The organism is Bifidobacterium bombi DSM 19703 (genome assembly GCF_000737845.1).
GTDB lineage: Bacteria > Actinomycetota > Actinomycetes > Actinomycetales > Bifidobacteriaceae > Bifidobacterium > Bifidobacterium bombi.
The window spans coordinates 173,015-230,685 of sequence record NZ_ATLK01000002.1 but is presented as its reverse complement, the minus strand read 5'-3'; the positions used below and the strand labels follow the sequence as shown (position 1 = coordinate 230,685).

48 protein-coding genes and 2 tRNA genes (2 of these 50 running past the window's edge) are annotated in these 57,671 nt (G+C 54.5%); 27 read left to right on the top strand and 23 right to left on the bottom strand.

All coding sequences use genetic code 11. From position 1 onward, the window contains the following. From BBOMB_RS07135 to BBOMB_RS07095, 9 genes are all read left to right on the top strand, one after another. Positions 1-263: the final stretch of a DUF58 domain-containing protein gene (locus BBOMB_RS07135; RefSeq protein WP_044087835.1), read on the top strand. 697 nt of this gene lie to the left of the window's left edge; only the last 263 of its 960 coding nucleotides appear in the window; its start codon lies beyond the left edge, outside the window; it ends in the stop codon at positions 261-263. Beyond that, complete coding sequence (locus tag BBOMB_RS07130) at positions 260-814, top strand: hypothetical protein (RefSeq protein WP_052377582.1); 555 nt, start codon at positions 260-262, stop codon at positions 812-814. Before BBOMB_RS07135 ends, BBOMB_RS07130 begins: the two co-directional genes overlap by 4 nt. Position 815: 1 nt before the next feature. Next, complete coding sequence (locus BBOMB_RS07125) at positions 816-1,901, top strand: VWA domain-containing protein (protein WP_044087791.1); 1,086 nt, start codon at positions 816-818, stop codon at positions 1,899-1,901. 53 nt (positions 1,902-1,954) lie between these two features. Then, positions 1,955-3,034, top strand: coding sequence for a vWA domain-containing protein (locus BBOMB_RS07120; RefSeq protein ID WP_414133090.1), 1,080 nt, complete (start codon positions 1,955-1,957; stop codon positions 3,032-3,034). Next, positions 3,031-3,639, top strand: coding sequence for a DUF6466 family protein (locus BBOMB_RS07115; protein ID WP_044087790.1), 609 nt, complete (start codon positions 3,031-3,033; stop codon positions 3,637-3,639). Before BBOMB_RS07120 ends, BBOMB_RS07115 begins: the two co-directional genes overlap by 4 nt. 33 nt (positions 3,640-3,672) lie before the next feature. Then, positions 3,673-5,160 (top strand): adenylosuccinate lyase, encoded by a 1,488-nt coding sequence (gene purB / locus BBOMB_RS07110; RefSeq protein ID WP_044087789.1) that lies wholly within the window; start codon positions 3,673-3,675, stop codon positions 5,158-5,160. After that, positions 5,157-7,703 carry a lysylphosphatidylglycerol synthase transmembrane domain-containing protein gene (locus tag BBOMB_RS07105; protein ID WP_238549941.1) on the top strand — a complete coding sequence of 849 codons (2,547 nt, stop codon included), beginning with the start codon at positions 5,157-5,159 and terminating at the stop codon, positions 7,701-7,703. The genes purB and BBOMB_RS07105 overlap by 4 nt, the downstream gene beginning before the upstream one ends. 145 nt (positions 7,704-7,848) lie before the next feature. Further along, positions 7,849-8,133, top strand: coding sequence for an HU family DNA-binding protein (locus BBOMB_RS07100; RefSeq protein WP_044087788.1), 285 nt, complete (start codon positions 7,849-7,851; stop codon positions 8,131-8,133). Positions 8,134-8,268: 135 nt separating this feature from the next. Then, complete coding sequence (locus BBOMB_RS07095; protein WP_044087787.1) at positions 8,269-9,129, top strand: inositol monophosphatase family protein; 861 nt, start codon at positions 8,269-8,271, stop codon at positions 9,127-9,129. A 383-nt stretch (positions 9,130-9,512) separates the two neighbouring features. Here the strand turns inward: BBOMB_RS07095 and fmt are convergent, their stop codons facing one another. The 6 genes from fmt to rpoZ all read right to left on the bottom strand — a co-directional run bounded on the left by fmt (position 9,513) and on the right by rpoZ (position 19,790). Beyond that, on the bottom strand, positions 9,513-10,586 hold the full coding sequence (fmt, locus tag BBOMB_RS07090) for a methionyl-tRNA formyltransferase (RefSeq protein WP_044087831.1): 1,074 nt from the start codon (positions 10,584-10,586) through the stop codon (positions 9,513-9,515). Between the two features lie 137 nt (positions 10,587-10,723). After that, positions 10,724-11,431 (bottom strand): HAD family hydrolase, encoded by a 708-nt coding sequence (locus tag BBOMB_RS07085; protein ID WP_044087786.1) that lies wholly within the window; start codon positions 11,429-11,431, stop codon positions 10,724-10,726. Positions 11,432-11,648: 217 nt separating this feature from the next. Further along, positions 11,649-14,288, bottom strand: a complete 2,640-nt coding sequence (locus BBOMB_RS07080) for a primosomal protein N' family DNA-binding protein (protein WP_044087830.1) — start codon at positions 14,286-14,288, stop codon at positions 11,649-11,651. 543 nt (positions 14,289-14,831) lie between these two features. Then, the gene (locus BBOMB_RS07075; protein ID WP_044087785.1) at positions 14,832-16,139 is read right to left on the bottom strand and encodes a class I SAM-dependent methyltransferase; all 1,308 of its coding nucleotides are present in this window, start codon (positions 16,137-16,139) and stop codon (positions 14,832-14,834) included. Between the two features lie 826 nt (positions 16,140-16,965). Further along, positions 16,966-18,189 carry a methionine adenosyltransferase gene (metK, locus tag BBOMB_RS07070; RefSeq protein WP_044087784.1) on the bottom strand — a complete coding sequence of 408 codons (1,224 nt, stop codon included), beginning with the start codon at positions 18,187-18,189 and terminating at the stop codon, positions 16,966-16,968. A gap of 1,313 nt (positions 18,190-19,502) precedes the next feature. Next, positions 19,503-19,790: a DNA-directed RNA polymerase subunit omega gene (rpoZ, locus tag BBOMB_RS07060; protein ID WP_044087782.1), complete on the bottom strand. Its 288-nt coding sequence runs from the start codon at positions 19,788-19,790 to the stop codon at positions 19,503-19,505. A gap of 633 nt (positions 19,791-20,423) precedes the next feature. On the opposite strand from rpoZ, the gene ilvD reads away from it, so the two are divergent. Next, positions 20,424-22,283, top strand: a complete 1,860-nt coding sequence (gene ilvD / locus BBOMB_RS07055) for a dihydroxy-acid dehydratase (protein WP_044087781.1) — start codon at positions 20,424-20,426, stop codon at positions 22,281-22,283. Positions 22,284-22,578: 295 nt separating this feature from the next. Here ilvD and gmk read toward each other — a convergent pair whose 3' ends face one another. Beyond that, positions 22,579-23,253: a guanylate kinase gene (gene gmk, locus BBOMB_RS07050; protein WP_081867442.1), complete on the bottom strand. Its 675-nt coding sequence runs from the start codon at positions 23,251-23,253 to the stop codon at positions 22,579-22,581. Between the two features lie 323 nt (positions 23,254-23,576). Here gmk and BBOMB_RS07045 point away from each other — a divergent pair, with 323 nt between their 5' ends. Next, positions 23,577-24,509 carry a hemagglutinin gene (locus BBOMB_RS07045; RefSeq protein WP_414133085.1) on the top strand — a complete coding sequence of 311 codons (933 nt, stop codon included), beginning with the start codon at positions 23,577-23,579 and terminating at the stop codon, positions 24,507-24,509. Positions 24,510-24,998: 489 nt separating this feature from the next. On the opposite strand, the gene BBOMB_RS07040 is transcribed toward BBOMB_RS07045, so the two are convergent. The 6 genes from BBOMB_RS07040 to BBOMB_RS07010 all read right to left on the bottom strand — a co-directional run bounded on the left by BBOMB_RS07040 (position 24,999) and on the right by BBOMB_RS07010 (position 32,653). Then, on the bottom strand, positions 24,999-26,336 hold the full coding sequence (locus BBOMB_RS07040) for a glutamine synthetase family protein (protein ID WP_044087780.1): 1,338 nt from the start codon (positions 26,334-26,336) through the stop codon (positions 24,999-25,001). A 67-nt stretch (positions 26,337-26,403) separates the two neighbouring features. Then, positions 26,404-27,126: a HisA/HisF-related TIM barrel protein gene (locus tag BBOMB_RS07035; RefSeq protein WP_044087779.1), complete on the bottom strand. Its 723-nt coding sequence runs from the start codon at positions 27,124-27,126 to the stop codon at positions 26,404-26,406. A 90-nt stretch (positions 27,127-27,216) separates the two neighbouring features. After that, positions 27,217-28,194: a hypothetical protein gene (locus BBOMB_RS07775; protein WP_052377581.1), complete on the bottom strand. Its 978-nt coding sequence runs from the start codon at positions 28,192-28,194 to the stop codon at positions 27,217-27,219. A gap of 343 nt (positions 28,195-28,537) precedes the next feature. Continuing rightward, entirely contained in the window at positions 28,538-29,557 is a 1,020-nt protein-coding gene (gene galE, locus BBOMB_RS07025; RefSeq protein ID WP_044087778.1) for a UDP-glucose 4-epimerase GalE, read from the bottom strand. Positions 29,558-30,276: 719 nt separating this feature from the next. Continuing rightward, the gene (locus BBOMB_RS07015; RefSeq protein WP_152570159.1) at positions 30,277-31,122 is read right to left on the bottom strand and encodes an ABC transporter permease family protein; all 846 of its coding nucleotides are present in this window, start codon (positions 31,120-31,122) and stop codon (positions 30,277-30,279) included. 850 nt (positions 31,123-31,972) lie between these two features. Then, positions 31,973-32,653 carry a response regulator transcription factor gene (locus BBOMB_RS07010; RefSeq protein WP_044093337.1) on the bottom strand — a complete coding sequence of 227 codons (681 nt, stop codon included), beginning with the start codon at positions 32,651-32,653 and terminating at the stop codon, positions 31,973-31,975. A gap of 115 nt (positions 32,654-32,768) precedes the next feature. On the opposite strand from BBOMB_RS07010, the gene BBOMB_RS08140 reads away from it, so the two are divergent. After that, positions 32,769-33,992, top strand: coding sequence for a sensor histidine kinase (locus tag BBOMB_RS08140; protein WP_152570196.1), 1,224 nt, complete (start codon positions 32,769-32,771; stop codon positions 33,990-33,992). Here BBOMB_RS08140 and BBOMB_RS08135 read toward each other — a convergent pair. Further along, a complete protein-coding gene (locus tag BBOMB_RS08135) occupies positions 33,973-34,152 on the bottom strand; it encodes a hypothetical protein (RefSeq protein WP_152570195.1) in 180 nt (59 codons plus the stop codon). The genes BBOMB_RS08140 and BBOMB_RS08135 overlap by 20 nt on opposite strands. 248 nt (positions 34,153-34,400) lie before the next feature. Here BBOMB_RS08135 and BBOMB_RS06995 point away from each other — a divergent pair, with 248 nt between their 5' ends. The 4 genes from BBOMB_RS06995 to BBOMB_RS06980 all read left to right on the top strand — a co-directional run bounded on the left by BBOMB_RS06995 (position 34,401) and on the right by BBOMB_RS06980 (position 37,897). Next, positions 34,401-35,384, top strand: coding sequence for an ABC transporter ATP-binding protein (locus BBOMB_RS06995; protein ID WP_202961863.1), 984 nt, complete (start codon positions 34,401-34,403; stop codon positions 35,382-35,384). Beyond that, positions 35,384-36,130: a hypothetical protein gene (locus BBOMB_RS06990; RefSeq protein WP_044088106.1), complete on the top strand. Its 747-nt coding sequence runs from the start codon at positions 35,384-35,386 to the stop codon at positions 36,128-36,130. Before BBOMB_RS06995 ends, BBOMB_RS06990 begins: the two co-directional genes overlap by 1 nt. 27 nt (positions 36,131-36,157) lie before the next feature. After that, positions 36,158-36,826 carry an ABC transporter transmembrane domain-containing protein gene (locus tag BBOMB_RS06985; protein ID WP_044093334.1) on the top strand — a complete coding sequence of 223 codons (669 nt, stop codon included), beginning with the start codon at positions 36,158-36,160 and terminating at the stop codon, positions 36,824-36,826. Between the two features lie 243 nt (positions 36,827-37,069). After that, the gene (locus tag BBOMB_RS06980; protein WP_162176043.1) at positions 37,070-37,897 is read left to right on the top strand and encodes an ABC transporter ATP-binding protein; all 828 of its coding nucleotides are present in this window, start codon (positions 37,070-37,072) and stop codon (positions 37,895-37,897) included. A 230-nt stretch (positions 37,898-38,127) separates the two neighbouring features. Here the strand turns inward: BBOMB_RS06980 and BBOMB_RS08560 are convergent, their stop codons facing one another. From BBOMB_RS08560 to BBOMB_RS06970, 3 genes are all read right to left on the bottom strand, one after another. Continuing rightward, a complete protein-coding gene (locus BBOMB_RS08560) occupies positions 38,128-38,424 on the bottom strand; it encodes a helix-turn-helix domain-containing protein (protein WP_081867441.1) in 297 nt (98 codons plus the stop codon). A 199-nt stretch (positions 38,425-38,623) separates the two neighbouring features. Further along, positions 38,624-39,463, bottom strand: a complete 840-nt coding sequence (locus BBOMB_RS08215; RefSeq protein WP_202961862.1) for a hypothetical protein — start codon at positions 39,461-39,463, stop codon at positions 38,624-38,626. Positions 39,464-40,311: 848 nt separating this feature from the next. Next, a tRNA-Ser gene (locus BBOMB_RS06970) sits at positions 40,312-40,396 on the bottom strand. 353 nt (positions 40,397-40,749) lie between these two features. On the opposite strand from BBOMB_RS06970, the gene BBOMB_RS06965 reads away from it, so the two are divergent. From BBOMB_RS06965 to BBOMB_RS06940, 6 genes are all read left to right on the top strand, one after another. Continuing rightward, complete coding sequence (locus BBOMB_RS06965) at positions 40,750-41,175, top strand: hypothetical protein (protein ID WP_044088115.1); 426 nt, start codon at positions 40,750-40,752, stop codon at positions 41,173-41,175. Positions 41,176-41,645: 470 nt separating this feature from the next. Next, positions 41,646-42,542, top strand: coding sequence for an AbaSI family restriction endonuclease (locus tag BBOMB_RS06960; RefSeq protein ID WP_044088114.1), 897 nt, complete (start codon positions 41,646-41,648; stop codon positions 42,540-42,542). Positions 42,543-42,726: 184 nt separating this feature from the next. Further along, a complete protein-coding gene (locus tag BBOMB_RS06955; RefSeq protein ID WP_044088113.1) occupies positions 42,727-43,503 on the top strand; it encodes a hypothetical protein in 777 nt (258 codons plus the stop codon). Further along, positions 43,490-43,768, top strand: a complete 279-nt coding sequence (locus BBOMB_RS06950; protein ID WP_044093332.1) for a hypothetical protein — start codon at positions 43,490-43,492, stop codon at positions 43,766-43,768. Before BBOMB_RS06955 ends, BBOMB_RS06950 begins: the two co-directional genes overlap by 14 nt. 47 nt (positions 43,769-43,815) lie before the next feature. Beyond that, complete coding sequence (locus tag BBOMB_RS06945; protein ID WP_044093331.1) at positions 43,816-44,208, top strand: hypothetical protein; 393 nt, start codon at positions 43,816-43,818, stop codon at positions 44,206-44,208. Continuing rightward, complete coding sequence (locus tag BBOMB_RS06940; protein ID WP_044088111.1) at positions 44,205-44,891, top strand: hypothetical protein; 687 nt, start codon at positions 44,205-44,207, stop codon at positions 44,889-44,891. The genes BBOMB_RS06945 and BBOMB_RS06940 overlap by 4 nt, the downstream gene beginning before the upstream one ends. Positions 44,892-45,825: 934 nt before the next feature. Here the strand turns inward: BBOMB_RS06940 and BBOMB_RS06935 are convergent. Then, positions 45,826-45,910, bottom strand: a tRNA-Ser gene (locus tag BBOMB_RS06935). Positions 45,911-46,318: 408 nt separating this feature from the next. Then, positions 46,319-47,605 carry a serine--tRNA ligase gene (gene serS / locus BBOMB_RS06930; protein WP_044087890.1) on the bottom strand — a complete coding sequence of 429 codons (1,287 nt, stop codon included), beginning with the start codon at positions 47,603-47,605 and terminating at the stop codon, positions 46,319-46,321. A 179-nt stretch (positions 47,606-47,784) separates the two neighbouring features. Here serS and BBOMB_RS06925 point away from each other — a divergent pair, with 179 nt between their 5' ends. Further along, entirely contained in the window at positions 47,785-48,891 is a 1,107-nt protein-coding gene (locus tag BBOMB_RS06925; protein ID WP_044087881.1) for a diacylglycerol/lipid kinase family protein, read from the top strand. A 236-nt stretch (positions 48,892-49,127) separates the two neighbouring features. Here the strand turns inward: BBOMB_RS06925 and BBOMB_RS06920 are convergent, their stop codons facing one another. After that, positions 49,128-49,763: a DUF421 domain-containing protein gene (locus tag BBOMB_RS06920; RefSeq protein WP_044087879.1), complete on the bottom strand. Its 636-nt coding sequence runs from the start codon at positions 49,761-49,763 to the stop codon at positions 49,128-49,130. Between the two features lie 90 nt (positions 49,764-49,853). Further along, entirely contained in the window at positions 49,854-50,291 is a 438-nt protein-coding gene (locus tag BBOMB_RS06915) for a DUF3290 domain-containing protein (RefSeq protein WP_044087878.1), read from the bottom strand. A gap of 257 nt (positions 50,292-50,548) precedes the next feature. Here BBOMB_RS06915 and pgm point away from each other — a divergent pair, with 257 nt between their 5' ends. The 3 genes from pgm (at position 50,549) to rpiA (ending at position 54,474) form a co-directional block, all read left to right on the top strand. After that, a complete protein-coding gene (pgm, locus tag BBOMB_RS06910) occupies positions 50,549-52,225 on the top strand; it encodes a phosphoglucomutase (alpha-D-glucose-1,6-bisphosphate-dependent) (protein ID WP_044087889.1) in 1,677 nt (558 codons plus the stop codon). A 229-nt stretch (positions 52,226-52,454) separates the two neighbouring features. Then, on the top strand, positions 52,455-53,693 hold the full coding sequence (locus BBOMB_RS06905; RefSeq protein ID WP_044087877.1) for a ribonuclease H family protein: 1,239 nt from the start codon (positions 52,455-52,457) through the stop codon (positions 53,691-53,693). An 82-nt stretch (positions 53,694-53,775) separates the two neighbouring features. Next, the gene (rpiA, locus tag BBOMB_RS06900) at positions 53,776-54,474 is read left to right on the top strand and encodes a ribose-5-phosphate isomerase RpiA (RefSeq protein WP_044087876.1); all 699 of its coding nucleotides are present in this window, start codon (positions 53,776-53,778) and stop codon (positions 54,472-54,474) included. 260 nt (positions 54,475-54,734) lie between these two features. Here rpiA and tpx read toward each other — a convergent pair whose 3' ends face one another. After that, the gene (gene tpx, locus BBOMB_RS06895; RefSeq protein WP_044087875.1) at positions 54,735-55,241 is read right to left on the bottom strand and encodes a thiol peroxidase; all 507 of its coding nucleotides are present in this window, start codon (positions 55,239-55,241) and stop codon (positions 54,735-54,737) included. 235 nt (positions 55,242-55,476) lie between these two features. On the opposite strand from tpx, the gene dinB reads away from it, so the two are divergent. Further along, positions 55,477-56,973, top strand: a complete 1,497-nt coding sequence (gene dinB / locus BBOMB_RS06890; protein WP_044087874.1) for a DNA polymerase IV — start codon at positions 55,477-55,479, stop codon at positions 56,971-56,973. 67 nt (positions 56,974-57,040) lie between these two features. Here dinB and dapC read toward each other — a convergent pair whose 3' ends face one another. Further along, a protein-coding gene (gene dapC / locus BBOMB_RS06885; RefSeq protein WP_044087873.1) for a succinyldiaminopimelate transaminase crosses the window boundary here: on the bottom strand, positions 57,041-57,671 show its 3' portion. The gene runs 563 nt beyond the window's last position; only the last 631 of its 1,194 coding nucleotides appear in the window; its start codon lies beyond the right edge, outside the window — the gene reads right to left on this strand; its stop codon occupies positions 57,041-57,043.

Genomic DNA, 57,671 nt, shown 5'->3' with positions numbered 1-57,671 from the left:
CCACGGTGACGGATGCCTATTCGGGACGCAGAATTCCGGCATTCATGAAGGACGCAAAAGCCGCCGACGAAGTGAGGACACACCGCGAATACGTGGCGGCACAATTCGACAAGGAGCTTCGCGGCCTGGGTGCATCCACCCTACGGGCCTCCGGCAGCATCGCCATGTTCGACAATTTCGTATCAATGGTCTCCGCTTCGCTGAAATACAGCCGAGCGAACGGACCGAGCCTTCTTAGTAAGACGGGAGGCACAAGTCGGTGAATCAAATACCAACGCGGACGCTCACGCGTGCATTCGCACTTGCCAACGAACCGGCACCTACGCCCAACGGCCTGATACAGACCCCTTCGTGGCTCATCGCCGCGACGGCGGCCCTATTCCTGGTCTGTGCGGCATTGGTGACGGCGGTCATCGTGCTGTCGCTTCCGAAGCGAACGCCGCAGCGCCGCAGGTCGCGCGGGGCTCACACAGGCGACAATGACAGACGGGCATGGCACCAGCGCATCAGCGCAATCGTCGATGCCAATGCCCAACACGAGACAGATTACGAAGAAGCCATGGACGCATTGGCCAAGGTGGCACGTGATTTCGCCTCCAGCACGACTGGCCGTGACCTGGGTTCAAGGACGTTGCTTGACATCGCGCGTGAACCGCACACACAGGATGCCAGTCACGGCATGGGCTTGCTCAAAGCCACGATAAACGCCCTTTACCCGCCACAATTCGCGGACCATACCCGGGCATATACGGAAGAAACCAGCGTGGAGCAGGCCGGTGAATGGGTGAGTGACCTTGTGGATAGGTGGCGCTGACATGATGAATGCATTCGCTTGGCACTGGCCGTGGCTCCTGGCCATTGGTCTGATCGCGGCGCTGGCCGCCGCGGCGGTTTCGTTCTTTCTGTCCGGACGCGCAAGACGCGGCTCCGCCCAGGCACCGGTGTTCGATTTGGAACAGGATTTCAACACCGAGTACACCTCGGGAATGCTCCGGCAATGGCGATGGTACAACCGCGTCGCCGCTGTCGCGCTGGCGGCGGCGCTCATCCTGTCGGTTTCACTGGCTGCACGACCCTCGCAAGTGGGATCAGACGAGGAACGCGCCGGAAGCCGTGACATCGTCCTATGCCTCGATGTCTCCCCATCCATGCTCGCCTATGACCACGCCGTCCTGGAAACCTACCAACGGCTGGTGGCTCAGTTCAAAGGCGAACGCATCGGACTGAGCATCTTCAACTCGACGTCACGGACGCTTTTCCCGCTGACCGACGACTACGACATGGCCTCGTCTCAAATAAAATACGCCTCCGACGTGCTCGGCAAGGTGTCCGACCAGGACAAAATTGACAAGATGGACGCGAAGACCTCACAGGATTTTTCGGATCTCATCGAAGGAACGCAGAACCGCAAGGACATGACCTCGCTCATTGGCGACGGGCTGGTCAGCTGCGCCGCCATGCTGCCAGGATTCACCTACGGATCTAACGGACGTGGTTCGTCAGAGTCCGGTGGACCCACGGAGCAACGCCCTAAATCCATCGTCTTGGCAACGGACAACGTTTCGGGCAAGTCGACCTACACGCTCAAGGAGGCCCTGGATCTGACTAGCAAAGCCAAGATTGGCGTCGACGGACTATATTCAGGGGCGCAGACATCCAAAAACGACAAGACCACACTCGACATGAAGCGCCAGATCGAATCGCATGGAGGCACGTTCTCAAGCGCCGGCACAGGCCCCCAAGCCATCGACGCAATAGTCGAAAGCATCGAAAAGCATAAGGCCCGGAGCCAAGATCAGGCACGAAAGGCCTCGATGCTCGACACACCCGGCTGGTGGACACTGGCGTTGGCGTTGGCGGTCTGCATCTGGATATCTATGACATGGAAGCTGAAACGATGATGGGTGACTCAATGCAAAGCACGACCCAGATCCCCGCTCGATCCGCCGCCGGCCTGCCGCAAATGGAATTCACCCCGACCCTGGGGTGGCCGGTCGGCGGAGTTCTGGCCGTGTTGATGATACTGGCGGCAGTGGCATGCGTGTTCGTCTATGTGCGAACAAAACAAGCTGAACGTGACGGCCACGGCGCTGCGAGCGACCAGACACTCTGGGGCTGTGTGCGTCGCACGCTGATCTGCCTCATGATTGCGATGATGACCCTCACCCCGAGCGTGCAGCAGCCCACACGAACAAGAGCGGTGAACGCCACCGATGTAGTCGTTGCCACGGACGTGACAGGGTCGATGGCAGTCAAGGACGCCCGGTACGGCACACAGGACAGCGTGCGCAGAATCGATGCCGCACATGCCGCCATCGACGATTTGACCGGGCTCTATCCTGACGCCAGTTTTTCGGCCTTGCGCTTCGGGGCGTCAGCCAGCGTTGACGTTCCTCTCACACCCGACACGCAGGCTGTTCGGGACTGGGCGGCGCACCTAGAGCCTGAGGCCACCGCTCTTTCAGCGGGGTCATCGCTCGATGCGCCCATCGACCAGCTTCTGGTACACCTCAAGTCCATCAGGACCAGAAGGGCCCACGACACCATCGTGTTGTACATCATCACTGACGGCGAGCAGACCTCACCGAAGGCACGCCGGTCCTTCTCATCGCTGCGTCAGTATATCGACGCGGCCTTCGTTGTCGGCGTCGGGTCGAGCCAAGGCGGAAAGATCCCGGAAATCACCTCCCAGCCAAAAGACCCCACGGATTCTCAAGACGGCAGCGGAAAGGGGAACGAATCCGAACACTGGGTCAACGACCCCACGACCGGGCAGCCCGGCATATCGGTGATGGACAAGAAGTCCCTGGAAAGCATCGCAGATGAGCTCAGTGGCAAAACGGTGTTCACGGGCCCTGATTCACGCCTGGACAAAGGCGATGCGGTGCGACGGTCGCGTCAGTGGCACATCAATGACACCTACAAACGCCATGAACGCCTCAACCCCATCGTCTGGCCGATGGCGATCGTGACGGCCGTTTTGCTGTGCTTCGAACTAGGCGCGTGGATTGCAACGTCAAGGAGACTGATATGAAAGTCGATGCGAACAACGCCCACCAGACGCCATCAACCAGCCCCTCCCCTACGGGGAAGGCTCCACGGGCTGCGCTCTGTGTACGAATCGTACTCGCTGTCATCGCCGTGTTGGCCCTCCTGGCCGCTGCATGCGCCTGCGTGAACATTGCAGCCATCGACACCTACAATCAGGCTACACAAAGATTGGAACTCGGTATCGCTGAGGCGAAAAGACCAGACGCGGATCTGAACAACGTTCTCAACGAGGCCCAACAGACACAGGCTCAATACGATGAGGCACGTCGCTTCAGACCCATACTCGCCCGATCGTTATCGACCAGAATCGACGAAAACGTGGACGTCACGCAGCACCTTGCAGCCGCCACGCGCCGTAAGCTCGCTGAGAACAAGCGCCGGCAAACGAACAATGCCAACGGTGGCGGGACGAAGCAACAGGCGCGTAATGGAATGAACGATGAGAGCGCACGCCACCAAGGCCTGACGGAGGAACAGCGGCAGGAGGTGGAGCGTGTTCTCAAAGCGAACCAGGGGGCGACGAGCCAGAACGACAAGCCGAATCAGCCGCGTCCCAAGGCCGGCGATACCGATGCCAAACCTTGGTAAACCACGTTTACGGCTGGCGGTAGTCTAGGGACTATGAGACTGACCGAAATCACCCCTGCAATTCCCTTGACGTCCCTTGATGGACGCTACCGCAAGCAGACGCTTCCTTTGGTGGAATACCTCAGTGAGGCGGCGCTTAACAGGGAGCGCATAGCGGTGGAGGTCGAGTGGATGATTCTGCTTGCCAACGGCTTCCCGGAGAACTCGAACCGACCAGTGGTGCCCGGCGTGAAGCCGCTGAGCCCTCAGGAGCAGGATTATCTGCGCTCCATCGTGGACGGCTTCGCTCAGGATGGCATAGCACGACATGCGGCTTACGAGGCGAAGACCCATCATGACGTGAAAGCGGTGGAATATTACATCGATGATTTCCTGGACGCATCCACCGGCACCCTCGGTGCGCAGACCCAACTGCCCAGACTCAAGACACTGGTGCATTTCGCATGCACCTCCGAAGACATCAACAACTGCGCCACCGCACGTTGCATCAAAAAGGCCGTCGAACAGGTATGGCTCCCCGCCGCACGCCGCATGACCGACTTCCTGGCACGCAAGGCACGGGATTGCCGTGACATGCCTCTACTGGCGCTGACTCACGGACAGCCAGCCACGCCGACGACGCTCGGCAAGGAACTAGCGGTCTTCGTGCACCGCCTTCGCCGGCAGATTCGGCATATCGAACAGCAGGAATACCTAGGAAAGATCAACGGGGCGACCGGCACTTTCGGGGCGCATACCGTGGCCTGCCCCGACGTCGATTGGATCGCCGTATCCCGTGAATTCATCGAGCACAGGATGGGACTGACGTTCAATCCACTGACCACCCAAATCGAGAGCCACGATTGGCAAGCCGAACTCTACGGGTCGATCAGCCATTTCAACCGTGTCTGCCACAACCTGGCCGTTGACGCTTGGATGTACATTTCGCGTGGAGTATTCGTACAGGTACCCGTCAAAGGCGCCACAGGCTCGTCGACGATGCCCCACAAGATCAACCCCATCCGTTTCGAAAACGCGGAAGCCAACTTCGAACTCTCATGCTCGCTCCTCGACACCCTTGCATCGACCCTGGTGGAAAGCCGCTGGCAGCGCGACCTGACGGACTCGACCACACAACGCAATATCGGCGCGGCACTGGGCTACTCGCTGTTGGCGCTCGACAATCTTGACGGCGGCCTGCATTCGATCCATCCGGACCAAACCGTGATGAACTCGGAGCTGGAACGCAACTGGGAAGTGCTCGGCGAACCCATTCAAACGGCCATGAGGGCACAGGAGCTTCAGGGAAGGCCGGGAATGGAACGCCCGTACGAGAAGGTCAAGGAACTCATGCGCGGCAGGCAAATCGGAAAGTCCGACGTCGAGGCTTTCATTGACTCGTTGGATTTCGACGAGGCCACCTCGGAACGCCTCAAATCCCTCACACCTCGGAGCTATACCGGTCTGGCCCGCCGTTTGGTGGACTTCGAGGCACCGCAGGATGAAACCGAACACAACGACCTTGGATTACCGCAGCAATGACCGACAGCTCAGAATCGCCCATCATCCCACCGGACCCGGAACAGGACGGCATGCAGACGGTCCCGATTCCACAGGGACATACCAGCAGAAACACCGTCGCAAGATGGGGAACGTCGTCCGCCGGCACCGATGACACCATGGACATAGACGACGTTCCGCCCAAACGCACGCACAATCCGAATGATCTGCTGCACGCCGTCGCGGCTTTGCTGCTATCCGCAGGCATCATCCTCGCCGCGGTGTATATGCGTGGGCTGACCAATGGGGTGGAACACGACGCCCGAACCGCTGCTCCGGCCTTGGAATGGCTCATGGTGGTACCGTCTTCGGTATTGCAGCAGCTGACATCGTTCATTATCGTCATCGGCGTTCTGATCACCCTGCTGATAAGCCGCGAATGGCTGCAATCGGCAATCAGCGTGGTGGCGCTGTTTGCCGGGTATTGGGCGATCTTCATTTTCTCGCTGCTCCTTACGCGCATGAGCATTCCGGCACTGAGCGCTGCCCTCGCCCCGCCGAATGGCTTGACATCGACGGTGGTCATTCCCGACATCTATGCAGGGCTGGGTGCATTCCTCACCGTTGCCGGCCCACGCAAGATAAGACCTAGCGTTAAGTGGAGCTGGAACACGCTTTACGCGGTCGCCGTCATCTGCATCGTACTTTCCTGGCAATCGGTTCCCGGAGTGATCGTCTCCTTTTCGACGGGCAGAATCATCGGCATGCTACTGCGTTTCGGCATGGGAACGAGCAATACCGGACTATGGGGCAGGCAGATCGTGCTCCTGATGAAGGGCATAGGGCTCGATCTCGTCCGTTTGCACCGGCGGCACGGCTGCAACGAGGAGACCGGAATTCTCCAGGCCACACTCGACGACGACCTCATCGAAAACTCCCGCATCTACGATGCCATGGACTACGACGGAAGAACCTACACAATATCGGTGCTCGACGCACAACCGCACAACGCCGGATATCTGCATCAGCTATGGCAGGGACTGCGTTTCAACGACGTTTCCGTGCGCCTCGACAAGTCCGCCAGCGACGCCAACCACCACCATCTTGCAATGCTGCTGGGGCTGAAGAACTGCGGGCTGAAGACACCTGACTCCTATGGCGTGGCGGACAGCGAGGAATCCTCGGTTCTGGTGTTCGATGCCGACAACCCACCCCGCGCGTATGACTATTCGACAATCACGCCGGATGACGCCGCACAATTCATGGAATATCTGGAACGCGCCAATGCCCATGGCTACACGCATAGACGGATCACGCCGCAGACGCTCTCTCGGCTCGCTGACGGAAGCCTGGTCATCTCAGGATGGCAGAACGGCGACTGCGCCAGCTCTTCGACGAACGTGGCAGTGGACAAGGTGCAGCTCCTCGTACTGATGTACGTTCTTCTTGGACGCGAACAGGCCATCGTCACCGCCCAAAGGGTATGGGGAACCAAGACCTTGGCCGCGCTCGCACCGTTCGTGCAGAAAGTGGTCGTTCCCAGCGAGACGCGCGACCTTCCCGGCTGGAACAAGCAGGTCATCACGACGATGCGCGAACAACTGGCCGGTCTGATACCGCCAGAGGAGCGACAGGGCGAGGAACAGGTCACACTCGCCCGTTTCAATCTCAAATCATTCCTATCCATAACGCTGCTGATCGTAGCCGTCGCGGTCATCTTCACCCAGCTGAAACCGAACGAGGTCATAGCGGCCGTGCGTGCGGCGAATATCTGGTGGGCCTTGGCGAGCCTTGCGTTCTCGATGTTGGCTTGGGCCGGATGCGCCCTCACCCTGGGTTCGCTCACAGATAAAAAGCACAGGCCCGGTCCCTTAGCGCTCTTCTACTCTCAAGCGGCTTCTGGTTTCACTGCAGTCTCGATGCCGGCCGGTGTGGGCCCGGCCTTCGTCAATCTTCAGTTCCTGCGCAAAAACGGATACAAAAACACAGCGGCTACTGCAATCATGAGCGCCACGTGGATTGTCCAAGGGTCTACCACCGTGCTGCTTCTGCTGGTAATAGGTCTTTTCACAGGTCGCAACACGTTCTCGGGGATGGTGCCGGGCAACACTTTGATCGTGGTCATAGGAGCGATAGTGCTGATAGCGAGCGTCGCCATGGCTATTCCTCCGCTGCGCCGCCTGTTAATCGACAAATACCTACCCATCGTCAAGTCCTATATCAATCAGCTTCTCGATGTGTTGAGCCAACCCATAAAGCTGACTTGGGGAGTCGCCGGCGCGCTGATCCTCAACATCGCAACCGGACTGGGCTTTTGGTGTGCGCTCATGGCCTTCGGCTACAGCAGCAACCCAGTGGAGGTCATCTTCGTCTTCATACTCGCCAATACGCTCGGATCCGCGGTGCCCACACCAGGAGGCTTGGGCGCGGTGGAAGCTGCTCTGACATTTGCCTTCACTTCCATTGGAGTGCCCGCGGCCGTGGCGCTTTCCGCCACTTTGGTATACCGCGTGGCTTTTTACTGGCTGCGCATTCCCATCGGAGCCTTCGCCATGAAACGGTTAACCAAGCACGATTTGTTGTAATTTTCCGAAATTCGAGGTTTTTTAGGCAAAAAGTACTGCAAAACCCTTATAAAAGGCGGAGATTTGAGATATGTTGCGCTAAAATGAGTAGTGATCGAGGTGCCTGCAAAATAGCAGGAACCGCTATTAGCAAAGGATCATATCCATGGCATACAACAAGTCTGATCTCGTTTCGAAGATCGCCCAGAAGTCCAACCTCACCAAGGCACAGGCGGAAGCCGCCGTCAACGCCTTCCAGGATGTTTTCGTCGAAGCCATGAAGTCCGGCGAAGGTCTGAAGCTCACCGGTCTTTTCTCCGCCGAACGCGTAAAGCGCGCCGCACGTACCGGCCGCAACCCGCGTACCGGCGAGACCATCAAGATCCCAGCATCCTACGGCGTGCGCATTTCCGCCGGCTCCCTGCTGAAGAAGGCCGTTACTTCCAAGTGATCGTAAATCCTTGGTTTTAAGTCTCTGGTCTCACCGAGAGATCAGGGACTTTTTTTGTGCCACGGCAGGGCGCACTGAGTATAATGTACATTGGTAAGCAGTGTTGCTTCGGACTCCAAATTATGGAAGGTCAGTATGAGTTTAAGAGATATAGCGTTGGAAGTCGGGCGCATCGTACAGGATGCCGGTAAGCACGCGTTCCAAACGCAAACGAATCCTCACGATCTCAATCTCTCATCCATACCCGATACGCGGGTGCGATTGGAGTCGATAATCGATAAAAAACTCGTGGATTTCATCGAGAACCGCCTTACGTATCTTGAGCCGTACCAAGGCATGTGGCGAGACAGACCCGAAGAGGGCCAACCAGGTGACCGCTATTGGTGTGTGGGTAACATTGACGGCGTGATCAATTTCGCTCGCAACATGCCTGAATGGACCATAACCGTTTCGCTTTTCGAATTCGTCACCGCCACCCACGCCCACCCCATCTTAGGAGTGGTGCATGCTCCGGCTTTGGGGATGACCTATTTGGCCGCGGAAGGCGAGGGAGCCATCCGCATACGTCGAACACCGGTGGGTGACAAGCAGGAAAGAATCATGCCATCCGCACTCAGCTCCCTGGAGGGGTCGGTAGTAGGTTTCGGCATGTCCCACGTCCCTGAAGAGTCCGCTCGCGCCTTCGCGCTGCTTGGACTCATCGCTGAGAAGCCGGCCGACATAAAGCGCATAGGACCAGTGTCACTGGATTTGTGCAAAGTCGCGGATGGCACATACGACGCCTACTTCGAACCGCATCTGCATCAATGGGACATTCCGGCGGTCTCGGCGGGGACCGTGGTCGTCCGTCAAGCCCAGGGCAAAGTGACCCAGTGGTTCGACGACACGATACACTGGCGTGGCGAAAACGATATCGTGGCATCCAACGGACTGATCATCAATGAGCTGGAACCGTATTTCCAACGTCTTCCCTTCGTCCCTTCGAATCATTCCTAATCCACTGTTTCTCAGGCGGCCGATGCCGCTAAGCCACCTTCTCCCCAGGTACCTGCCCAAAAAACAAAAAACACCCCTGAAAACCGCCTGGAAGCGCGACCACCATCCTAGGGCAGTCGTTTTCGGGAAGAGACACCAGACCATTGGGGGGGAACAACGGAAGTTTCCGGAGGTAGTTCCCGGACGAATGCCCCTGGGTGACAATTCCTGACGGACATCATAGTCACAGGTTTCCAGTCAGTCTGTCTTGGTGGCGACCACTCTCCATCGGCAGGCACACCTCAACCGTCTGTCTTTGGACGACGATACGCCTTTGTATTCGGTTCCGCCCTATTTCTACGAAGACGATGCGATGACGTCGCAGCGACGACATGGGGATAGCATCATTCCAGGTATGCGCCATCACCCAGGTGGGCGCCTCTTGCCCAATCCGCCGCCGGCATCGCTTTTTTGCCCTGCAGTTTGACTTCATCCAATTCCAACGGCGCGGAAAGAGTACCTACCCAAACATGCTTCTTCGTCACGAACAGCTTTCCTGGTTCGAGCGTCTGCGGCACGGCGCCTGAACCACCGGTGGTATCTGGCTCCTCGACCACATGCGCGCGCAGTACGTGAAGCATCTGGGCGGCATCCACGGAAGCCTGCGAAGAATCCTCCGGAACCTCCGCACCGGCTTTTGCGCCGGCAATGGTGTGGACTCTGCCGTTGCCCTTCGTCGTCCCAATGTCTGACCCAAGATGAAGCATAGTCCAAGCACCGGGATCCGGCGTGCAGGCGCGAATCTGTCGGTCCGCCGCAAACGCGGGAACGTCAAAACGTATTCGAGCGTCCTTTGAAGTGATTTTCCGCGCCACCTCGTACGCGCCTTGAGGCTGTTCCTGAAGTGCTATCTGACCATCCGCCATAGCTTGAAGCGCGGCCTCAAGCAGGCGCGCCCCCTCCTGGGAGAGCCGTCGCAACACATCGCCGGAAGTGTCGTGCTTCCCTATTTCCAACGTGCTTTGCGCCAGAATGGGACCGGTATCCATACCCGCAGTCAGCCGAAACACAGTGGCACCCGTCAGCGAATCGCCGGACCATATGGCCCTCTGCACCGGAGCCGCTCCACGCCACTGGGGAAGCAGCGAAAAATGAAGATTATACCAGCCCATCGGCAGTGCATCAAGCACCGGTTGACGCAGTATCTTCCCGTACGCGACTATCGCTCCCGCCTGAGCACCGGTTGCCTTGAGTTCATCGAGGAAGGAAGGCTCGCTTGGGTCGCATTCCAACACCGGGATGTCCAAGGAACGGGCCGCCTGTTTCACCGGGTTTGCGCTCAGCCTGCGTCCTCTTCCGCGCACCGCATCAGGCCGGGTCAGGACAGCCACCACCTCGAAGTGTTCTGTATCAGCGGCCAACGTCTCCAAAGCAGGAACAGCTGCCTCCGGAGTACCTGCAAACAACACTCTGAGCATCATTACCTCTTTTCAAAGCCCGATACAGACTATCATGCACCACCTTATATGAAAAGCCTCGATGCATGGACTGCAAACCATGCAACCAACCCCCAAACGTCACGCGCACGGCGAGATTCATTGTCGCACAACGTGACTCAGTGTTGCACGGCGGGAATCGGCACACCCATGCCGACCAAAGTCTCACGTAGTTTGACCGCGTCGGAGAAGCGCAACGCCCGAATGCCGGCTTGGTTCGCACCCACCACATTCATGGCTTTATCGTCCACGAACAGGCAGTGGCGGCGATCAACACCGAACCTTTCCACGGCATATTCGAAGATGTCCGTATGCGGCTTGCGGAGTTTCACGTAACCCGACACCACCGAATCATCGAGCGAGCTCAGAATCGGATACTGTTTCTTCGCCGGGCCGAACAACTCGACGGCCCAGTTGGAAAGCCCCCAAACCCCGATGCCGGCGGCCTTGAGGTCATTGACTAGCACACGCGCCCCGGGAATGGGACCAACGAGCGAATCCTCGAAATTGGCGAAGTAATATTCCAGCATGGACACCCAAGGCTCACCATATCTGGCCCGGACATCGGCGATGACTTCAGCTTCGGTCCCGCCCGCATCCATGGCATCGCTCGCATCGTAAAACCCCGAGATGTCGTTATCAAGGAACGCGTCGACGAGTTCCTGCGAATATCGAGGAGTCATGACGGGCTGGGGATCCCACTTCACCAGCACGTTGCCGAAGTCGAACAGGACATCCGTGACCGACTGGCCCTCGGCATCACTCGCCTTGCCCTCCGACATCACCTTGTCGTACTCCATTTCCGGTTCACCCGGCCAACCCTTCATCGCAACCCTCCTCGTCAGTCGACGTCCTCTACCTTCACTTTACAGGAACACCCTAACGGGTACCGGCTGTTCCGTGGACAGACCCGCACGGGAGCAAGAAAGGAACAGACGCTCCGAAAGACACAACGGCAGGCGCAACGACGCAGGCAAAAGGACGCAAGCAACAAGAGACATACGGGCGGATACGTTACCTGATATGCGATAAGACATGCCGGGCTCAATCCAGATCTTTGGGATCGATTTGGAAACGTAGCTCACCGGTCTCGCGGCCTGCCACATGACGCGCAGAAGCGTCGTGCAGACGTCCAGCCAAACCGGCACGCATGCGCTGTGGTACACGCACCACGGCCTTCACGCGATCGATGAGCGTGGAATCCAGCTCCCAAGCCTCCATGGTGTGCGGCTGAGGTATCGACACCGGCCCCAGAACCGCTGGTTGAGGGCCAGTGGAGCATATGACGGTATCGATATCCCCTTGTACGGCACCTATACGCCGTAGGGCCTGTTCGACGGCGTCCCTCCGACCCCAAACGGCGGCGGCCGTAACAGCCGGTGGAAGGCCGGTCTCGCGCCGGCTCATAAGCTCGTCGGAGGCCAAGACCCGAGAATCCCAAAGCAGGAGCGAACGGGCGATGACGGGGTCGGTCTCCCCTAAGATCAGCGCCTGACCCCCCTCGGCTCTCGGAGCGCACAATGCCACCGCACGCATCCAGGACGTCAACACATCGGGCCGCGCATCTAGGCTTTGGGAATAGAGGCTGGTCCAGGCGTCGAGGATCGCCACCGCCTGGTACCCGTTGGTGAATCTGGGCTCCGCACCGGGCGTGGCGATGACGATCAGCGGGCGCCTTCCGCTTTGGTTCGCAGGGGCATCGCCCTTCGACATGCCCACCACGCCATCGATGTCCTCAATAACACCACCTGGTTGATGCGGAGAGGAGATGACCATGTCCACACCATGGAACAACCGTTGCAGCTCTTCGGCGGTGCCGGCCGCACCTACCCGCACGACGCGCAGACGGTCATGTCTGCAGGCCGGACATGTCCAATCCACACATACGGCTCCGCACCAAGCACAACGTGGCGCCTTACCCGCCTCATCCTGCAATAGCGGGCCAGTGCAGCGAGGACATCTCGCCTGACGATGGCAATAGGCGCAGCTCAACGCCGACGTAACGCCATCTCGTGGTATGGAGAACAGCACGGGGCCACGTTCCAGCGCTTCAGACAGGATACGGACGGCGCTATGCGGCACTCTGGCGCCAATCGTCGGGTCAGCCAGACGGGTCAGCTCATCGCGGTTGAACCATCGAGTCCAGGGCGCAGCCTCACGAACGGCAACCTGCAATGGGTGGACTGCCTTGCTTGGACCTGTCACGCCAATCTCCACAACCCCGTTGTCGACAGCCGGATCATCCACATCGTTTTTGGCACCGGAACCAATCGGCGAGCCTTCATCCCCTCGTTCAAGCGACGGCGGCGCGCCCGCACGTCCCTCCTCGGACTCGCGGCTCGAATGCTTGGCATCAACTTTCCCCTGAAACGCACCCACCGCAAGGGCGGCATCCGCGTGCGCCCCAGGAATCTCCGCGCAGGGCGCGCCCGCTTGGCTCTCCCACTGGCTCAACACACTGCGCGCGTTGGACAGAGACACGAACGTCCCGCCATGCGCACGGGCGCGCAGACGCAGCACGCCGCGAGCCCGTGCATAAGGCATCATGCCATCCGCATATTGATATGCGTTGTCTTCCATAAGAGCGAACAGCGCCTCACCTTCCAATGGGGCGTACATGGCCGCACGCGTGCCGATCACGCAACGCACCTGACCGGTCGCGGCGGCAAGATAGGAGCGATAGCGCTCAGCAGGAGCCATGACCGCACACAACGGCGCCACGTCTCCGGAAAACCCGCCATGCGTTGCCTTGGTGCGCGTGAAAGGTTTCAATCCATATCGCCCCAACGCACGCATCATGTCGTTCACCTCACGCATCGTAGGCAGAACAAGCACCGCACCACGGCCGGTCTGCAAAGCCTGCACCGTCATCCACGCCAACTCCCGCGCCCACTGGGCAGGGCCGGGCAATGAATCGAAGACAAACGAGGAGAAACCACTGGACGACAACGCATCCCGCAACGCCGTAGCTTCGTCGTACTGCCCCTGCATGCGGCTGAACTCACGTCCCAGCATCACGCCATCGATATGACGACGCAAAAGTCTCGTCACGCCACCTGCAAGCCCGGTGTCATAAGGAACCTGAGGTATGTCAGCGGCGTCAGAACCATCGCGGCCCGCGACGCCGAGTCCTACATCGCCGTCGTCAATCTGCGTGACATCATCAGGGCCACCGAACCGGCCCGAGGGCTCCCGACCTTCGGAAAGCACGCCCGAACCCAGCACGGCAAGTCGTTGTTCCTGATCCACACGAGCCACACGAGGCGGTAATGCCAGACGAAGGATGTTCGCAGGCGTGCCACCGTATGCATCGGCAATGGCGGTAATGTCACGCCGCATGGAGGCGCTGACGAGGACTTCAGGAGTGACCACGCGCTCGATGAAGCGCAACGCCGATTCCGGCGTATCACTGGTACTACGACGTGCCCAGATGATGCCGTTGACGCGCTGCCTGCCAAAACGCACACGCACCATCACCCCGGGTCGAGCGGCATCGGAATCCTTCTCTTCGATAAGATAATCGAACGGTCGGCCCAAATGCGTGGCCTGGATATCAAGCACGACCTGCACGACGGGATTCCACGCGGCAGGATGGCGCTCCCGCGGTTTGCGCTTGCGCCGTTTGCGCGGGGCGAGACCTTCGAATGCCGGCTGCTCCACCTCCTGACCGGACCCATCCGCCATCGCTACACCACCTTTCACCCTGCTCGAATCCGACTTCAACATGTTCTCAACACTTGAGTCTAGCGCAAGTGCGGAGACCCTTTTGCAAACGACGTTCATTTCGTCGGACGGCATCGGTATCGAGGCATCGCGAACGGGACTAAGGGACTAGGTGGCAGGAGATTTATGGGCCAATGGGCCAATAGGCCAATAGGCCAATAAGTTAATATGTCAATAAGTCAAGGGATTAAGAAATCAAGAAATCAAAGGGTTAGAGGGTTAAGAAATCAAAGGGTTAGAGGGTTAAGAAATCAAAGAATTAGAGGGTTAAGAAATCAACGAATTAAAGAATTAATGAATTAAAGAAAGGGATAGCGATGATTAAAGAGACCTGAAGGAATGAAGAGACATGAGAGACCCGTGATTCGGGTTCCAGACACCCTATGCCACCAATCCGTCCGAGCCCAGCCCAGGTAAACGAAACTCCCACGCTCAGCAGCAACGAATGTCGCAGAACGCGGGAGCAGCAATCATGCACCGGAAAGCCCGGCGATGGATACGTCTTTATTTCTCGGACTTGACCGTTGCATCCTTGACCCACCACGGACGCAGCGGGTAGTGATCGGTCATCTTGGAGTCATCCGGACGAACACACAGGAACTGATGAATCTGAATGTTGTTCAGTTCGAAATTGACGGCGCAAGCGGCCATGTACAGACCCCACAGACGCGCCTTGGGCTCGCCCATCAACTCTACGGCACGATCCCAGCCGGCGACCAAATTCTTGTTCCAACCATGCAGCGTCAGCGCGTAATGCTGGCGGAGGTTCTCCTGATCAACGACCTCGAAGCCCGTGTCTTGAATCACCGTCTCAATCTCACCCGGAGATGCCAACTGGCCGTCAGGGAAGATGTAACGGTCGATGAACTCACCGGGATAGTGGGTCGCCATCGAGTTGACGCGCGTAATCTGATGGTTCAGCAGACGTCCATTGGGCTTGAGCTTGTCGAAGATTTCCTTGAAGTACGGTGGGTAGTTCTTGAAACCAACATGTTCCATCATGCCGAGCGAGCAGATGCCGTCGAAATCACCCTCAGGAACTTCACGGTAATCCATCTGTCGAACTTCAGCAAGGTCTTCCAGACCCTCACGCTTGATCCATTCCTGAGCCCACTTTACCTGTTCGCCGGCGAGCGTGACACCGAGCACCTTGATGCCGCGCTGAGCCGCACGGATCTCCATGGAGCCCCAGCCGCAACCAATGTCAAGCAGGCGATCGCCCGGCTTCAGATTCAGCTTGTCAAGCACGAGGTCGAGCTTGCGCCATTCAGCGTCGTCAAGCGAAGGATCGTCTTCGGTGAAGACACCGCAGGTATAAGTCATCGATGGCCCCAAGAACAGACGGTAAAACTCGTTGGACTGATCGTAATGGTAGCTCACCGTTGCCGAATCACCTTTTTCGGTATGAGGCAAAAGGCCTTCCGCACGGCGCTTCCAGCGGCTGGGCCCTTCAATCGAAGGAGGCTCGGGATGACGGATGCCGTGGGAATACACGGATGCGAGCGCCTTGGCCGCTTCAGCTGGACTTGGCTTCTTCAAATCCGACTTGAGACCCATCAAAGCCTTGAAGACCTCGTAGGGGTCGCCTGGAATAAGCTCAGGTGAGCTGATGTCGCCCTGGAGATAGGCACGTGCAAGACCAAGGTCATTGGGATGGTCGGCCATGTAATACACCGCTCGTGAATTATTAACCATGATGTGAATCGGAGCATCCTGCGGGCCGAAACTCGATCCGTCGAACGCAGTGAAGTTTATCTTGCCGCTGTCTTTGAGAAACAGCCCTATCATTTCCGCCACAGTCATCGTGGACATACTCCGCCTCCTGTCAAAACACAATTTCCAGTAAGCACTACTCTATTGCCTAACTCAGACACGGTTCGCAGCCCGCGAAGTCATCCACCCATCTTCATGAATCAGCTGCGTTCGATTCGCGCGACGATTCCATCGGACAAACCCGACACTGGATCGTACGTATGCATGCGCATGTACATGCATACGGACAATCTCACGGACAACCCAGTGCGGCGCAATCCCACCAATCGGTGCGTTGAAAGCAAACTAACAAGCGATACCGTCGAACCAATGATCGATATCCGCTCAAACCATGTACACAAGCTCAGGGACGACAAAGCCAGAGGGCAATAGGACAGGCATCTTCCGCCCACGAAACGACGAACGTGCCGGCAAGGGCGCGACGAAACATAACGGCAACCAGAAGAGCGAAACCAACTTGGGGCCAAACCAAATCGGGGCGACACGAGGGTACGAGGGGACGAGCCGACGATGCTCGAACCGAGGAATACATGAACAACGAATGACCGTATGGGCGAGCGAACAGAACGAACGAAACGGACGGACTGACAAGCGGACCAATGAACGAACGCAGGAATAAACAAACGAACGGACTGATGGGCTGACATATAAACAAACCAACACAAATCAAGGATCTTCAACTACAGGAGGATTCGAAGAAGATACAAAAGGGACACGGCGAAAACACCGTGTCCCCGTATTGACCGCAAGCTCTGACGCACAACACTTCTATCAGACATGAAGCAGCCAGTCCTCCAATCACCGGGGGAACGTCTGCTACACGAACAAAAACGAACAGCTCACGGAACCAGCGAACGGACGACTTTCACCCCTGCACAATCGCCGATTTCAAATCCTCGACCTTATCGGTGCGTTCCCAGGTGAAGTCAGGATCATTCCTGCCGAAATGGCCGTACGTGGCAGTTTTGAGATATATCGGTCGCAGCAAATCGAGCTCGTCGATAATGGCGGCAGGTCTCAAATCGAACACCTTGCGTACCGCAGCCTGAATCCGCTCATCACTGACCCCCTCCGCGGCGGTACCGAAGGTGTTCACGTTGATGCTTACCGGGTCGGCTACACCTATCGCATAGGCCACCTGTATCTCGACTTTGTGCGCCAAACCCGCGGCGACGATGTTCTTGGCCACCCAACGTGTCGCATAGGTCGCGCTGCGATCCACCTTGCTCGGATCCTTGCCGGAGAAGGCGCCGCCACCATGATGAGCCGCGCCACCATAGGTGTCCACGATTATTTTGCGCCCTGTGAGTCCTGAATCAGCGGCAGGACCTCCAAGAATGAAGGAACCGGTCGGGTTGACAAGCATACGGTAATCGTCATGCTCGATGACTGAACCGCACACCTCGTCCAACACCGGTTCGACAACCTTCTCCCTCAACTCCCGTTCCAGCCAGTCATGCGTTGCATCCGGGTCGTGTTGAGTGGAGATGAGCACCGTATCGACCCGCGTCGGCCTGTCGTCTTCGTCATACTCGATCGTCACTTGCGTCTTGCCGTCCGGACGAAGATTCGGGACGATGCCCTTTTTGCGCACCTGCGCCAATCGGAAGGCCAGCCGATGTGCCAAATAAATGGGAAGCGGCATAAGAGCGTCGGTCTCGTCGCAGGCATAGCCGAACATGATTCCTTGATCGCCGGCACCTTGAGCTTCATAACGTTCCTCACGTGAAGCGGCGGACTCCTGTTGCTCGCTCAGACGCGCGACACCTTGATTGATTTCGCTGCTTTGACCGGTAATGGAAACCAGCACACCACAGGAATCGGCATCAAGTCCTACTTCCGAACTGGTGTAGCCGATATTGCGCACCACGTCACGCACGATGGACTGTACGTCAGAATAGCCTTTGCTGTTTACCTCACCGAAAACGAAAAACTGCCCGACGGCGGCCGAAGTCTCCACCGCCACATGGGAATGAGGGTCTTGACGAATCATATCGTCAAGAATCGCATCAGAAATCTGATCACAGATTTTGTCAGGATGTCCTTCGGTTACAGATTCAGCGGAAATTAAACGGCGTTCAACAGCCATATTCACTTCTTTCTTCCATGCTCGGCGCCACGCAGAACAGGCGCACGAACGTGTATACATACAGGTAGCAATCGTACTCGCAGTCCTCTATCGCAATGCCGACAGGTGGTTCACTGTACTGCCCCCGCACCATAAAGGCCTTACAACAAGTTCATGCAACAACACCATGGTTCACACGAAGGCCCGCAACGGTTCGCAAAGCCCTACAACGATCCGCAAAAGCCCTGCAACGATTCAAATGAATCCACAACGATCCGCGAAACACTACAAAACCCTGTGAAGCCCTATAGGGAAACCATGCCTTCAGCGGATGTTTCAGTTTGTGCCATTATCCTACACAAAGAGCAACACACGGCGACACTGTTTACAAAACATCCCATAGAATGGCAAAAATTGCAACGGACACCACTGACAGCACTGTAAAGCGAACAGATATCGGACGGCAGCCGACCCAAGCACGACACCAAATTCACGAATGAAGCGCCAGTATTCCGCAAGAACGCGATGCAATTCCTGCCACCTCATTCAACCGACACAATCCGAGACAATTAGTCTGTCCTCATAACCCGCCAACCATTCAGACACCTCCCACCGTGATTACGCATTGGACCGGTTTGCAACGCACCAGCGCGCAGTATGGCTTCAACCACAGGCACACGCCTCATGACCCGCTCGAAATCAAGCAGAACTATCCGCGTTCGGGTCATGGCTTTCCAATGCTCGCTCCCTGCCGCGTTCTTCATGGCGAATCGCCTTGGTGCTACGGACTGCCAGTCATGTCTTCATCGACGAATTTCCCCATGCCATCGAATTCAGCGATCACCAAGCGGCCATCGGAAGGCAATGAACTCAAAGTCCGTCCTGAACACCGTTCCCTAAAAGAGGCAGGAAATGTAGCAATAGCACTCCTATGTAACGAAAACTGCCGCAGAACGGCACAAGCTGCAGCAATCGAATCAGGTAATGACCAAATAACTCAGTCCAATGGACAGCGGGTGAAGGAACGACGAACACAGCTCGACGACCAACAAACGGACAAACGAACAATGGACACGTCCCGGCATCAGACGACCGGCAAACGAACAACAGATACGATCTAACGGCCGGATGATTGACAAATAATAGACAAAGAACAACGGATACGTCCTGACGACCAGACGACGAAAAACTACGACCGAAATGAAGGCAAAAACATCAGTTTGGCGCAGCTCAGGCGAACCATATCGTCAATTACGAAACGCAATCACATATGACTTACTAAAAAGCCCCGGCGCATACGCGACAGGGCCTTGCATACCTTTGCATGAGAGCGATCAGTTGCCCTCACTCAAATCATCCTGAGCCAGCGTCTCCTCCAGCAGTCCGCTGTCGATCTCACGGAAGGCGATGGAAAGCGGCTTCTCCTGGTTCTTGTATTCAACGAGCGGGCCGACGTTCTGCAGAAGGCCTTCGTTGAGCTGAGTAAAGTACGAGTTAATCTGCCGCGCACGCTTGGCCGCGAAAATCGAAAGCGAGTACTTATTGGAATCGACGTGCTCCAAAAGCTGATCGATTGTCGGATCCGCAAGTCCAGTTGGCGTAGGATCGGTGCCGAATTCCATGAGTAACCCCCACAATATGTTTGACTTGAATTGATGAACTTTCTAAAGATTTCATTATAGTGGCACGGGACGATATACACGAAGCAGCATCCGGCCGCTCCTACACAGACCAAAAACCAAGGCGGACGGTAACAGGTACGTCAGCTAAGAGAAGGTTCGTGGTCCGGAAAAGCCGAGCATGGCCGACCAAGCCCCACCCATGTCTCAACCGAAGTCAACGAGAGCCGCCCAACATCAAGCTCAGCAAATCAAAGCCGCCCAATACCAAGCGCCGCCAACCAAATCGACGAGAGTCAAATAAACCCCATCAAATTCGACCAAAGCCGATCGAAACCAGCACGGACCAGTCACTTGAACAAACGGAAACCTATGAATATCGTCCAAAACCCGAAACCCCATACGCCAGGCCGCCAAGTCTCAACAGAAGGACCAGGTAGGCAGGTGACCCGCAGAACACGGTTCTTCGTAATTCACCCAGCCGCACTTTTCAACTAATCGAGATGAACGCACAGGATTACGTTCAGCAACCTTTGCAATTCACCCAATCATACTTCTCCACCGGCAGAACCACAGACGTCCACCATGCGGTCATCACGCATCTCCATAGGCGTAACCGGCGCTTAACTGGTAACCATGCAAATGCGCTCACATAACATCATGACCGGCCGCATGTTCGCCGGAGCCCGGGCACTCTATCGCGCCGCCGGCGTCGCCGGGGACGACCTTGGTCGAAAGCCCATCGTCGCCATCGCCAACTCGTTCTCCGAATTCGTGCCTGGACATGTGCACCTCAACAAAGTGGGGCGTGTGGTTTCGAATGCGGTGAAAGAGGCGGGCGGCATCCCCCGTGAGTTCAACACGATCGCCGTGGACGACGGCATCGCCATGGGCCACACCGGCATGCTGTATTCCCTCCCGAGTCGTGACATCATCGCCGATGCCATCGAATACTCGGTCAACGCGCACTGCGCCGACGCTCTGATCTGCATCTCCAACTGCGACAAGATAACGCCCGGCATGCTCATGGCGGCTTTACGGCTCAACATCCCGACCATATTCGTGTCCGGCGGCCCCATGGAGGCCGGCGAGACCACGCTTTCGGACGGCACCACGCAGACGACGGATCTGATTGACGTCATGTACGCCTCCGCCGACGATGACGTCTCCGACGAGGATCTGCTCGCTTATGAAAAGACGGTCTGCCCCACCTGCGGATCATGCGCCGGCATGTTCACGGCGAATTCGATGAACTGCCTGACCGAGGCTCTGGGTCTCGCACTTCCCGGCAATGGCACGACGCTAGCCTCGCACGGATACCGCAGGCAGCTCTTCGAGCGGGCAGGCAGGATGGCAGTGCAACTGGCACACCGCTACTACGACGAAGACGACGAAAGCGTGCTACCACGTTGCATCGCCACCAAGCACGCCTTCGAGAACGCCATGACCATGGACGTGGCGATGGGCGGCTCCACCAACACGGTCTTGCACATTCTTGCGGCGGCGCAGAGCGCTGACGTTGACTTCACGCTCGACGACATCGAGCGCATCAGCCACACTGTGCCGTGCATCTGCAAGGCCAGCCCATCGGGGGATTGGGAGATTCCCGACGTGCACCGCGCCGGCGGCATCTGCGGCATTCTGGGCGAGCTCGACCGCGCGGGCAAGCTCAATCAGGATGTGCATTCCGTGGATTACCCCACGTTGCAGGCCAAACTGAACGACTGGGACATCATGCGCAGCAGCTGTCTGCCTGAAGCCAAGGAACTGTACCGTGCGGCGCCCGGCCATATCACCTCGCCGGAGCCTTTCACCCACGAAACGCTTTCCAACGACCTAGACACCGACCGCGTGAACGGCGCGATCCACGACATCGAGCACCCAGCCGTGACGGAAGGCGGACTCGCCATACTGCGCGGCAACCTGGCACCCGACGGCTGCGTGGTAAAAACCGCGGGCGTGCCGCAGAACATCTGGAAGTTCCACGGACCGGCGCGAGTGGTCGAATCCCAGGAACAGGCGGTGGACGTGATCCTCGGCGACAAGCTCAAGAAGGGCGAGGCGCTGGTGATTCGCTACGAAGGTCCCAAAGGCGGGCCGGGCATGCAGGAGATGCTCTATCCCACATCATTCGTGAAGGGCAAGGGCATCGGCAAGGACGTAGCGCTGATCACCGATGGGCGCTATTCAGGCGGTTCTTCCGGCCTGTCAATCGGGCACGTGGCTCCAGAGGCAGCAAACAAGGGTCCAATCGCTCTGATTCGTGACGGCGACATCATCGACATCGATATCCCCGCACGCAGCATCAATGTGGAGCTGACGGACGAGCAGTTCGAACAGCGCAGGCGTGAACTCGAAGCGGGAGACGGCTACGTGGCGCATCGCGACCGCAAGGTGTCCCTGGCACTCAAAGCCTACGCCGCCTTCGCGCGCTCCGCCGACAAGGGTGCCACCCGCGACCCCGATCTCATCAACAAGCTCAGCGGTTTGGCGTGAAAAGTCCAAGCCTGCTACATTGACCAGGACTCACCCAAACGATACCTGCAAGGTGACGCAGTAATCCCAACACCTCACCTTGCAGCCGTACTCCTATGGCTCCTTTGCAGATTTCACATACCTGAAATCGGGCTCATCAATGTGCAGGTGGCCGGATTCGACATGCCCGCCAAATTCAGCAACACAGGTCAGCAGAACAGATGATTCACAGTAATCTCAGAAACAGCCAAACCCGAAATACCGTTGGCATGAAAATTTGACCGTACGACGTCGAACTCACTCCAGCAACCCGAACTCACTCAAGCAGCCCGTATTCCTTCGCGATGACATCCCACAGCTCGGCGGCAGCATGGGGCACCTCGTCGTTGACGATGGTCACGTCGAACTCGGACTCTGCGGCGAGTTCCACCTTCGCGGTCTCAAGCCTGCGTCTGCGCTGCTCCTCATTCTCCGTGCCACGCCCGACCAGCCGCTTCACCAACTCGTCGTAGCTCGGTGGCGCGATGAACACCGACACCATCTCCAGCCCCAGTTCCGCAGCACGCTGACGCACCCGGCGTGCGCCTTGCAGGTCGATCTCCAAAATCGTGGGGATGTTCTTCGCCAAATGGTCAAGTACAGGCTGCAGCGGTGTGCCGTAGTGCGCCATACCGTGGACGGTCGCCGTCTCCAAGAACCAGCCGGCGCGCTCCTTGTCCAGGAACTCGGCCTCACTCATGAACCAATAATTCTTACCATCCACCTCACCGGGGCGCGGACCACGAGTGGTAGCCGACACCGAGACCCAGACCTCGGGATGTGCTTTGCACAGTGCGGCCTCGACGGTTCCCTTGCCCACGGCGGTGGGACCGGTAAGCACGACCAGCCTGCCACCGCTCGCACCTGAAACGGAACGTGTACCGGCACCGCAGACCTTTGCACCTTGAGCGCCGTCGCCCGGGCGCGTTCCTTCGGTTTCCTGTGCATTCATGGCATCCCCCTTCGAAAACTGCTTTCAGTCTAGCCGCCACGCTGCCCCGCAGAATAGTGTCGAGACACAGCACCATGTGTCAAGCACAATCCACACAAAGCGAATCGGTTGCAGAAGCTGCCGCAAACCGTCACAAAGCGCAGCAACAGCCACCGAACCATCCACATCCGTACAGGGCTCGGCCTCCAAACCGCCACGAAAAGTGCCGCAAACCCTCACAAATAGCAACGCTTATATGCATCAGTTTCACCATGTGCATGAGTTCCACCCTCAACCGTCATCATTCACCTCTGACGTAGTCAAAGCGGAGTATCATCGAATATATGGCATCTGGACGTAACAACGGGAAACGAACCAACACCGGCAAACGAACTGGCAAGCGTGGTTCCTATTTCGCCCCCTTGGAACGCTACTGGCATCGATCGGGTCCCATCAAACGTGTGGGTTCGGTTTTCGCGGGCATTCTGGCGACGATCTGCGTCCTGGCTTTAGTGATGGGCTTGATACGGGTGGTGCAATGGCATGTCGAAGTCAAGGAGGCCAAGCAGCGTCAGGCACAACTGGCTCAGGAGTATGATTTCAACCCAGGAAACATCATCTCCGACGAGCAGTTCTTCAACGCCGACGCGATGAACGAGGCCGAAATCAATGCCTTCATCACGAACCCCAAGCGCAGCTGCGCATCTTCCGACTGTCTTGCGGCACGCACCTTCGACACCGAGAACATCGCGTCGGACGACCTGTGCGAGGCGTACCAAAGCGGCGGTAAGGAAAGCGCCGGAACGATCATATACAAATCCGCGCAGGCATGTGGAGTGAGCCCCGCAGTACTCATCACCGTGCTGCAAAAGGAGCAGCACCTGGTCTCTCCCAATCCAGGAACGGAATTCCAGTTCAAGGCGGCGATGGGGTTAAGCTGCCCGGACGACGCCAAGTGCGACCCGAAATACGCCGGCTTCTTCCGACAGGTGTTCGGCGCGGCGAAACGCTTCAAGTATTATCAAAAGCACAACGACCAGTACCGCTATCATCCGAACGACCTCAATTATGTGCAGTTCAACCCGAATGCGGCCTGCGGGGGCACACAGGTCTACATCTCCAACTCCGCTACCGCGTTGCTGTATAACTACACCCCTTATCAGCCGAATGATGCGGCGCTTAGGGCAGGCTTCGGCGAAGGCGATTCATGCTCCGCCTATGGGAACCGCAATTTTGCCCTGATTTATGCCAATTGGTTCGGCGATCCGAGGAAATAGCAATTGTGTCGCCCCGTTGCACCCCATGCAAGGTCGAGGCGATGAAACCGTACGGAACCACGACATCGGGCGCGAGCCGGGAAAGGTTCATTTGAACCTAGCGAGTTCAGTTGAACGGACACGATTGTCCAACATTCACCGAGCAGATTCCGCAGAACAAATCCAACAGAGAGGGCCGTGCCACTTGATTCCAATCCAACAGGGCGAGCCGTGCCATGCAACTTCAATCCAGCTGCAATACAAAGCTCACCAAACAGAGCGAACCCTGCCACGCAAATCTCAAATCCGGCCTCGTCAAAGAACCGCAAGCTACCCGCACAAAGCAGGAACCAAGCCGAACATATCCCTACATACCGTCTCAGAACCACTTGAGTCGGATAAATTCAGTCCGCACGCGTCCTCTCCCCGAGAGGCATACGCAGACCTTTCGTGCAACAGACCGTTCGGTTTGGAGAAAACCTATACCTAATCGAATCTGAACACTGCCGTCTACAGTGTAGGCAGGAAACGGCTGAGCTCGTATGCGGTGACCTGATGGCTGTAATCCGACCATTCCTTGCGTTTGTTGCGCAGGAAATACTCGAAGACATGCTCCCCGACCACATTAGCCACAAAATCGGACTTCTCCATGACCTTGATGGCCTCCTCAAGAGACGCCGGCAATGGTTCGATGCCCATGGCCTTGCGCTCCTCATCGGTGAGACCCCACACGTCGTCCGAGGTGGGGTCTCCAAGGGTCATCTGCTGTTCGATACCATCAAGCCCGGCCGCCAGCAGTACCGAGAACGCGAGGTACGGGTTGGTCACCGGATCGAGTGCCCGGTACTCCATACGCGCCGAATTCTCCTTGCCGGGCTTGTACTGCGGGATACGCAGCAGCGCCGACCGGTTGTTATGCCCCCAGCACACGTAGCTCGGCGCCTCGGCACCACCCCATAGACGCTTGTACGAATTGACATACTGATTGGTGATGGCGCTGATTTCAGCGGCGTGATAGAGAACGCCCGCAGCGAACTGACGCGCCACAAGCGACATGTTGAATTCCTGGCCGGGCTCATAGAAGGCATTCGCATCGCCCTCAAACAGACTCAGATGGGTGTGCATGCCGCTACCCGGCTGATCGGTCAACGGTTTGGGCATGAAGCTGGCGTGGATGCCACGCTCCAGCGATATCTCCTTGACCACCGTGCGGAAGGTCATGATGTTGTCAGCACTCACCAAAGCGTCGGCGTACCGCAGGTCGATCTCGTTCTGCCCCGGCCCGACCTCGTGGTGGGAGTATTCCACGGAAATGCCCATCTGCTCGAGCATGTTCACGGCAGCACGGCGGAAATCCATGCCTGAACTACGCGGAACGTGGTCGAAATAAGTGCCCTGGTCGATGGGAACCGGTGGCTGGCTCCAGTCCTCCTGCTGTTTGAACAGGTAGAACTCGATTTCAGGATGCACATAAAACGTGAAGCCTTTTTCCTTGGCCTTCGCCAGCTCCTTCTTTAGCACACGCCGTGGATCGCCCAGACTCGGCTCGCCGTCAGGGGTAAGCACGTCGCAGAACATGCGCGCCGTGCCCTGGCTCTCCCCTCGCCACGGCAGCAGTTGGAAGGTGGAGGGATCAGGGCGGACAATCATATCGTCTTCCGAAACCCTTGTCATGCCTTCAATCGCAGACCCATCGAAGCCAAGACCTTCGTTGAAGGCGTCCTCCAGCTCTGCAGGCGCGATGGCCACGGACTTCAACGTCCCCAGCACATCGGTGAACCATAGGCGAATGAATCGAATATCCCGCTCTTCAACCGTCCGCAGGGCGAATTCCTGTTGTTTATCCATGCTTTTGATTATTCCACACGAGTATTACATTAAGGTGAAGCGAAACCCGGTCTCAACTAATGGCCGCTCACCGCACCGCTTTCAGCGCCTGAGCCAATGTAAAGGCACCCGCGTACAGAGCCTTGCCCACAATCACGGCGTCGAGATTCGGACATTCGCCTTCGCTAAGCTCTTTGAGCGTGCGCAGGTCTTCGAGACCGGCGATACCACCGGAAGCCGTGACATGGGCCGTGGTGTGCGAAGCCACGCCGCGCAGCAGAGCCATGTTGGGACCGTTCATCATACCGTCGTGCGCCACATCGGTGACGATATAACGCGAACACCCAGCATCATCCAGCTTGTCCAGAGCGTCAAACACATCACCGCCCTCATACGCGCCGCCACGAGCCGACAGAGTACGTCCCCGCACATCGAGGCACACGGCCAGACTCCCACCATGCCGATGCAACGCCTGCACAACCCAAGGCATGTCGGCGAGCGCCGCAGTGCTGATATTGACCCGTTGGACACCAGCACCGATCGCGGCGGCGAGGCTTTCCTCGTCGTGCACGCCACCGGACAGCTCTATTGAGACCCTTCCATGCAGCCCACGGATGATTGCGCTCAGCAACGAACGATTGTCACCTGTACCGAAAGCCGCATCCAAATCAACCAGATGAATCCAAGTGGCCCCCTCGTCCACGTATGCGCGCACGATCTGCACAGGGCTTGCACAATCCATACCCGAAGCACCTTGGCGCATGACCGCTTTGCCGCCACGCACATCCACCGCAGGAAGCAACGTCAACATATGACACCTTCTCCACTACACGTCCGTTCCGGCGCAGACCCTGTCATCGTCGGAACGGACGTACGAATGGCCAGGGATACGTTCGGAAAGCTATTCGATGTTCGGCCTTCCCTTGCGGAACTTGATATGACCGGCGATGATCTTCATAGCTTTCCTGCGGTCCAGATCCGCCGAATCAACCACGGTCTCACCTTTGATCCTGAGTTCGCGCACATCGCAGACCCCCAGTTCCAGATCTTCGACGAACGCCGGAGCGAACTCGAACAGGATTGGCGGCGGGAACTTCTGCTCGGTGGCCTTGCCGGCCACATACAAGGTCGATTCGAGTTTATCAGCACGATTGACGCACAAAATTGCGGGCATGTCCTGCACTACCGTGGTCAGGTCCCTGGCCGCGGCTTCGGGAGCGTCACCGTCCAGATTGCGTAGCACCGCGATGGCGCCTTTGGAATCGGCCAGGCAGTCGGCTGAGATGTCGGCCAAGTGGCAGAAGGCCGCCAAAAGATCGGCCGAGACCAGACGGGTGATGAGTATGGCCGTCTTGGCCTTGTTTCCAAGCAACCCGGCGAGTTCATCATCAAAGTCGTCGCCCGGCGTGCCTCCAAATTCGCGTTCGAACCGCTCGAGGTCATCGTCGGCTCCGATTGCGCCCTCGCCGGAGTCCTGGGCGGCTCCGTCAGACAACCCATGCGACTCGGCATCCCAGCCTTCACCAAGCTCCGCACCATGGGCATTCGAACCATCCGTAGTGCCGTTCGAACCGTCAAGCCCCTCGGGATCCGTGGAATCAGGCAGGTCATCCGGCACACCGGAGGGGAAAAGGTCATCGATGTTGAACTCATACGGCACTGACACATCCGGGGCCTTCGAACCTTGAGCATCGTCCTTACCTGAGACGGCGTGATCGCTGTGACCATCACGGCCTCCGTTCCTTCCGCCATCATGCTTGCCGTCAGCTTCTTGGCTCACATCATTCCGTCGTTCGCCATCAGAGCGACTCGACTCCTGCCGATCGGCGTCTTCGCCTTCGTTGTCGTCGTTCTGCCGAATCTCGTCATCCTCAGCCATCACGGCCTTCCCTTCGTATCTGACGCACTGCCCATCGCTATGACGAAAGCTGCTCCCAACCCAACAAAGCAGGCGCCGTGCTTTCGTCCATGTGTACTTTAAGTCTATTATCCGGCAAGGCCTAATGCCAATCCCCAGCAATCACATTGTTGAACAGCATGCATAACGCGCAAAAGAAGAGTCGGCCAGTACGCAAGGCAAAGATCGACTCCCTAAAACAGACGACAAACGATCGGGAACATTGGCAGCCCCACCGTTCCCGATCGTTTCTACAGGCAGCGAAGCGGCTGCACGCATTCAGTACGAAATCAAAAAAATCGATTTATCCTGATATTCTCCGAAATCAGTCCTTACGAAAGCCATTCGGGTTCTTGGTCTGCCAGTTGAGCGAGGACTGCGCCATCTCGTCGATGCCAAGCTCGGCCTTCCAACCAAGTTCACGGGCGGCCTTGGAGCAGTCCGCATAGCAGGCCGCCACGTCGCCGGGACGGCGGGGCTTGATGACGTAGGGAATCGTATGCCCGGCGGCCTTTTCGTAGGCCTTGATGACCTCAAGCACGGAGTACCCATGACCGGTGCCGAGGTTGTAGGTGTATACGCCGGTCGATTTTACATGGTCGATGACCGCGGCATGGCCCTTGGCGAGATCGACCACATGGAGGTAGTCGCGCACACCGGTGCCGTCCGGGGTGTCGTAGTCGTCGCCATACACCTGCACCTCCTTGAGTTCGCCGAGCGCGACCTTGGCGATGTATGGAGTGAGGTTGGCGGGGATGCCCTTCGGGTCCTCACCCAGAAGCCCGGACTCATGTGCGCCGACAGGGTTGAAGTACCGCAGCAGGACGATGGTCCAGGAATCGTCGGAAACATACACGTCGCGCAGGATCTGCTCCTGGAACAGCTTCGACGTGCCGTACGGGTTGGTGGTGCCGCCCGTGGGGCTCTCCTCCGTCAGGGGAAGGGACTGTGGGTCGCCATAGACGGTCGCGGACGAGGAGAAGATGATCTTTCTGACGTCATGCTTACGCATCGCCTTGAGCAGCACCAAAGTACTGTACAGATTGTTGTCGTAATACTCTATCGGTTTGGCGACGGACTCGCCCACCGCCTTGAGTCCGGCGAAGTGGATGACCCAGTCAATCTTGTTCTCGGTGAAGATGCGGTCCATCAGCGCCTCGTCGCGCACATCACCGTCATAGCGCACTACCTTCCTGCCGGTGATCTGCTCGACCCTGTCCAACGCCTCGGGCGAGGAGTTGCCGTAGTTGTCCACCGTTACGACGTCATAGCCTTTGTTCATCAGTTCAATGTCGGTGTGCGTGCCGATGTAGCCGGCTCCACCGGTAACCAGAATCGTTGTCATGATGCCTCGTTTCCTTGGAGATGTTCCAACCTCCAGTATACGGGAAAGAACCGCCGAATCACGCCCCGCGTTTGCGCTCACGACCTATGTGCGAAGCGTCCTGGAAGCGAACATCACGCGTGTTCGCTCATCTGCGTCACTCCTTGTGCGGGCCTCACGTCACTGGCATGCTCCGGCGGATATCCATGCGCACCCACTAGAAACGCCTCCTTACGATTACATACAGATCCATGCGACACACTTATGTCAACACTCGATCATCGCTTCCGGTCTTCGTAAAACGGCGGAAACAAAATCAACACCCATCCAGCGGCGTGTAAGGCATAACAATTAATCCAGAATCCTCTGGCTGCAGCTCTTCAGGAATAAAATATGAATGGAAAGCCGTATTCATAGCGCAAGCAGACAAAGGTGCAGCATGCCGAAACAGTCATCACAATGAAGACATCGAGGACAATAAAAGCCATGCGAATAAAAAGCAGCAGCTACACAAACGGCTTTGAATCGCCGATCACTGGACCCATTACGAACATTGTCCGAAATATTAGCGATCAGCTGCAGCTGGGCCACATTCAGGACCGCGCTGAAGGAACCCAAAAACTACTGCGCCGGATGACTTCCAGCGAGGCCTTACTAGGCCCAATACAATCGCTTCATTGAGCTTTATGACATACTCGCTTACTCAGCAGTTCCACCCTGCCTCATTGAACCAATGACCATCATTCACCGACAGCAGCTGCGATTAGCTCAACGGAGTGATCGCGATTGACCTTGAAACCTTGAATGCCTGTCGAGACGGCGCCTATCAAAGCGGCTACGGTAAAAACGACAATCCAATACCTTATCTGTATGGAAAACGAAAAGACTCCGACCGTCTTCAGCAGAGCACAACTTGTCGCTAATGTGGATATCAGAACAACAACGAAGGAAAGAAACACCGCGGTGACCATCATCAAGAACCCGTCCAAACAGCTAATAGCGCGTAGCTGCCATGAATCAGCTCCCGAAATATCAATCAATGCAAAATCGAGTTGTCGGTCTCTCGCCGATATCAATAATCCGGCAACCACACCGGAAAGAGCAACAATCAAAGCCGGCGCCAAATAAACAAAAATAACATCGATTCCAGCTGTATGAAAATCTTCGCCGGGCGCCACGATCTTCATCGTGTGAGTCATGGTATTGAGCAATCCGGAGAATGTCATGAACAAAGACACACCGATGACCTGCTGCCATGCTCGTTCGGCGCATGTCGAGACAGTGCTGAACAATCGGCTAGTAGCGCTTCGATGAGCTAGACTCTTTAGCAGATATATCGTTAGGTCAGCGATGAGACCGACGAGAATCTGGTTTGCCGACTTCGGGAGTGTGTTCATGAACCTGCATATGCGTCCAATTAGCGTAGTCGCGAATTCGTTCTTAGGCTTTACTTGTTTCAGAGGTGCTTTGGCGTAGCGCAAATGACCGGTGAGATATACCGGTGGCTCATGCTGCTCTGCGAAATCGGACAGGAAAGATTTCATCCTTGTAACCGTTGACCATTGTCTCATGGTCTCTGTAATCACAGTTGAGTTTCTTCCATAAGGTTCGGGTGTACTGGATACACAGTGTGGCCGCTATCCCTGAACTCAATTATCTGGCTGAGAAGAATCAATAGGGGCGCCGAGAAAAGCAAAGAAAGCACCCGCTAATGAGGCTCCCTTGTTTGTGTCTCGTCTTTTAGGGGATACATTACTAAAAGCCAAGACGCTTGCAACCAAGATGCAGCCGGTTGCGCATTGCATGAGTACTTGATTAATCATGATCAATACCTCATTTCATCTTATGCGGTCTACTAGAACGCAACTTGGTAAACCGCATATGGGAGAACTATCAGGGATCCGGATTGTATCTGAGCTTCTTCATTAATCGTCTGAGCATTCGCTGTGGCAGTAAAACCACTGAAAGCCAAAACAATTCCCGTCACTAGGGCTAACGTTTTTTTAATAATGTTCCTCATCGTATACTCCCTTGTTTAAGTGTTCTATTTAGCTTTCCTATAGAACACTTAAATTATACAACTTTCTTGAGGGAAAAGATAATGAGTTGAGACTTTTAGTGGTGGTTTCTGGGAACAGCAAGCATAGCAAGTCTCCGGAGACACTTGCTTCCTGACGGCCTCGCCGGACTGAAACGGTGATGTCCCGACTCCCCCATAAACGATGTGACTTACATACATGTTGCGTAACGTAATAAGCTGCACTTACATACGTATAACGTCATGTATCGCAATGATATTGGTATGTGCTTTTTGCTGGATTGAGGCGGTCTAATAGCGGTTTTCGTGCCTGATCTGGTACATCCAGACACCCTTCTCAACTCCATCGCTCGACTTGAACATGACACCGGTCCGAGTCTCTGTACCGCCGCAATCGACTATGCATCGGCACCTTGACTTATATCAGTGTCTCGCATCAGCCATATTGCTACAGCGTGGCTTAAGGTTTTTGCTCCCAATTTTTCTCGAATGTTCCTGGTATGGGAGCGAACAGTAGCTGTACTGATGTTCAGCGACTTGGCGATTTCGTCGGTGGAGTAGCCTTCAGCCGTGTATTGAAGAACTTGAATTTCGGTATCGCTAAGGTGGTCGATCGTATCCGTCTCATGCTGTTTCTGTTCTTGCTGATACGCCCGACTTGGGCTAGGAAACGATACATCGGGCAGCGGTGAGAATGTTCGTCCCATAGCTATGCTGCGTAAGGCGGCTGCCATTTGGTTCATGTTACCTTTAACCATGAAGCCTTGCGCCCCCGACTGAGCCAACTGCGCCGCATATTTTTTAGGGCTAAAGGAACTCATGGCAAGCACGGGAATCGAATCATCGTCTTTTCGTATTGTTCGACAGACATGCATGGCGGTGGTGCCATCAAGCTCCACGTCAGTTATCAACAATGCCGGTCGCCATTGAGGATCAAGGACTTTCCTAATCGCTTCATCAGCACTAGTGGTACTCCATAGAACAATGAGACCAGGTAAAAGCTTAGGAAGCACCGAAACGATACGTTCAAGCGACATATGATCGTTGTCCAGAACCCCGACTTCAACTGTTTGGGACATCGTTGCACCTCTCAATTCGTACTTGCCAATACTGTAAGAATACTAAGAATATTACATCGGGTATAATAGTATTATAACAGTATGAAAGGGTAATTACCTGTTGAAAGGTCGCATCATGCCATTGCGAAACCGGATCAATCAGATCAGTGGCACAGTCTGTAAGAGGTTTCATGAGCGTAGCGGCACCGCGGTCGTATCCGCGTTTTCCTGCCTTGTCGTCGTGCTGGAAGCATTGGTCCGTCATCCGCATGATGGCCTTTCATATGTAGTGATAGCAGCACAGCTCGTATTCAGTATCTGTCTGGTCCCTTTCCCGCTGCCCTCTTGCTTGCTGCAAATACTGACCTACTGCATTGTCGATATCATACCCATCCACGTGTCTGCATCTATGCTTGTACCCTTCTTTTCAATAGGATACCTGGCATATATTTACCCCGGTCTTCGGCCATTTATTATTGCAATATGTGTCTCTGTTTGCGAAATATTGTCCACTTTGAAGAGAGACGGAACAGACGCTTTTGCTAATGGCGCCATCATTGGTGGTTTATATTGTACCGCCATATCAATCGGGATTGTTCTGCGACAGAAAGACAACGCGAGAAGGCAGCAGCAATTACTGTTCAACGAAGAACAAATGAAAAACAAAGTCAAGCAACTCACCATGAATCAAGAGCTGTCCAAGCAGATCCATGATTCGATCACCCGTGAGCTATCGTCGATAGCCATCCTGTCATGGCAGTGGAAAGACAATCCTGAGCTAGCTCAAAAGCCAAGGGAGGCAATGGTCCAGGTCTATAGGGAATCGCAATCAGCTCTAAACAACATGCATCATGTTGTGGATCTGCTAAAAGTTGGCGAGCACGATGAGGCATTCCAGAATGCCGATGATGGTATGCCGTTCAATCCTGATGATGCAGACATGGTATCAGCGATATACTCTCTGGTGACCGATGAGCAGCAAGCGATATCAAGAATCGGCTATCAGGGAGAAGCGGCGGTCAAAGGTACCTGCAGCAGCTTGACCAGAGACACCGCACAGTTGGTGACGGATTGCATTCGTGAACTGTATGCGAATATCGTGAGACACACGATTCCCGGTGTGGACAGTTTTTCTCTCCTGGTCGCTTTGTCGGATAGGAAAATCTCATTGACGCAAACCAACACGACCTCATTGAAGGGCAACGAACTCTATCAGCCGCTAGCTGGCGTTGAGCATGGCCTAGGCCTTAACTCAAATCGCAAAGCCGTCGAACGTCTTGGCGGTGTCATGCGGACGCACCTAGAAAACGGCAATTGGTTCATTCATATTGAAATACCCGTCATGACCAATGCTGCTTAAACCATTTTGCCCAGCTATCCCAATTCATAAGATGGGGACCATTCACGGCTGAGATCGATTGTTCCTCTTCACAAAGCTGGATAGGCGATGCCATTGCCGCTGACGGCATCATCATTGCCGCAACACATGAGACAACAATCGTTATTATCTTTTTCATCATAGCTCCTCAGATTTTGAGAACGTCACTTGCTACACACATAAAGTAAGTAATGAATCGTCTTTGCCAGAGCGATTTAAAACAGTGATGCACACTTGTGCAGAGCTCAGTCTTTTCGATACACATATGTGCATTAAGTCGTTTTTTTGCCGTTTTCGCCGAGCCTCCAACTCGTAGTGTGGCTCTTAATTCACGGAGACACCGGGAACAACAAGAAATCCATAACGGAAGGCGCAAAAATGAAAAAATGAATGAGCTGTTTAAGAGGGTTTTTGTTCTCAGCCAATCTTCGTATTGCTATTGAACTTTTCCGTACAATACCTAACTCACGCACTTATGAAGGCAAGGAGGTGACCATGCTTGAGGTCATTAATCTCAGCAAACGATACAAAGGCAACGATAGTTTTTCACTGAAGGACGTGAACTTCTCCGTAGGCAAGGGTGAAATCGTAGGACTGGTCGGTAAGAACGGCGCAGGGAAAACCACTCTGATGAAGATGATCGCGAAATCACAGAAGCCTACTGAGGGGATCGTTAAATATGGTGGGCAGGATATTTTCTCCACTGATAATCTGCTGGAACCGTTTGGCATCATGATCGGAGCGGTCTTTTACCCCTATCTCAGTGCCGAGGATAATCTTCGGTTCTATTTAAAACTGCATGGTAAATCCAAATACGTGTCAAATATAAAGCCCACACTACAGCTGGTCGATCTCTGGAACAAACGTAACAGAAAGCCTAAGGACTTCTCATTTGGCATGAAGCAGCGGCTCGCATTGGCAATATGCATGGTGGATGAACCTGAATTCATGATTCTTGATGAACCTTTTATCGGTCTTGATCCAGATGGCATGCAGGCTTTAATTAGTGTACTTAAAAAATGGGCCAACAATCGCAACACTTCAATCTTGATTTCCAGTCATCAGCTTGCTGAACTTGAGGAGATTTGCGGACGATATCTGTTCCTTGAAGCCGGTACTCTCAAACAGGAAATCAGCGGACAGAATCAGGATATCATAGTCATCACTCTGATGAGGCCGATTGATGACTATGAGGACTTCGCCAAAATGCATCCGGAAGTCATTAGTGCTTCCGATGACGGGAGAATCCTGTCAGTAAATACCAGCAAGGGTTCGCTTAATAACGTGTTGTCGGAACTCACCATCACCTGTGGCGTACAAAGCATCAACAAGAAGCAACAGCTCAACCAGCTCTTCGGAAAGGAGACGAGATAATGACCGGACTCATTTTTAGAAACCTCATCAGGACCAAAGAGGCAATCTTGCTGTTCTGCTTCAGTCTTTTTCCCGTCCTGCTACCAATAGTCAATCTTTTCAACACCAATTTCATGCAGCTCAATGCTCCTGCGGGATCGATGGACTTTCTTACGTTCTTTGGCGCGGTAATGAAAGTTCAATACGATATTATCCTGCCAATGATCATCCTCGTGTATCTGGCAATCACGGTTTTCTATACCGAGGCGAATACAGGGACCCTGTTCCTTTACAAGGACATCAATCGCACCAAAGTGTTCTTGTCTAAAGTTGCGGCATTGTCGGCAGTATACCTGATTTATGTTGTGTTGACCTTTGTTTTCAGCTTCGCCACGTATTATTTGTATCTAATCCACCTGCCTTACACATCAGGCAGATTCCTGCCCGCCTCATTTGCCGACCTCAGTATGGTATTCGATATCGTGGGCACGTTGTTTGCGTGCGTATTGTGTATTCTTGTCGCCGCGGCACTATCGCAGCACTGTGGCATCGGCGTCACCATGCTCGTCTCGATACTCTATGTTCTCGTCTCACAGGTGGCCCCATTGCTGGGAACACTATGCTATTTCCTGCCGAACGCTTATGGTACAGTCGCCGAGCATCTCGGCAACGGCCCGGCATTAATAGGGTCTCTTGTCTTGTTCCTCTTCTATGGCATCATGTTGATCGTTTACGGCAACCATGCCTACAAGACCCTCGAATACTGACCACCTTCATAAAATCGCAGGCATGCCATGACAACTATACGCATCTTCAAGAAGTACCTCTCTGGGAATCGTATCACGTTTATGGCGTGCCTTCTCTTAGGTGCACTAACCCAGTGCGTCTCACTCGCTCAACCCGGAATCAGTGACGCTTTTATAGCTTCTGTACAAAACCATAGAAAAGCAGTACGACCGATTTGTCTATTTATAATAGCAATTTTGGCTATCATGATTTTATCCATTCTACAACAGATGTTGGAAGGAAAATACGGTCAGTCAATAGTTAGAAATGCTCGTATAAGGCTAAGCAAAAAATTCTTTTCGTTACCGGTCCTCACTCAGGAAAGTAAATCACCAACATGGTTTTCACAACGAATAGCGAACGATACTGAATTGATCGAATCAATTCCTTCCAACGCGATATCACTAATCGAGAACATTATTCTCGGTGCCGGTGCTACCATCGCACTAATTTATCTCGACGTATCTGCGTTCATGATTGGAATATCTATAGCAATTATTGCGTTATTAGTCATGGCCTTATCTACCAAGCCTCTGCAATCCTGGCAACAACACATTCAGGATGCTCAAATGAACATGACCGCTATAGTTCAAGAAGCAACATCCGCTAATCGGGTTCTCAGAGCTTATAACGCTTTACATCTGAATATGGAGCGAATGCAAAAAAGCGATAGATGAATCATATACATACTCATACCGTCTATCCTTGCTTCTAGGAGCGTTAGGACCAATCATTCGGGTACTCATGCAGTTTGCCAGTATCGGGACTATTCTTTTTCTTCCTACCAAATGGCCAAAGGCACTCTGCAGTTCGCGGACCTTGTCGCGTTTATTATGTATTTTTCCTATTTCTCATCGTCTATCACAGGGATATCGCAAACTATTTCCTCTATTCAAGAATCAATCACCGGAGAAACACGCTTGCAGGAGCTTGAGAGAGAGGTAACGAGTATAGAGGTCAGTCCGCGAAACGGTGCAACACAGAAGATTATTGTCCCTCCACAAATCAACTTTAAAGAAATCTCTTTCCACTATCCAGATTGTAGATCAAACGCATTGAACAACATTTCTTTCTCTATTCCCGCAGGCAAGATAACGGCGATAGTAGGCTCTTCTGGTGGTGGCAAGACCACATGTTTAGGTATGCTGGAACGCTTCTACGAACCGCAATCAGGAAGTATTACGATCAATGGAGAGGAAATCTCCAATCTTAATCTATCTACTTACCGTAATTACGTCAGTTATGTCGACCAGAATTCAGTACTAGCCACAGGTACGATTCGCGATAATCTGGATTTAGGAGATGTCTCATACTCTGATCAGGAAATGATGACAGCGCTCAGACAGGTTGGTCTGACAGAACTTGCGCGAACAAGCCGTCGCTCTTTACTGGATGAACCAGTTGGCGAGCAAGGTCTTTCCTTATCGGGAGGCCAAAAGCAAAGGCTTTCCATAGCCCGAGCACTCTTGCATCATCCTAGTTTACTCGTCATGGATGAGCCAACCTCAAGCCTAGACGGATTGAGCGAACAAAAGATAATTGACCTTCTGACTACTCATAAAAACGAGTTGACACTTTGCTATACAGCTCACCGGCTTTCCACAATATTGAAAGCTGACTGGATTGTCGTCATAGACCACGGTAAAGTTTTGGCAGAAGGGGAACATAAACAACTTATGAAAAGCTGCGATTACTATAAGGCACTCATTACTTCTCAAGTTGACAAATACAAGACTATAAGTAACTAACGCCAGTAACAACTCCAACGTTTAAAGTTATCTTGCTAGAATTCCTGAATTTCAATAAGATAATTTTCTGGCTCTTTTTTAATCGGTTTTTCAGTATATGACAGCCAGTAACTTCGCTACAGATTTTCTAAAATACGTGACATAGAATACCGCTGTGTTAGGTCAGTTCTAGTGAATCATGACTTCGATGATGTCATCCCCGAGTACAGTGATATCAGTGGGGCGGGCTCCTATTCCCTTAAGAATGCAAGACTGGCATCGACATCCGCTATACACAAATCAGCGCCATCGCTCAACTTGGATACAGCACTATCTAGATTCTCGGGGATATAGTCACAACTTACACAGCACCTTGATTCATAAGCGTCTCGCATCAGCCATATCGCTACAGCGTGGCTTAAGGTTTTTGCTCCCAATTTTTCTCGAATGTTTCTGGTATGGGAGCGAACAGTAGCTGTACTGATGTTCAGCGACTTGGCGATTTCGTCAGTGGAGTAGCCTTCAGCCGTGTATTGAAGAACTTGAATTTCGGTATCTTCAAAAGATGCTAGTCTTTATCGTGTTTCCATCGGCTTTCTATTGCCATAAAGATGATCATCACTACCCAAACTGCGGGGTAAGTGCATGTACCCCAGAACTGTGAACCAGTGACAAACGATATAATATGGGCAAGGATTAACGCTACGGCGAAAAAGCTGACAGCGATAGTTAATGGTTTATTAGACATTATGCAATACACCCCACAACTGCATCGCCAACACGAACCCAGCCACGAGCGTCAGAGCGGTACCATGCCCACCCGGCGCCAGCCAGGCACAGGACTGCAACGCCCGGCCCAACCTTCTTTGCGAGGAATTTCGCTCCCCTCCCCAACCACTTAAAAGCTGCGCTCCAGCTGGGATCAGCAGTCACGGGATATGCGTAATCATTAGCATTGTGCTCAATAACTTGAGTAAGAACATTCCCGTTGACCTCATAATGGGTTGGTACACTCTTGCCCTGAGCATCGACTGCCCATGGTGTTTCAACACCACCACTAATCTGGTTGTCTTTGTCGTATATCGTGACACTACCATTTTCCTCGATTGTAAGATATGAGGCATCCGCAAAAGTGTAATCAAGGCGTTCTGGTGCTTCTTTCGAATTCAATACACTAGTAACTCGCGTGTTGCCTTCTTCAGAAAGGTTCACAGCGAAATCCGTCATGTTCTTGCCAGCAACCACTCCGGTGCCGTCCGATACGCCGACATTACCAGATGCCTCCTCTGGCAAAACTAAAGTATCTCCAGATTGACTTGTGACTTGAGCGCTATTCCCCTCTTTTTCGAGTTTGATGCTTGCGTCTTTAGAAGTGGCAACTATCTCATCGGAGGATGAAGTGAAATTAATATCTGCTGCGGTATCAATACCCACAGCGTCGGCACCGCGCAGAGCATTCTGCGCAATGACTTCAGTCTTGCCCATAAAGGACACGGGTGATGCCGATGCCGTGCTTGTACAAATGACAGGAATAGTCAGAATGGCAACTGCAGTAAATAGTTTCCGTGTTAAAGATTTATGTTTCATGGCGACTCCTTGTCGTCATATGTAATACACAATTTATGTATAGATAGATTATAGCAGAAGGTTGTCACTTTGCAATATCTGTCCATATATTGGGCATATATGATCCCTTCGGGAGATAATCATCCAGAAAGCTTTACCCAACAGTGCCTGCTGGTAAACCGCTTAAATCCTTCAAGATAGTCGTGCCGGAGCAAGATCAGGGGGCTGATACTAAGACAGTTTGCCTTATGGATTGCACCAAAATGACTGTTCACCGAATATTCATTACTCAGATTCAAGTAACTGGCTAATTAGCTGAACCGCATTCTTTATACCGTTCGAGTCTTGGTTGAGAATTATACATGCTTAACTAAATGCTCGATCGCGGTCACCACGCATAGTTTTTCTATTAGTGACGTAAGTTGCCTTGCACCATCGTCGACGGAAGTTGGTAGCCCCAGGAAAGCCAAACGATTAAAAGCTTCGACTTACCTTCGTAAAATCACAGACATGCCATGACAACTATACGCATCTTCAAAAAGTACCTCTCTGGGAATCGTATCACGGTTATGGCATGCCTTCTCTTAGGTGCACTCACCTAGAAACTTTCGCGGACATGTTTCCGGGTGTCTGGAAGGCGCTTTCCGGGAACAGCAAGCATAGCAAGTATCCGGAAACTTGCTGACCGACTTCTCGTTGCAAATGCTACTTTTAAGCACACATGTAATCTGATTCGAGCTGTATTCGTGTTTATGAAGTGTTACAGATACGCTTCAGGAAAAAGTGGGAACAGAGCCGAAACCGGTGGCGGCCACCGGCTTTTCGGCAAAACAAAAGGGCTCCGAGCGTTAACCCGAAACCCTCATTTGCGGACAGGGCGAGATTCGAACTCGCGGTGGATTGCTCCACAACGGTTTTCAAGACCGTCTCTTTAGACCGCTCAGACACCTGTCCATGTTGCGTCAATCGACATACACCGAAATACGCAACTGACGGAACGGGAATCTTAGCTAGCATTTCAGTGGTCTTCTTAAGCAGCAAAGATGTACGCTTTTCTGTTAGCATTTCTCCAATTCTTCAAGCGCTGCAGTAGTACTAACGGCAAAACCGGCAGCCATCATTTAAAATCCAGTCATCAATCTGTCCGTACAAGATATACCCGATCCATAACCTGGAATGCCGAGTTCACCTTTGTTCAACGTTCGTTGGGCGAGTATTTGTTTTTATTCGAGTCCTTCATTAGCTATGATGAAATTAACTAGTACGAGCCTCTGCTGGGCAGGAGTGAATGTGACTGGAGTGAGTTTTTGAGCGAGATTGTCACTATGAAATTGGGACCCCGCAAACCGGTTCGGCATGAACCGCTTCCCGAGGGTGGTTATCGGGAGTTTATCGGATGGAAAGAAGGTATGTCCCCCGTAGATGTCTGGCATGCCGGTAACAGCTGGTGGAAGATTGAGCCAGGAAGGGCAGTGCGCTGCGATTTGGCCATCATCCTTAATCCTTACAATGTTGTGGTATGTGTAGCCAGAATTCGCGGATTGATTAAACGTAAGGACATGCGCATGGGGTTCATCGGCGAACCAATCGATGGAACTTATGATGCATGGCTTGGCAAAATTCTCGACCGCAATAACTCCAAGAACCCGATTGCTTATTTTGATGAAATGGATATACTCGCACCATCTAAGGTGAAGCCTGACACCAAATTCCTTAACCTGGATAGGCAATGAGTACGACTGCAGCCTCATGCACTCGGGGGTTGAAGTACTCATGCATGGAATAAGCAAGGACCTTCCAATCGACTTCACAAAAGACCACTGCCTTCTTTGAGTATTAGTCTGCAACCCCTAAAATTGTCTGTTATGACCAAATAATATGTCTCTATTTATTCCGATTTGACAAGATTGAGCCTTTAACTTATTATCTTTTATAAAAGATACCTTGTTTAAAGGATAATAATAGATTGGATTCAGAGTTATGCTGTTACACTACATTTTGACCGCCACATCACTAGGACAACTGTTGAAGCTTACGAACAATGCCGATCGCACAAACTGAAAAGGAACCCAACCCACGAATCTTTGAACGCAGTTCGATGATTTCCTCCCTCTGAAGTCGCGTACAGCACATTCCCGAGCAGTACCCAAAAGACAAAACCTTGAATTTTAGTATTCTGTAATTGGATTATAAGGAGAATAAAATGGATAAATTGGATTATTTGATTCGTACGTTGTCTAGAACCAAACGTAAAGATTACGAAAATTACGTGGTAAATGCAATTTGGAATAGATTGGGCGCAGACGATATCAAGCCTGTCACTCAACAGCCGATTTTACACGGAGACGGGCATTATTCCTTCATTGATCTCTATTTTCCCCAAATTATGGTTGGCGTGGAATGCGATGAAGCATATCACGAATCTCAGCATCAACAAGACGCGGACCGCGAAGTTACCATAGCCGAAGTGCTCAGGCAAATTAAAGAAGGCGAAAACGAGTATTATCCGATTCATATCAAAGTGAATCAGCCATATGAAAAAGTGGAGGCCGAAATCAATAAGTGTGTGGACTCTATTGCCGAAAAGGTTAGATGCCAGAAAGAACAAGGAAAGTTCACCCCTTGGTGCGGACCGGAAAGCTATATTAAGTTTTACCACGACCTTAACGAAGTAGACGTTTCGAACGACATCGGTTTCCCCAGGATTGTTGACGCGGTTAATCTTTTGTGCGATGCCAATTACAAAGGGTTTCAAACGACTTGGTTTATCCCCTCGCGGATGAGACCTCTTTACGGAGACAAATACGCGGTTTGGTTCCCTAAATTGGCAGTAGCGAACAAGGCAGTGGCTCGGGGCTGGAACAATGAACTGTCGAAGGATTGGGAACTCATCTACGAATACAACGAGAATAGGGATGTCGTCGATGAAGTAAAGAATGATGATATTCGTATCACTTTTGCAAGAAGTAAGGATCCGATAACTCGAGTTTCGGAGTATCGGTTCGTGGGGGTGTTCAAACGCATAGAAAACAGTGAGGACGGCAAACGCAAGCAGTATAAACGTATAGCCACCACATTCCCGATCTACCGAGCACATTGAGACAGTTCAAATCACCCAATTCTGAGAGTTCTTGATCTTGAAGAGAGGACATGCTCATGTTTACAAATTCGGACTTCAACGAAAACAATATCGAATGCCACACAAGGCGGGAAACAGGATGCAATATTGCGCAACGAAACAGCATTATCGTAATAATGCATTTGCGATAATCGTAGGGGGATGAATGGCTGAGTCACCCAAAAAAGTATCGTTCATCGACGAATATTCATATGATGAATTAATCAAGTTTCTGAAAAACATGATTCCAGTGGCCGAGGCAGCAGATAAGGCGAATCAAGCCAAAAATGTTCTGGTGCATGCAGCTCTCTCCGAATATCAAGGTGCATTGGATTTCTATTATAGAAAACTAAACATGGCGGCATTTTTGACCGCGGCCAGTTTGGGCGCACTAGGAGTGCTGCCACATCGACTATTATGGATTCCCATTATCGTGTTTTGCGTAGGCATAATCATGGTTCCGGTCGCGATTCTCGCGGGTAGAAACAGCAACGCTGCACTTCAGGAGCTCCCTGAGGTCAGGAGTCAGGAACGAAAACTGGCAGCCGGACTTAACAAGATGCACCGAGAATACCCTGAGCTCGACCTCATCCCCTCTGAATACCGTCATGCCGACGAACTGAACAACATCATTGACATATTAGGCGACGAACGGCTTTCGTTTGGCGATGCGATGGAGCTTAATGAGGTCAGAAAACATCATCAAGCCATACAGCAACTACAACAGGATCAGGCTGAACAGCGGCAACGTAGTGCATATTATAAAGAAAAGACGTATCCTCTAAAGACAGTCAATATCATCGAAGCCGGGAAAACATTAGAAGAATGGCAAACTCGGGTTGAGCCCCTCCAAAAGAAAAACGATAGACTGCGGGATATTATTCGACAGCATGGCGACGATCCCAACGAAATTGCAAAAGGAAATTTCGATGAACAGGACTGAATCTGAGCGCGCGAAACTTATAGCAGAGCTGACACAGATTGAGCAACAAAGCGAGGCTGAAAATGTCAGCGAGAAAAAGAAACAAGAGAGAGACTTGGTACAAAGCGATAGCGACTCCCTATCCACAAATTCAGACTTGGCTATTGTTGTCGCCTTCATCGTTCTGGTTGGGACGATTCTGGTCTGCTCGCTTATGAAAAAATGGAATTATGCTTCCGTTGGTGCCGCCGTAGCAACCTTCCTTTTTTTTGTACGCCATCATTGAGGATATGCACCGCTCCAAAGTCGAAAAGCTTATCCCTCAGTTCACCAATGACTACGAACAAGCAAAAAAAGGCCGCAGATCGTACTGCGGACGCCGCTGCCGCCCTGAAAAACATGCTCCCATCTGGATACAGCGATCCTACGGCAATTCGGAATATGTTAAGAGCGATGCAAAGTGGTTATGCACAGACTCCCGAGGAAGCTCGACAGTACCAAGATGTATGCAAACGGCGAGCCGATGAGCAACAAGCAGAACAGAGTTTGCTTAATCAACTTACCGCACAAGCCAATGAGGATCAAGACACTTATGAAGCTGAGCTCGCAAAATTGGAAGGGATACAAGCAGAGATATCCCATTTACAGTCTCGAGAAGGCGAATTGGACGCAGAAAACGACCTCTTCCTTATGCGTATAGGCAGTTATTCCAAAGAAAAGCGATGATAGAGAAAATGAAAGAGCAAAAACAAGATCGCGGGCATGGTGTCATCATCGCAGCTCTAATTGGTTTGCTATTGTCACTGACATTGCTGACAATCGGTTTGCATGCAGCCTTCCATAAGACTGATGCACCAGCAAAGGCAAATTCCTTATCGGAAGCTTCTCATCAGAACAAAGCTTTCGATGGGGAAACTGATGGCAAAGGCAAATCAAACGACACCGCGAAGCAGCTTGAAAAGCGCGAGCATGAACTTGAAGAGCGACAGCACGGGGGTTACGGTTCACAAGCTCAAAGCTATGCACCTGAAGGCTCACAGACGAATCCAAAAACCGACATCGCACGTGCCTACTGGGAATGTAGCCCTCAGTCACTTCTTGATGAGACTAACTTTATATATCAACTTTCGGATGACCAATCAGAAATGACTTTACGCATAAATTATCCTTCTCAATTTGCTGATTACAATATAGGCTGCTTAGCCACCAATCTAAATTTAAGAACCACCGAACTGACAAGTGAAGGCACACCGGATCATGGTTGGCGTAAACATTGCATAGACAGTTACTGCATTACTTCAAGAATCATGAATAGTGGCACTCTTGCCCCCGACGGTTCGACAGGCTGGATCGATGTAATAATTAAGGAACAAAACCCCGAAGGCGGATACGACTCATCGATGCAATGATACCATCGGTTTAATTCGAGACCTATTTTCAACCCGATGTGGCCAGATTGTTCGGAAAGTGTTTTCATAAAGCTCGGCTCTGGTACACGCTTATTCTCAAAGCAGTAATTCTCTTAAAAGGAGCTTTCACACAGAGAGCAGCCCGTGCCTCCCTTAGACTGATCGGTAAAACGATCGATATCCAATTATGCCAAAGGTCACAGCCAGCGCTATTTCGAGAAGCCTTTCCGTAGGCAACAGAGAAGATCGAAAGACAAAAACAACGGTGAAGCTCTCAAATCGCCCCGTTTTTACTTCGCTGCCATTCAGCAAAGTCGACTTGAGGTAAATAATAACAAAAGAAGGTGAAGAATGAAGATTGTTAAGTTAAAACTGTCTAAATTATTAGATTAAAGTGATTACCACTGGTTATCATTCGTTGGCAATATGAAGCTATTCGCCTATCGAACAACCAATGATATTTGAGATGACAAAAGCATACAAGATAAAGAATCCGCACGAAACAATGCCGGGCAGACTTTTACCTAACGTAGACCGTTCCTGCCCGAGGTAGTCCGCAGATAACCGATACGGTCCATAAGCATGATGTACGTGGCGATATTGTCCGCCTCAGCCATCAACGACAGCGACAATCACCACGATCGGCTCCCCCAGGCAGCTGTCTCATGGTTCGGCCTTTCCTTTTTATCGGGTATGATGTCCATCCTTTGTTTTATGAACACCGCACTATATCGTGACGCGATTGTGGCGTATAGACCTGTTTCGAATCAAATCAGGTGCCCCCTACGGGTTTTAGCCATCCTCTTAATCCTCTGCACGCACTGGTAGGCGATCTCACCACCTAGGATTGAAGCACTCCCCACAAAGCCGAAATTATTAGGCCACTATTTTCAAAACAAAAGGGCTCCGAGCGTTAACCCGAAACCCTCATTTGCGGACAGGGCGAGATTCGAACTCGCGGTGGATTGCTCCACAACGGTTTTCAAGACCGTCTCTTTAGACCGCTCAGACACCTGTCCATGTTGCGTCAATCGACATACACCGAAATACGCAACTGAAGAATTATAGCAAACTCCCACCGACAGACAACAACACGAAACACGGCCCGACCCTCAACACTCGAAAAAGAGGAAGGGCACCACGAAGCCGATGAATAAAGAGGAAAAGCGATGACGCCCCTTGTATTGACCCAGCTACAACAACGAACCCTAACCCTACAAAGCAGCAGTCAGTAACCATGAGCCAGAAACCATAACGCACAGGTCATCAGCAATCAGCGCCCGTCGGCGGCCATCGGCCAACAATCAAAAACGTCAAATCACGATTGCGACACAAGGCTGGGTGACACAACACTAGAAAGAACCCGCCGGCAGCCGCAAGGACTACGACGGGTTCAGATATTCATCACAAGGACGATTGCGGAAGACTCAGGCCTCCCACTTGGTGGGTTCGATGACCTCTCGCCCACCCATATACGGACGCATGGCCTGCGGAATGGTGATGGAGCCATCGGCGTTCTGGTGGTTCTCCATAATCGCCACGAGCCAGCGCGTGGTGGCGAGCGTGCCGTTAAGCGTGGCGACGGGCCTTGTGGTACCGTCCTCCAGGCGTTCGCGAATGTTCAGACGGCGAGCCTGGTATTCGGTGCAGTTCGAAGTGGAGGTGAGCTCACGGTACCGACCCTGGGTGGGCACCCAGGCCTCGTTGTCGAACTTGCGCGCAGCAGAGGCGCCGAGGTCACCGGCCGCCGTGTCGATGGTGCGGTAGGGCACATCCACCTTGGCAAGCATCTCCTCCTCCATGGCCAGCAGCTTGCGGTGCATGGCGCGGGAGTCCTCCTGCTTGCAGTAGACGAACATCTCGACCTTGTCGAACTGGTGCACGCGGATGATGCCGGAAGTGTCCTTGCCCGCCGCACCGGCCTCGCGCCGGTAGCAGCTCGACCATCCGGTGTACTTGAGGGGTCCGTTGGAAAGGTCCAGAATCTCGTTCTCATGCATGCCGGCGAGCGCCACCTCGGAAGTGCCGACCAGGTACTGGTCGTCGGGTTCGCGAAGTCGGTAGATCTCATCGGCGTGCGAGTTGAGGAATCCGGTGCCCGCCATGACCTCGGGACGCACCAGCGTTGGGGTGATGGCCAGCGTGAATCCTTCGGCCTCCGCCTGGTCGACCGCCATGGTGAGCATGGCGATCTGAAGTCGTGCCACCGCACCGCGAAGGAAGTAGAAGCGCGAACCGGAGACCTTGGCGCCCCGCCTCATGTCGATTCCGGCCACGCCTTCACCCAGCGTCAGATGGTCCTTGGGTTCGAAGCCCTCAGCCGCGAAATCGCGGATCTTGCCCACCTTCTTGACTACCACGTAGTCGTCCTCGCCGCCTTCGGGAGCTTCCGGCTCCACCAGGTTCGAGAGCTGCCAGATGGCCTTGGTATATTCGGCGGAAGTCTTGTCCGCCTCCTCCTTGAACTGGGAGACCTGACCCGCCAATTCCTTGGTCTGGGCAATCAGCACCGCCTTCTCTTCGGCGCCGGCCTGGGCGACTTGTTTGCCCATCGCCTTCTGGCGTGCACGGGCGTCTTCGAATTCCTTGAGCGCCGTCCGCCGCTGAGCATCCGATGCAAGCACCTCATCGACCAGTTCCACCGACTCACCGCGCCGACGCTGGGATTCCTTGACTTCATCTGCATGATCACGGATAAATTGGATATCTAACATGCTTTTAAGGGTACTTCTGTAAGCCGACACGGCAGCGAGTAGGCCCGTCATCCACATGAGGGGTGATTCCCGTTGTATGCGTAAACAGCTGACGGGGAACGCGTCACATGAAGGTAATAGGCGAGTATTACACTGCTGAGAAAGCAACAAGTTAAAAACATAGCCGAACATCTGTAAGGATGGCAACCATGTCGAGAACCGCGATCATAGTGACGGCAGCGATAATCGCCGCCGTCGTGCTCGTCGTGGCCGTATGTTTCGGCAGATACGCATACAGACGGCATCAACGCGCGCAAGTTCTGAATAAACGAGAGGACGACCAGGTTCGCTATGCGTTCGTCATGAATCCCTCCAAGCCGCAGGCCAAGCGATGCCGCATGCAGATCAAACGTTTCTGCCGCAGGCGCGAGATAACGGATTTCGTATTCATCGACACGACGCTCGAACGTGACGGATACGCGTGCGCCAGGCAGGCGTTGGCCGACGGGGCGAGTGTGGTTGTCGCGGTGGGCGGGGACGGCACCGTGCGCACCGTGGCAAGCGCCATGGCGGGAACCGGGCATGCCATGGGCATTGTACCCATCGGAACCGGTAACCTTTTCGCCCGCAACATGGGCATTCCCGTGGACGACATCGAGGCCGCGCTCACCGTGGCCACTTCCCACGGGGAACGCATGGTGGACGTAGGGCGTCTGAGTCTACTCGACAGTGAGAAGGAAAGGAAGGTCGGGCACGCCTTCCTCATTATCGCAGGCATCGGTTTCGACGCCCGAATGATAGACGACACCAGCCCCGAACTGAAGAAAAACATCAGCTGGCTCGCCTACTTCTCAGGCGGCATGAAGAACATGTTTACTCCCAAGTATCGTGGAAGCATGAGCCTCACCACCGCCGACGGCACTACGCATACTAAAGAGGACTTGGAGTTCCGCACATTCATGAGCGGAAACTGCGGACAGATTCCGGTGTTCTCCCTCATGCCCAACGCCGTGTATGACGATGGCGTGCTGGATTTCGAGATCATCGATACCAGAGGCGGGCTGCTTGGCTGGGTGAACCTGTTTGGCGACGTAATGCATCAGACCATCACCGGCAAAGCCGAACAGGCACCTTGGACCACCAACTCGACCATCGACCAGCTTCAGGGCATCAGCGCCGAAGTACGGCTGGAGACACCGGCGCTCGCACAGGTGGATGGCGATACGCTTCAGGAGACCAAACACATCATGTTCACGGTTGAACCGCGTTCGTTGTGCGTGCGCGTGCCGATTACAGCGAATCGCTGATCTCGCCCCCTTTTGCCAAGAGATTCTTCATCCAGACAACTACATCAATAGGAAGCGCATATGATCAGCACCACGCATCTTGCGAGAAGCCCTTTGGCTGACGACTGAACACAACGTGCACACACCCCACCAGGTGGTCTTCTAGCCGGTCCCACACCGGCTGGGAAACGTTGCTGGGTAGTCTATGTGCCGGGCTGTGCGTCTACACATAATCAGACGGCCACCGCGCACAAACCTCAGTTGTTGTAGCCGGTTATCTTCAGCTTTCCGGAATCATTCTCGGCCAGATAGACCGAGCTTATCTGCGAATAGCCCTGCTTCTTAAGCTGAGCGTCAAGCCACTCCTGATCATGTCCGGTAGCCTCCAGTGCATCCTCATCGACGTGCCCGTCCACGATGAGCGGCAGGCGCAGCATGTCGTCGCCATACGAGATGACCGTGAGCTGGCCGCTTTGCTCAAAATAGGCCTTGCGTATCTTGGAAATCTCATAGACGCCCTGCGAACGCAGCTTGAGCATCAGATCGTTGGCCGAGACGCCGTATTTCATGCATGAGGACACATCTATCTTCCCGTTCGTGACCAGGCTCACCGTGCTTCCGTCGATGATCTTCTTGAAGAAGCCGTTGTGCTCTTTGAGAACCTTGATCACCATGCACAGCAAGGCCCATGTGACAAGCACGAAGAAGAAGTCGAGCACCGTGATGTCGGCGTTGTAGATCACACCGCCCACAATGGCGCCGAGTACGTAGTTCTGAATCTGGTCCATCGGCGAAGTGGGAGCCAGGTTGCTTTTCCCAAACAGATTGATGTGGACGATAAGGAAGACAATCCCCAATACGAGTTTTGCTATGAGTGTGGCATTGATGAACATGACCGCCGCCTTTCGAAGATATTCCTAAGGATATGAAAAATACGATTTCGTTGATGGTTATTTATTTGGGGAGGTATTCACGAGAGCAGATCACTGCTTCACCTGGATATCGCCCAGCGTGTGAGCCGGCGTAAGTGTATAGACAGTGTAATCGGTGTTCAATGTGACGGTATAGTAATCATCTTTGATTTTCACGATGACATCGTTGTTGAGGTATCTTGAGTTGACCAAGACGTCTTCGGTCGATACATGACGGTCCTTAGCAACGCTCTGCACGAAATCCACCATTTGGGTAGCCTTTGCCGATGCGGTTTCGTTCTGCCGGTAGTGCACGTATCCATAACCTGTGCTGAGGATGACCAACAGCAAGGCAATCACCGCGAAATCCCGGTATTTCGACTGCCTATGGCGCAGATATAGCATCAAAAACAAAGCCAACGCAATGAATGAAATCACTATGACGGCGATGGTGACAATCTGGTTCACGCCGTTTTGAGATTTAAGATACGAAATGCCATAAAACGTCATTCTCTTTCCTCTCCTAATTATTTATGCCGATATTGTACGGATTTTTCTCCTCACACAACTCTGAGTTATGCCCATTAGCGTACTCACAAGAACAGACTCACGTTTACGACACGGAGACACGGATATTCTCTGCTTTATGCACGCTACCTCACCGATATTGCGAAATAGTCACCATCTGAGACTTCACGATATATAACAAAACGCTCCAAACTTGAACATTATTGAACAAAAATGCAAACCGTGGCACAATGGATGGCATGGTAGCAAACAATGCGGGTATGCCCGCCACCCCTTCCGATCTCATTGACGTCGATGAAGTCATCGGCGACTACTACGACCTCATCCCGGACCCCGCCGTGCCGGCCCAGCGCGTGGCGTTCGGCACCTCCGGGCACCGTGGTTCGTCCCTGAACACGTCCTTCAATGAGGCGCACATCGTCGCGATCTCGCAGGCCATAGCCGAATACCGCAAGGACGCCGGGGTGAGCGGCCCCCTGTACCTCGGCCGCGACACCCATGCCCTGTCGGAGCCCGCCATGAAAACCGCCATCGAAGTGCTCGTGGCCAACGAGGTGCACGTGCGGGTTGACTCCCGCAACGATTTCGTACCCACGCCGGTGGTTTCCCAGGCCATCCTGACCCACAACCGCGCTGCGGACGGCTCCCAGCGCTTCACCGGCGCCGGTCTGGCCGACGGTATCGTGGTGACGCCGTCGCACAACCCGCCCACAGACGGCGGCTTCAAATACGACCCCGTCACCGGAGGTCCAGCACCAACCGAAGTGACCGAGCGCATAGCCCACCGCGCCAATGAGTTACTCGGCGCCTTCAGGGACATACGACGCGTGCCTTACGAGCAGGCGGTGAAATCCGAGTTCGTGGAACGCTTCGACTTCCGCGAGCACTACGTGGCCGACCTCGGCAACGTCATCGATTTCGATGCAATCCGCTCATCCGGCGTCAGACTCGGCATCGACCCGCTGGGCGGCGCCTCAGTGAACTATTGGCCGCTCATCAACGAGAAGTACGGTCTGAACATCGATGTGGTGCGCCCCGAGGTGGACCCCACATGGCGGTTCATGACCATCGACCATGACGGGAAGATCCGCATGGACCCCAGCTCCGCGTACGCCATGAAGGGCCTCGTGGACTCGCTCAACGGCGGCGCATGGAGCAGGTACGACCTCGTCGGCGGCACCGACCCGGACGCCGACCGCCACGGCATCGTATGCCCCGACTGGGGCGTGATGAACCCCAACCACTACCTGGCTGTATGTGTGGAGTATCTGTTCGGCGGTGCACGCCCCGGCTGGCCCGAAGGTGCCGGCGTAGGCAAGACAGTGGTCTCGTCAAGCCTCATCGACCGCGTGGCCTATTCCATCGGTGCGAAACTGGTTGAAGTGCCCGTCGGCTTCAAATGGTTCGTCGACCCGCTGTTCACCGGCGAGGTGGCGTTCGGCGGCGAAGAGAGCAGCGGCATGAGCTTCCTGCGGCGCGACGGGCGCGTGTGGACCACGGATAAGGACGGCCTGATTCCCGACCTGCTGGCTGCAGAGATCACCGGAAAGACGGGAAAGAACCCTGCCCAGCTGCATCAGGAGCAGGTCGCGCGCTTCGGCGAAAGCTGGTACAGGCGCATCGACACCCCCACGACGCTGGAGCAGAAGCAGAAGTTCGCCTCCCTGAGCCGCGACAGCATCAAGGCCACGAAGCTGGCGGGACAGCCCATCGAGCAGGTCATGACGCAGGCGCCGGGCAACGACGCCCCGATCGGCGGCCTCAAGGTGACCACGAAGGACAACTGGTTCGCCGCCCGCCCCTCCGGCACGGAGAACATCTACAAGGTGTACGCGGAGTCCTTCGATTCACCGCAGGCCCTCGACCAGGTGCTTACCGAGGCGAGCGACGTGGTGGACGCGGCTCTTGCAGACTGACCGGAACATCCCACGGCTTCCTCATGCAAACGCACCAAGTCCTCATGCCCGAACACGACATGAGGACTTGGCCGGACAAAGGAACGCATATTAATGGCATTCCATACATCACTGAAGCCAAAGAACGGCCATATCTGGCATGACACACCGGTGCCGCCGAGCCTACGAGCGGACGCGCAGGCCTAGAAAGCCACAAGCCTTTTCTACCGACCCCCGTAAGCTTGAAACCATGATCACGGTTTCGACAGACGGCAGCGCTCTAGGCAATCCAAACGGCCCCATGGGCTGGGCTTGGGCTGACCACGCGGCCAACGCAGCCCACACCCCAGGCCACAACCACGACGGGAACTGCGATGCGGGAGGCGCCACCAACGGCACCAACCAGATCGGTGAACTGTGCGCCGTGCTCGAAGCGCTGCGCGCGCACCGCGGATCCGAGCCGCTGACCATCGAAACGGACTCCCAGTATGCCATCAACTGCTCAACCACATGGGTGCGCGGCTGGAAGAGGAACGGTTGGAGAAACTCCCAGAAGAAGCCGGTGAAGAACGCACCGCTCATCAAGGCCATCGATGCGGAGATCAGCGGACGCGAAGGCCCGGTGAAATTCGTTTGGGTCAAAGGCCACAACGGCAACCCGGGCAACGAGAAGGTGGACGATCTGGCGCACACCTATTCCGGCGACGCGCGCAGCGGTGTGAGGGACGGCTACCTACCGCTGGAAGGCTGGCAATCGCTGTTGGCCTCCGAATACGCCAAAGGCCTGGACATACCAGCCGATGCGCGGATGCTTATCGACGGCAAGATCACGCAGGAGCAGTACCACTTGGGTCGCGGTGAGGGTGGTGACGAAAACAGCAACGAGAGCAATACAGGCCATTTTCACCCTTCGTCATCCTCCGAGACGGCCATAAGCGAAGAGAACGACGCCAAGTCGCCCGATGATGATTCCAACGAAAACACAGGCGATCAGATTACGGCCAGACCAGCCTATGGCGACGATACCATTGACGACATTGACATTAACAGCGACGACGGCGACGATGCGGAGCCCAACGATACCAACGACACCAACGATACCAACGACACCACAGACGGCATGGACGATGATGAAACCGATTCCACCACGCATGGAGATGTGGCCGATTCTGATTCCACCTTCGATGGTCCCAGGCACGGTTCGGGAAATGAATCGGATTCCCACCAAGGCAATGATCCTCGCACCCAAACGACGGATCAAACTCCGGACCGATCCGACCATGCGGGCACTCCGCGCCTCTCCGCCTCCGGACTGTACGCCACAGGAACACTGGCGATAACACCGCCGCCGAATACCAGCAACTCCTTTGACGGCAACCCGCGCTTCGTCAGAGGAGCCATAGTCGTGGAAGGGTACGTTGAAGGCGACGGAACCTTGCGTCTGAGCGGAGCGCCGTTCCTGATGAAGCTTTCCAGGCCGAACAAGTAGACGCCGCAAATAGACAAGCTGCGTTATCATGAATCTGTATTCCGCATGAATCGTGTGAAATCAACGATATGAAGGAGCAAGGATGGATCAGACACAGCAGAACGCACTGAAGAAGGCGGCCGGCATCGAAGCCGCCAAGATCGTGGAAAACGGCATGACTGTAGGTCTTGGAACAGGTTCCACGGTGCGCTACCTGGTGGATGAACTCGGACGGCGGACCCAAGAGGAGGGCCTGAAATTCACAGGAGTGACCACCTCACGGCGCACTGCCGAGCAGGCCAAGGGCTACGGCATCACCATCGTTGACATCGATGACGTGGACCGCATCGACGTCACCATCGACGGCGCCGACGAGGTGGACAGCAACTTCAACGGCATCAAGGGCGGTGGCGCGGCGCTCCTGTGGGAAAAGATCGTCGCAACGAATTCCGACAAGATCGTATGGATCGTGGACGAATCGAAGGTCGTGGACACCATCGGCGCATTCCCGCTGCCCGTGGAGGTCATCCCCTTCGGCGTGGGCCATGTGATCAAGAAATTCGAGACCCGCGGATACAAACCCACCCTTCGCCTGGACGCGGACGGCAAGCCGGTGCTGACCGACGAGAACGACTATGTAGTTGATCTACATCTTGGCCGTATCGACCATCCGGAGGATCTCGGCACAGATCTCATCAACACCGTGGGTGTAGTGGAGCATGGCCTGTTCCTGCATATGGTGGACACCGTCATCGTCGGCGATCCGAACGGCCCACGCGTCATGACCAACAGCAATAAATAAGAACGGTCCGGACAAGCCCGCATCATGGCGGGCCCAACATGGTCGTGCCTGCCAGACGAAGAGTTTGGCAGGCACGACCATAGGCATTGAACCTACGAACAGATAGGAACCGCCTCGCACACGCCAGACACACGAGCATTCGTGGCACACGGACATCCGACGGTGTGCCACGACCCCGGCGACCACGTCTCCGGAACCAACGGACCCGCCCCAGGACCGGCATACCACCCTGGTCCGTTCACGCCAGCGGCGCCGGACATTTAACCAAGAGCCTCAATTGCGGCACGCGCCGCGGCGTAATCAGGTTCATCATGAACTTCAGGCACCTGCTGGGTGTACTTCACCAAACCATCGGAGCCGATGACCACCACACAGCGCGACAGCAGACCGCGCATAGGTCCGGTTGTGATGGTGACTCCGTAATCCTCGCCGAACGAGGAACGGAACGCAGAACCAGTCACCACGCCATCAATGCCCTCAGCACCGCAAAAACGGGCCGTAGCGAAGGGAAGGTCCTTGGATACACACAGCACGGTGACGTCATCGTATTCCTCGGCCACCTTATTGAAGTTGCGCACCGACATCGAACACGTGGCGGTATCAACCGACGGGAAGATGTTGAGCACGAGCTTATGACCCGCGAACCGCGCTGAATCGAAGTCGTTGAGATCCTTATCGGTAAGAGTGAAAGACGGCGCCCTATTCCCGACCGCCGGAAGAGTGCCTATTGTCTGTGTGGCTTGGCCACCTATGTTGATTTGCGTCATGCCCTCATTGTCTCACAACCGCAGGGGTCGGTCGAATACTTACGCCTGCCGAATAAGCGCTTGCCAGTCAACGCACAGCACCGACACCATGATGGCCGCGGCCCTCCGACCTGCATGGCACACGGCGCGACGGCGGAACGCCTCAGACGACCTTCGAGCGCTCCATTCCGCATCGGCTTCTTCTCCCGCATGCGGATGGCTCCCATAACCTTATGGCATCGTCTACAATGGAGACATGAGCACTGCGCCAAGACTAGCCGCCGCCAAGCGAGACTGGGGGCACGACGAGACCGGCTGCACCGTGCTTCACATCGACATGGATGCCTTCTACGCTTCGCTGGAGACCGCACGCAACCCCTCTCTTGCAGGCAGACCCGTCATCATCGGAGGCTCGGGACCACGCAGCGTAGTCTCCGCCGCCAACTATGAGGCACGCGCATATGGGGTCAACTCGGCCATGCCGATGGCACGGGCACGGCAGCTTTGCCCTGACGGCCAGTACGTATCCGTGGATATGGCGTATTATCGACGGATGTCACGATGCATCTTCACCCAGGTCTTTTCCCAGGTGACCGACCGCATCGAACAGGTATCGGTCGATGAGGGCTACATGGATGTTTCCGCGGCGTTGCTCCGGTGGGGCTCGCCGAGCGCGATAGGCGCATGGATACGCGCCGAAGTGCAGCGCCGATTCCACATCACATGCTCGGTGGGCATCGCCTCGAACAAACTGGTGGCGAAGATGGCATCCACCAACGCCAAGCCGGATGGCATGCTGCTCATCCCGTTATCCCAACAAGCGGCATTCGTGCAGATGATGCCATTGCGAGGAATCCCGGGCATAGGACCATCGCTGGAACGGAAATTGGAGGCATGGGGCATCACGTCCGTGGCCGATCTTGCCGACACCTCCGAAGAGGCGCTTGCACAGGCCACCCATTCAAAAATCCTGGCCCATAATCTGCATCTGGCCTCGCACGGACTTGACGAGCGCCCCATCGTTACGGACGCACCGGAAAAATCCATAGGCGCGGAGGTGACTTTCGAAGAGGACACCCGAAGCATGGTACAGGTGGCCGCCCTCCTTCATCACTGCTGCAACGAAGTCAGCGCAAGCCTGCGCAAGAAGGGACTGGTGGCCCGCACCGTGACCGTGAAGCTGCGGTTCGCGAACCTGTCTTACTCGACGAAGGCCCACACATTGGAACGTCCGGTCGACACCACGGACGCCATGTACCCGGAATCCTTACGGCTGCTCAGATCCATGCTCGGCATGGGCAGCTCGCTCACCGACGACGCCCTCTTGCCGCGTGAAGTGCGTCTTGCCGGTGTAAGCGCCAGCACCTTGAGCGCCAAGGACACCACGCCCGTGCAGCTGAGCATCGAGGATCTGTTGGGGCAAGGCCAGAACCAGCGCACGCGCCCGATCGGAAACGGAGGCAAGGTCTACGGCACGAACGAAGGGAACCGTGACGGGAACTCAGACTTGCAATCCGGACAGGACAACGACCACAGCGTTCGAACCGGTCAGGCGGCAGCCAAAAACCAAAACAATCCCCTTGCGGCGACGCTTCGAACACGAAATGCCACCATCTCCCAATCCGACCGAATGCATGACGCCGAAGCCGCCATCGACGCGGTGCATGCCAAGTACGGCAAGCAAGCCGCGAGCCTGGGCTTGGAGCATGGGGTCTGGCGCAACCCGACCGGGCTAACGGCACCGAAGTCGTGAGGATCGCGATGCATACGGAACAGTCACGAATCGTTCCGTATATGGACCGGTCATGACCGCGATATTTTCATCTGCTTCGAAGGCGATCGACCGCCGCATCGATTGAGTCATCAGTGGCAGTGACGGAGAAACGCAGTCGGTCAGGCGCACCATAGAACTCGCCGGGGCTCGGGACGATGCCGATGTCAGCCAGCCGCTCCATGTCGCTCCAGCAATCACCGTCGATGGCCTTCACCCACACGTACAGCCCCCCTTGCGGCATCCGCGCATCATAACCGTATTCCCGCAGAGCCTCGACCAACCTCACAAGGCGGGCGCGATACCTGTTATGCTGCTCGCTCACCGAAGCCTCATCATCCAAAGCCGCCGCCATCGCAGCCTGAACGGGCCCCGGGATGATCTGACCTATCTGCCTGCGATAAGCCGTCTGCTCCTCTACCAAGCCCATATCGCCGGCCACCAGTGCCGTACGATATCCAGCCATGTTGGATTGTTTGCTTAAGGAATACAGTACGAGAACGCCTTCCGCACTGCCGGAACACACCTCCAGATCCAGCATGCTGGGCGATGGTGCAGGAAGCTCCATGCCAAGACCCCCGGCTTCATTCACGGCCGGCGCATCGCCGCCGTCACGCCCGCGGACGCCGCCCGCCCAATTCAACAGCGCATAACATTCATCGGACAGCACCACGGCGCCG

Excerpts from the sequence above, each read along its gene's own strand:
- BBOMB_RS07095 (WP_044087787.1), top strand. The coding sequence starts at position 8,269 with ATGAGTTTAAGAGATATAGCGTTGGAAGTCGGGCGCATCGTACAGGAT.
- BBOMB_RS07105 (WP_238549941.1), top strand. The coding sequence starts at position 5,157 with ATGACCGACAGCTCAGAATCGCCCATCATCCCACCGGACCCGGAACAG.
- serS (WP_044087890.1), bottom strand. The coding sequence starts at position 47,605 with ATGTTAGATATCCAATTTATCCGTGATCATGCAGATGAAGTCAAGGAA.
- BBOMB_RS07010 (WP_044093337.1), bottom strand. The coding sequence starts at position 32,653 with ATGTCCCAAACAGTTGAAGTCGGGGTTCTGGACAACGATCATATGTCG.
- BBOMB_RS07775 (WP_052377581.1), bottom strand. The coding sequence starts at position 28,194 with ATGGCTGAGGATGACGAGATTCGGCAGAACGACGACAACGAAGGCGAA.
- metK (WP_044087784.1), bottom strand. The coding sequence starts at position 18,189 with ATGGCTGTTGAACGCCGTTTAATTTCCGCTGAATCTGTAACCGAAGGA.
- BBOMB_RS08140 (WP_152570196.1), top strand. The coding sequence starts at position 32,769 with ATGCCATTGCGAAACCGGATCAATCAGATCAGTGGCACAGTCTGTAAG.
- fmt (WP_044087831.1), bottom strand. The coding sequence starts at position 10,586 with ATGCTCAGAGTGTTGTTTGCAGGTACTCCGGAGGCAGCTGTTCCTGCT.
- BBOMB_RS07045 (WP_414133085.1), top strand. The coding sequence starts at position 23,577 with ATGGCATCTGGACGTAACAACGGGAAACGAACCAACACCGGCAAACGA.
- BBOMB_RS06915 (WP_044087878.1), bottom strand. The coding sequence starts at position 50,291 with ATGACGTTTTATGGCATTTCGTATCTTAAATCTCAAAACGGCGTGAAC.
- BBOMB_RS06955 (WP_044088113.1), top strand. The coding sequence starts at position 42,727 with ATGGCTGAGTCACCCAAAAAAGTATCGTTCATCGACGAATATTCATAT.
- BBOMB_RS07040 (WP_044087780.1), bottom strand. The coding sequence starts at position 26,336 with ATGGATAAACAACAGGAATTCGCCCTGCGGACGGTTGAAGAGCGGGAT.
- BBOMB_RS06960 (WP_044088114.1), top strand. The coding sequence starts at position 41,646 with ATGGATAAATTGGATTATTTGATTCGTACGTTGTCTAGAACCAAACGT.
- BBOMB_RS07075 (WP_044087785.1), bottom strand. The coding sequence starts at position 16,139 with ATGTCCACGATGACTGTGGCGGAAATGATAGGGCTGTTTCTCAAAGAC.
- BBOMB_RS06950 (WP_044093332.1), top strand. The coding sequence starts at position 43,490 with ATGAACAGGACTGAATCTGAGCGCGCGAAACTTATAGCAGAGCTGACA.
- BBOMB_RS08215 (WP_202961862.1), bottom strand. The coding sequence starts at position 39,463 with ATGAAACATAAATCTTTAACACGGAAACTATTTACTGCAGTTGCCATT.
- ilvD (WP_044087781.1), top strand. The coding sequence starts at position 20,424 with ATGCAAATGCGCTCACATAACATCATGACCGGCCGCATGTTCGCCGGA.
- BBOMB_RS07125 (WP_044087791.1), top strand. The coding sequence starts at position 816 with ATGATGAATGCATTCGCTTGGCACTGGCCGTGGCTCCTGGCCATTGGT.
- BBOMB_RS06990 (WP_044088106.1), top strand. The coding sequence starts at position 35,384 with ATGACCGGACTCATTTTTAGAAACCTCATCAGGACCAAAGAGGCAATC.
- BBOMB_RS06995 (WP_202961863.1), top strand. The coding sequence starts at position 34,401 with ATGAGCTGTTTAAGAGGGTTTTTGTTCTCAGCCAATCTTCGTATTGCT.
- rpiA (WP_044087876.1), top strand. The coding sequence starts at position 53,776 with ATGGATCAGACACAGCAGAACGCACTGAAGAAGGCGGCCGGCATCGAA.
- BBOMB_RS07115 (WP_044087790.1), top strand. The coding sequence starts at position 3,031 with ATGAAAGTCGATGCGAACAACGCCCACCAGACGCCATCAACCAGCCCC.
- BBOMB_RS08135 (WP_152570195.1), bottom strand. The coding sequence starts at position 34,152 with ATGATGAAAAAGATAATAACGATTGTTGTCTCATGTGTTGCGGCAATG.
- BBOMB_RS07080 (WP_044087830.1), bottom strand. The coding sequence starts at position 14,288 with ATGGCGGATGGGTCCGGTCAGGAGGTGGAGCAGCCGGCATTCGAAGGT.
- BBOMB_RS06945 (WP_044093331.1), top strand. The coding sequence starts at position 43,816 with ATGACTACGAACAAGCAAAAAAAGGCCGCAGATCGTACTGCGGACGCC.
- dinB (WP_044087874.1), top strand. The coding sequence starts at position 55,477 with ATGAGCACTGCGCCAAGACTAGCCGCCGCCAAGCGAGACTGGGGGCAC.
- galE (WP_044087778.1), bottom strand. The coding sequence starts at position 29,557 with ATGACAACGATTCTGGTTACCGGTGGAGCCGGCTACATCGGCACGCAC.
- tpx (WP_044087875.1), bottom strand. The coding sequence starts at position 55,241 with ATGACGCAAATCAACATAGGTGGCCAAGCCACACAGACAATAGGCACT.
- purB (WP_044087789.1), top strand. The coding sequence starts at position 3,673 with ATGAGACTGACCGAAATCACCCCTGCAATTCCCTTGACGTCCCTTGAT.
- BBOMB_RS06940 (WP_044088111.1), top strand. The coding sequence starts at position 44,205 with ATGATAGAGAAAATGAAAGAGCAAAAACAAGATCGCGGGCATGGTGTC.
- gmk (WP_081867442.1), bottom strand. The coding sequence starts at position 23,253 with ATGAATGCACAGGAAACCGAAGGAACGCGCCCGGGCGACGGCGCTCAA.
- BBOMB_RS07035 (WP_044087779.1), bottom strand. The coding sequence starts at position 27,126 with ATGTTGACGTTGCTTCCTGCGGTGGATGTGCGTGGCGGCAAAGCGGTC.
- BBOMB_RS06920 (WP_044087879.1), bottom strand. The coding sequence starts at position 49,763 with ATGTTCATCAATGCCACACTCATAGCAAAACTCGTATTGGGGATTGTC.
- rpoZ (WP_044087782.1), bottom strand. The coding sequence starts at position 19,790 with ATGGAATTCGGCACCGATCCTACGCCAACTGGACTTGCGGATCCGACA.
- BBOMB_RS07100 (WP_044087788.1), top strand. The coding sequence starts at position 7,849 with ATGGCATACAACAAGTCTGATCTCGTTTCGAAGATCGCCCAGAAGTCC.
- BBOMB_RS06985 (WP_044093334.1), top strand. The coding sequence starts at position 36,158 with ATGACAACTATACGCATCTTCAAGAAGTACCTCTCTGGGAATCGTATC.
- pgm (WP_044087889.1), top strand. The coding sequence starts at position 50,549 with ATGGTAGCAAACAATGCGGGTATGCCCGCCACCCCTTCCGATCTCATT.
- BBOMB_RS06905 (WP_044087877.1), top strand. The coding sequence starts at position 52,455 with ATGATCACGGTTTCGACAGACGGCAGCGCTCTAGGCAATCCAAACGGC.
- BBOMB_RS07085 (WP_044087786.1), bottom strand. The coding sequence starts at position 11,431 with ATGAAGGGTTGGCCGGGTGAACCGGAAATGGAGTACGACAAGGTGATG.
- BBOMB_RS06925 (WP_044087881.1), top strand. The coding sequence starts at position 47,785 with ATGGCAACCATGTCGAGAACCGCGATCATAGTGACGGCAGCGATAATC.